Source organism: Pseudomonas sp. GW456-12-10-14-LB2 (assembly GCF_002884345.1).
In the GTDB taxonomy this organism is placed as follows: domain Bacteria; phylum Pseudomonadota; class Gammaproteobacteria; order Pseudomonadales; family Pseudomonadaceae; genus Aquipseudomonas; species Aquipseudomonas paraglycinae.
Window position 1 is genome coordinate 1 of sequence record NZ_POHV01000034.1, and the last position, 56,798, is coordinate 56,798.

A 56,798-nucleotide genomic window follows, 5' to 3' on the forward strand; every position below is an offset into this window, starting at 1 on the left:
GCCCCGACAAACCCCAGCACGCTGGCCATCCGAATATTGTTCTCCCACCGATACAAACAGTACGCCAGCAACTGCGGCGCCAGGTTCGGCAGCGTGCCGTAGCAAAACGCCGTCACCGGATTCCCCCCCTGCAACCGAATCGCATCCGCCGGTTCCGGCGGTGTGTTCTCCAGCGCTTCAGCAAACAACCGCCCCAACACGCCCGTGGTGTGCAGGGCCAGGGCCAGTGTCCCGGCATTCGGCCCAAGCCCAGCCGCCAGCACCATCAACGCAGCCCACACCAATTCGGGTATGGCGCGCAGTGCATTGAGCAGCAGGCGCGCGGCACTCTGAAAAAACCAGCCAAAGCGGCCAGCGGCGGGGAGCGCCAATAACAAGCCCAGCACAGCGGCGAGGAGGGTGCCGAGGGCTGACATGGCCAGCGTTTCCATCGACCCGCGCAGGATTGCGTTCAGGTAGTCAGCGCTAAGGTCAGGGCTGAGAAAGCGCCCCACATACAAGCCCATCTGTTTCAGGCTGGTAGCGCTGCCGAGTTCTTCAAGATCAAGGCCCAGGTAGGCGAACGAGGCAATGACGGCCGCAACAATGGCAAGGATCAGCACCGAATTGATCAGGCGTTTCATGCCAGCCTCCAGCGCAGCAGGCGGCTGAGTTGGTCGGCGCCGAGGACGAGGAGGAGGAAGGTGAGGAGCATGCTGGCGACTTCGCCGCCGGCGAACATGCGGATCGACAGGTCGATCTGCTGGCCGAGGCCGCCGGCGCCGACGAAGCCCATGACCACCGAGGCGCGGATGGCGCATTCCCAGCGGTAGACGGTGTAGGAGAGCAATTCCGCCGCGACGTTGGGCAGTACGCCGTAGGCGAAACTGGCGAGGCGGCCGCTGCCGGCCTGGAGCAGGGCGTGGGCCGGGCGTTGGTCGGTGGATTCGTAGATTTCGGCGTAGACCTTGCCGAGCATGCCGCTGTAGGTGATGGCGATGGCCAGTACGCCCGCCGCCGGGCCGAGGCCGACGGCGCGTACGAACAGCAGGGCCCAGACGATTTCCGGCACGCTGCGCAGGAAGATCAGCAGCCCGCGCACCGGCCAGCGCAGCAGTCGGCCCAACAGGCTCGGGCGGCCGCTGCGGGAGGCGGCGGTCAGCGACAGGGCGCGGCTGGCGAGCAGGCTGGCCGGCACCGCCAACAGCAACGCCAGGGCCATGCCGGCGGTGGCGATGGCCAGGGTTTGCAGGGTGGCTTTGAGCAGTAATTGCAGAAACTCGCGATCATGGGCCGGTGGCCAGAACATCGACACGAAGCGGCTCATTTCGCTCTGGCTGTCGGCGTGAAACAGCACGCCCAGATCCAGTTCGCTGAGCTGGATACCGGGCCACAGCAAGGCAATCGCTAGCCCGGTCAGCAGCAACCGTGGCAGTGCGGCGGGGTCGCGGGTGTCGGCGCTCAGCATCGCGGAATCTGCACAATCAGCGGGGTGACGGCGGGCGCCGGGGATTGCAGTTGTTCGTTGGCGTAGAGGGTGTCGAGCATGTCGCGGCTGACTTGCGCGGACGGGCAGTCGAACAGGATCCGGCCCTCGCGCAGACCGACGATGCGCGGGAAGTGCGCCAGCGCCAGTTCCACCGCGTGCAGGCTCGCCACCAGCGTCACGTTGTGCTCCCGGGCATGGCGCGACAGGATCGACAGCGTGTGCCCGGCCAGCACCGGGTCCATCGCCGAGACCGGTTCGTCGGCCAGCAACACCTCCGGCGCCTGATACAGCACGCGAGCGATGCCGACCCGCTGCAATTGCCCGCCGGACAGTTGCTGGCACTGGCTGAAGAGTTTGTCGGCCAGATCCAGTTTTGCCAGGGCCGCGCGAGCGCCGGGCACGTCGAGCGGATGCAGCAGGTTGATCAGGCTTTTGCCCAGGCTCCATTGGCCGAGTTTGCCGGCCAGCACCGCCGTCACCACCCGTTGCCGGGGCGGCAGGGGCGGCGCCTGATGCACCAGGCCGATGCGGGCACGCAGGCGTTGCCGTTGGCGGGCGGACAAATGCCAGGCGCGCTCGCCCAACACTTCGATGTCGCCGCTGCTGGGCCGAATCGCGGTTGCCAGCAGGTTCAGCAGGCTGGATTTGCCGGCGCCGGACGGGCCGATGATCGCCACCTGTTCGCCGGCCTCGATCTGCAAATCCACGCCACGCAAGGCCTCCACGCCATTGGTGTGGTGCAGAAAAGCCTGTTTGAGGCGCAGCGTCATTTCAGCAAGTCGGCGGCGCGGGCGGCTTCCTCGATGCCTTTGTAATTGTCCGGGCTGGTTTCGATGAAGCGGCTGGCGGCTTGCAGGTCGAGGATTTTCTTGTGCTCGGGGTTGGCCGGGTCGAGGTCGAGGAAGGCTTTTTTGATCTTCGCCGCCAGCGCCGGGTCGAGGGTGCCGCGCACGGTCCAGTTGTAATCGAAGTAGGCCGGGGTGGTGGCGAAAACCTTGACCTTGTTGGTGTCGACCTTGCCGGCGTCCACCAGTTTTTGCCAGACGCTGGCGTTCAGCACACCGGCGTCGACCTTGCCGGCCTGCACCCAGGCGACGGTGGCGTCGTGGGCGCCGGAGTAGCCGACGCGGCTGAAATAGCTTTCCGGTTTGATGCCGTCCTTGAGCATGAAATAGCGCGGCATCAGGCTGCCGGAGGTGGACGACACGGAGCCGAAAGCGAAGGTCTTGCCCTTGAGGTCGGCGAGGCTTTTGACGTTCGGGTCGGCGGTGATGAATTTGCTGGTGAACTGCGCGTCTTGCTCACGCTGCACCAGCGGAATGACCTTTGGATCACTTTTCAACTGCGCCTGGACGAAAGTGAAGCCACCGAGCCAGGCCAGATCGAGACGGTTGGTGGCCAACGCTTCGACCACCGCCGGGTAGTCGGCCACCGGCACAAACTCGACTTTCATGTTCAGTTGCTTCTCCAGATAAGACCCCAGCGGCTCGAACTTGCGCAGCAGCTCGGTCGGGGCTTCATCGGGAATCGCGCTGACCTTCAACACCTCCGCGGCTTGCGCCAGCACGGCGGACAGGGACAGGGCCAGACCAGCGGTCAGTGCCAGGGTTCGCTTGAGCATGGAATTCTCCGTTTCGTGGGCATCAAGGTCGATGCACCCGTCGATGGGCAATCATCGTCGGGTGCAACGTCAGGTTAGACGAAACGGCGCGATTGCGAGGGAGTCGGGCCGTGGTTGCTTGTCAGGCGCTGGGCAATCGCGTCACCCATTTCCCGCCACCCGCGCCGTCCTTCAGGGCGCGCAAGGCCTGGGGCAATTCATCGAAGTTGAACATCTGCAGCGCCGGGCCGATCAGGCTGCCGTCGAGCAGAGCTTGCAGCAACTGCTCGCCGTTGCGGCGCAAGGTCTGGCGATCGTGCAGGCTGGCGTGGACGTGGAAGCTGTTCAATGCCACTTCATGCAGCGAAATCGCCGTGGTGAACGCCGGCAGCGGCGCGCTTTCCTGACGATCCTGAATGCACACCAGATGGCCGTTGTAGCCCAGCAGGTCGGCCATTTTCGCCGCGTGAGCGCCGCTGACCGTGTCGAATACGGCATGCAAACGACGTTCGCCGAGGCTGGTTGCGAGTGCGGTTTGCCAGTCCGGTTCGCGGTAATCGAATACGCCGACTGCGCCCAGGGCCTTGAGCTTTGCATGATGCGCGCCGGACGCGGTCGTCCAGACCCGCCATCCGCGTTGTACCGCCAGTTGCACCAGCAGCAGGCCGACCGCGCCCCCGGCGCCGATCACCAGCACATCGGCTGCGCCATTCGCGGGGACTTTTTCCACTGCTTGCCACGCGGTCAGTCCGGGACAGGGCAGTGACGCCGCCGCGGCATCATCGAGCGCGGCGGGTACTGACAGCACGGTGGCGGCGTCCAGCAGGCAGTACTCGGCGAAGCTGCCATCGTTCGCCAGTGATTGGTGATACGCCACGCGACTGCCGGGTTGTAGTGTCACGCCGGCGCCGGCCGCGACCACCACGCCCATGCCGTCGACACCCGGCACACGGCCGGTGCTCCAGGCGGGATGGCCCCACTCGATGATCTTCCAGTCCACCGGGTTCAAGGCGATGGCGCGGTTGGCCACCAGCACTTGGCCGGGGCCGGGTTGCACGAGGGGTTTGCGGATCAGTGTCAGGCCATCCAGCCCTTGGCCGGACGTCCAGGCCCAGGCAGCGTAATCAGTTTGCATTGTGCGGTTTCCCATGACTGTCAATGGCCGCCAGTATCGGTGGCAACGGGCATGAGAAGAACCGGCCCTGGGTCAAAGGTGTTTTGCGTAAAAGTCAGCAATGCTCGCGCAGCACCTCAATCGACCTGCGCAAACCGCTCCACCAGCCAATCAATGAACACCCGCACCCGATTGCTCAAATGCCGGTTCGGCGGATACAGCACATGAAATGGATACGCCGGCGGGCGCCAGTCCTCGAGGATCGGCACCAGTTCGCCGCGCTCGATAGCCGTCCTGACCGTGTAGCTGAAGGTGTGGATGATCCCCAGCCCGGCGAGCCCCGCCGCCAGGTGCGCGTTGCTCTCGTTGACGCTGATCAGGCCTTTGCCTTCGATCTGATGGCGTTCGCCGTTGCGCTGGAAGTTCGACGGCAGGATGCGCCCGGTGGAGGCCGAGCGGTAGGCGATCAGCTGATGGTTGGCCAGGTCGAGCGGGTGGCTCGGGGTGCCGTGGCGTTGCAGATAATCGGGTGTGGCGCAGGTGGTCCAGGACACTTCGCCGAGGCGGCGCACGGCCAGGGTTTGTTCGGTCAGCACGCCGCCACGAATCACACAGTCGACGCGCTCGCTGATCAAGTCCACCGGGCGGTCGCTGACGCCCAGGTCAATCTGGATGTCCGGATAGCGTTCGAAGAACTTCGGCAGTTCGGGGATCACCAGCATCGTCGCGGTCGAGCCGCCGATGTCTACGCGGATCTTGCCGCGCGGCAGGCCCTGGGCCTGGCTGAAGCCTTGGTCGATGTCGTCCAGTTGATGCAGCAGTTGTTGGGTCAGTTGGTAATAAGAGGCGCCGTCGGCGGTGACGGTGAGGCGGCGGGTGGTGCGTTGCAGCAGGCGTACGCCGAGGTGGTTTTCCAGTTGGCCGATCAGTTTGCTGACTGTGGTTTTCGGCAGGTTCAGCGAGTCGGCGGCTTTGGTGAATGAACCGCTTTCCACGACGCGGGCGAAGGTGCGGATCGCCATTAACTGATTCATCGGTTCGGGCTCGGTGGGGTAGATGCGGTTGAGTATTGTGCATGTCTGTGCACAAACAAAACCGATTTTGCAGATTTTTCAATTCAATCGATCGGCCTAAAGTCGCTTCCAACGGCTCACCTACGACCCGTCACCTACCTCGAAACGGTTACTGGAGATTCATCATGAGCAACAGACTTGAAGGCAAAATCGCACTGATCACTGGCGGCACCACCGGCATCGGCCTGGCCTCGGCGCAGGAATTCGTCGCCCAGGGCGCCACCGTATTCATCACCGGCCGCCGTCAGGCCGAGCTGGACAAAGCGGTCGCCGCCATCGGCCCGCGAGCCATCGGCATTCAGGGCGATGTGGCGAAGCTGGAGGATCTGGATCGCATCTACAGCGAGATTTCCGCCAAGGCCGGGCACCTCGACATCCTGTTCGCCAACGCCGGCGGCGGGGACATGCTGCCGCTGGGCTCGATCACCGAAGAGCACTTCGACCGGATTTTCGACGCCAACGTGAAGGGCACGCTGTTCACTGTGCAGAAGGCCTTGCCGCTGCTGCGCGATGGCGCCTCGATTCTGCTGACTTCATCAACCACCTCAGTGCAGGGCACGGAGAACTTCAGCGTCTACAGCGCGAGTAAAGCGGCGGTGCGCAACTTCGCCCGCTCATGGTTGCTGGACTTGAAACCACGGCGCATCCGCGTCAACGCCATCAGCCCTGGCCCGGTGCGCACGCCAGGTCTGGCAGGGCTGGTGCCGGCGGAACACACCCAGGGGCTGTTCGATCAACTGGCGTCTATCGTGCCGATCGGCCGTCTGGGCGAGCCGAGCGAGATTGCCAAGGCTGCGTTGTTCCTGGCCTCGGATGACAGCAGCTTCGTCAACGGCATCGAGTTGTTCGTTGACGGCGGTACTGCGCAGATCTGATTTAAGTTGCTTGATGCCCCGGCACTTGTTCAGTCGAGTGCCGGGGTTTTTCCGTTTCTTCGTCCGGCGCGTTATCCCAGATCAGGCGCGGGTCGAAGCTCATCGCCGAAAGCATCGTAAAGACCACCACAAGGCCGAAGAACAGAATCCCTACGCGCGGCTCGATATCCCCCAGCGCCTGGAATTTCACCAGCGCCGCCACCAGTGCGACCACCAGCACATCGAGCATCGACCAGTAGCCAATCAATTCGACGAAACGGTACAGCTTCGAACGCTCCTTGCGCGCCCAATGACTGTCCCGTTGCACGGTGACCAGCAGCAAAGTCAGTGCGACGAATTTCACCCCCGGCACGGCGATGCTGGCGACGAAGATGATGACGGCGATGTCCCACGCGCCGTGTTCCCAGAACTCCAGCACGCCGCTCATGATGGTGCTGTCGGCGCCGCTGCCGAGCAGGGTGGTGTTCATCACCGGCAGCAGATTGGCCGGCACGTAAAACGCCAGCGCGGCGAACATGTAGGCCCAGGTGCGGGTCAGCGAATTGGTTTTGCGCCGGTGCAGTGGCGCGTCGCAGCGCGGGCATTGGTGCGGTTCGCCGGTCATGTCGCAGGCCAGTCCGCAGCTGTGGCACAGGCACAGGTTGAGTTCGCTGGCAGTCGGTGGCCGTTTCATAGGATGTCCCACAGTTCACGCACGTCGCGCCCGGCGATGCGGATCAGCAACAGGCTGAGCACGGCCAGCGCAAACAGGCCGATGCCGGGAATGACGTCGAGCATGCCCGCCAGTTTGAACACCGCGACCATCGCGCCGAGCAGGCAGACTTCGAGCATGCTCCACGGCCGCAGCGTTTCCAGCCAGCGCATGCACAGCTTGAACCCCGGCGAGCGGCGCGAAGCGAGGGCGAAGCTCAAGACCCAGATCAACAACACCAGCTGAAAGGCCGGGGCGATGATGATCGAGATTGCCGCGACCATCGCCATGAAGGTGATCGGCCCCTGACTCAGGGCCAGCACCGAATCCCACAGGGTCGCGCTGTTTTTCAGGCCCTTCATGCTGATGCTCATCACCGGGTAGAAATTGGCGAACAGCCACAGCATCGCCGCGGTGAAGCTCAGGGCCAGCCGTTGCTCCACGCTCAGGTTGTTGTAGCGCTGGAGCACGGCGCCGCAACGCACGCAGAGGGTCTTCTGGTGTTTGGCCAGCACGACTTTTTCGTACACGCAGTCGCAATGCTCGCAGATGATCAGTTGATCGGTGCTGGCCATGGGGCGCTCGGCGGGAGGAGGGCTTGAACCCTTTCACTATAGAAGCGCTGGGGCATTCGGCAACCGGGGTGCCATTCGTCCAATACCGGGCACTAAGCACCACTCACTCGTTTCACACCTTCAGGTACGAACATTGCGCACCAGAACGGAGAACCCCATGGACATTGATGAAAATGCACCCGGCAACCTGTCACAACAGGCCGTGACGCGCACCACCGACAACGAAACCGGCCATGATCCCCGCAAGGATGAGTCGCCAGTCCCCTTGCCGCCGGACGATGAAGCGCCACTGGAAGAAGACATGAGCGATGTGGCGGCCAACGATTCGGTGGGATCCGAGCATCCGCAGGACGGCAACCGCTCAGGAAGCACCGACGCTAACCCGCAGAGTACCGCCAAGGATGATGAGGACCGAGAAGCGCGGGGCCTGCCGGCAAGTGATCCAGAGTCGGGCGCCTGACTGCGCGCCGGCCCATCAAGGGCGCTTGGCGCAACCGGTCATGTCAGACGACCGGTTGCGTGGCTTCCTCTGCCGCGATGGCAGCCTGCACGCTGGGCCGCTCGGCGATGCGCGTCATGTAGTTCGCCAGCGCTGGCCAGTCTTCGATGGCGATGCTGAATGTCGGCAACCACTTCAGCACCGTGAACAGGTAGGCATCCGCTACGCCGAACCCTTGCATCAGAAAGGGCTGGGTCGCGAGGATTCGGTTCAGGTAATCCAGGCGCTTGAACAGTTTGTGTTTGAAGAGCGTTTTGGTGGTTTCCGGGATTTCGCTGCTGAACAACGGCGCGCTGCCTCCATGAATTTCCGAGCTGATGAAGTTCAGGTATTCCTGCAGGCGCGAGCGCTCCCAGGTGCCGTTGGCCGGGGCCAGTGCATGGCCGGGCAAGAGGTCGGCGAGGTATTGCAGAATGGCCGGGCCTTCCGTCAGCACTTCACCGTTGTCGAGCATCAGCGCGGCCACGTAACCCTTCGGATTGATCTGGCGAAAGTCCCGGCCGTCGGCGGTTTGCTTGGTCTGGTTGTTGACGCGGATCAGCTCGAACGGCAGCTCCAGCTCGCGCAGCACAATGTGCGGCGACAGCGAACAGGTCATGGGGGCGAAGTACAGTTTCATGGGATCTCCTTGCAGGTAGAGCCTCAGAATCCGCTATCGCCGCGCCGCTTCGCAAAGGACAAATGCAGTGCTAGCGTATGACAAAATCTCATGGACTGAAGAGGTCATATGCTGCCCCGATTGCCATCGCTCAATGGATTGCGCGCCTTCGAATGCGCCGCCCGGCATATGAGCTTCACCCGCGCCGCCGAAGAACTGAACGTCACGCAGACCGCGATCAGCCATCAGATCCGGCGCCTTGAAGATGAGCTTGGCGTGCGTCTGTTCATGCGCTTGAAGGACGGTTTGGCATTGACCGAGGAGGGCAATGCTTACTTGCCCGGCATCCGCTCAGCGTTTCTTGAATTGCGCTACTCGACTGAAAAGCTGCTGGAATCCAGCCACAACAGCGTCCTGACCATCAGCACGCTGGTGTCGGTGGCATCGAAATGGTTGTTGCCGCGATTGCCATCATTTCGCGAGGCGCATCCGCAGATTGATGTGCGGATCAGCGCCTCCACCGAGTGGGTGGACTTTCGCAAGGGCGGCATCGATGCGGCGATCCGCTACGGCGACGGGAACTGGCCGGGGCTGCGGGCCGACTGGTTGATGGCCGACGAAATCTTCCCGGTGTGCAGCCCGCGCTTGCTGACCGGCGACAAGCCGTTGAATACGCCGGTGGACCTGGCCCGTCACCCTTTGCTGCAAGTCAGCGGCGTGACCGCCAATGACTGGAACGACTGGCTGCATGCGGCAGGCCAGCCACCGTTGACGGCCAAGGGCCCGCGATTGACCTTCGACCTGGCGATGATGGCGGTGCAGGCGGCGATTGACGGTCAGGGCGTGTGCATCGGTCGCTCGACCTATGTCGATGACGATCTGCGCGCGGGCAGGCTGGTGGCGCCGTTTGATTTGCGCTTGAAATCCGCTTCCGGCTTTTACCTCGTCACGCCCCACGATCAGGCCGAATCGAAAAAGATCGTGGCGTTCAGAGGCTGGCTATCGCAGGTGCTGGCCAAACCCTTTGTATAAGCGTGTATCCATCGCGCCGCCGTACACAAACGGGTAACAAACCCCGTCATCAGGACACATCCCGCATACAGGCCTCGGCCAAAGTAGTCGTCAACACATCACTACTTCCAAGAGGGCAACACCATGCGCCGCACACTTCTGATGACCGCTGCCGCCGTATTCGTTTCGCTGACCGGCCTCGCACAGGCGGCTGACACCCCATCTGCCGCCCCGGCGAAGAACTGGCAACAAGGCCTGAGCCGTACCGATCTGGTCCGTCAGGATCTGGGTGCTGCGGATCGCGAGGTGATCCAGGCTCGCGTCGACTTCGAACCGGGCGTCACGTCACCCAACCATGCGCATCCGGGTGTGGAAGTGGCTTACGTGATCAGCGGCACGTTCGAGTATCGGCTTGAAGGGCAGGCGCCGGTGACGCTGAAGGCGGGTGATTCGCTGTTCATCCCGGCGGGTGTGGCGCATATCGCCAAGAATGTCGGCAACGAGAAGGGCTCGGAACTGGCGACCTACATCGTCAAGAAGGGCGAGCCGCTGCTGATTCTCAAGCAGTAATGCTCCGCGAAAACGAACAAGGCCTGCCGATGTGACAGGCCTTTTTGCGTCCGCTGTTCAGCGCATCAGTGGGCGTGCACCGGGTAGTCGGTATAGCCACGCTGGTCGCCGCCAAAGAACGTGCTCGGGTCCGGTGCGTTGAGCGTCAGGCCTTCGCGGATTCGTCGAGGCAGATCGGGGTTGGCCAGAAACGGACGGCCAAACGCGATGATGTCGGCGCGACCGTCGGCCAGGGCCTGTTCCGCCGACTTGGGGTCGTAGCCGCCGGCGATCATCAGCACACCATCCCAGGCATCACGCAACTGAGCGATGATCGCGTCCCAGCGCGGATCGAAGTTTTCATCCTTGACGGTGCCGACCACGGCGGGCTCGACCAGATGCAGATAGGCCAGTTTCCAGCGGTTCAGCGAGCGCACGATGTAGCCGAATGTGGCTTCCGGCGATTCATCGCCCATGCCCATGAAACGGCCCATCGGGGTCAGGCGCACGCCGACACGGTCGGCACCGACTTCGTCGACCACGGCCGCCACCACTTCCAGTAACAGGCGCGCACGGTTTTCCAGAGTGCCGCCATAACCGTCGGTGCGCTGGTTGCTGTTGCTGTTGATGAACTGGTCCAGCAGATAGCCGTTGCCGGCGTGAATTTCCACGCCATCCATCCCGGCGTTCAGTGCATTGCGTGCGGCGCGGCGGTAGTCGCTGATGATGTCCGCGATCTCCGACGTTTGCAGTGCGCGCGGCACCGGCACGTCACCCCAGACACCGTTGCCCTCGGCATCGACGATGAAAGTCTTGCCCGGTACAGGCAATGCGCTCGGCGCCACCGGCAATGCGTTGTCCGGTTGAAAGCTTGGGTGCGATACGCGGCCCACATGCCACAGCTGCATGAAGATCAACCCGCCAGCCTCGTGTACCTCGCGGCTGACTTCGCGCCAGGCTTGCACCTGTTCGTCGTTGTAGATGCCAGGCGTCCACGCATAACCCTGGCCCTGACGGGAAATCTGCGTTGCCTCGGTGATGATCAGCGCGGCGCTCGCCCGCTGGCGGTAGTACTCGGCGTTCATGGACGTCGGGATGTCGCCCGGTTGCCCGGCACGGGAGCGAGTCAACGGCGCCATCGCCACCCGGTGGGGAAGTGTGTAGGGGCCGAGGGCGATGGGACGGAACAGTTGTTGTGTCATGGGGGTTCTCCAGTCTTCGAAAAGGGTCGGCAGGGCGGTGTCGGGACATTTGGCCCGACACCGGATGGCCCTACGTTAAACGGCTGTCCGGCGCTTGATAATCCACACGCGACGCCACGCTGCATTGCGTGAAATGCAACGTGGCGCGGTTCAGGCAGGCTGTTGCGAGCGGGTCAGGGGCAGGTTCAGCCAGCGCCGTCCGGTGGCATTCGCCACGGCATTGCCGATGGCGGCGGCCATGGGGCCCTGGACGATTTCGGCGGCCCCGAGAAACGGTTGCCCCGGCTGGTCGAGCAGATGAACGTCGACCTTTTTGGGGAGTTGCGAGAAACGCAGGATTGGGTAGCCGCTCCAGTCGTAGCTGCGGATGCCGCCGGCGTCATAGGCGACTTTTTCATACAGCGTCCAGCTGGTGGACTGCACGATCCCGCCCTCGACCTGGTTGCGCAGGCCATCGGGGCTGACGATCTGCCCCACGTCCACTGCGGTGACGACGTGATCGATCTGCACTTCGCCGGTCTGCGGATGCACCCGCAGACGCACGGCAATGGCGCAGTAGCCCATGATGTTTTTGTAGCGCGCGAAGGCGAAGCCAAGGCCTGCGCCGGGTTCGCTGCTTTTTTGCGGCCAGCCGACGGCATCGCGCACCCGTTCCACAACAGCCCGTGCCCGAGGGTCTGTCAGGTGCGCCAGGCGCAGGGCAACCGGATCGACTGCGGCCTTGGCGGCGAGTTCGTCGATACAGGCTTCGATGGCGAAGACGTTGATGTGGGCGCCCAGCGAGCGCATGGCCGAGGTGCGGAACGGCATTTCGGTGACGAAGTTCATGTCGATCCGCGAAGAGGCCACGGTGTACAGCGGCACCGCGTTACGATCGCCATCGCCCTCAGGCTGGGCGATCGGCACCGAGGGTGCCGAAGCGAACGGCCGGGCCAGCAGGCGTGCGGGCAGCAAGCGCCCGGCGTTGACGATGCGTTCGTTGTGCGGCGTGGTCCACAGCTCATAGTTCCAGTCCTGCAGCCGACCTTGCGCATCAAGGTTGGCTTGCACCTCGCTGACCATCGCCGAGCTGTACGGCTCCCAAAGGTTTTCCTGCTCGCGCATCCACTGCACCCGCACCGGCGAGCCCGGTACGCGCATAGCAACCAGCGCTGCGTCAGCCGCGGCATCGTCTGCGCCGTTGTGGCCGTAACAGCCGGAGCCTTCAGTGTGGATGCAGCGCACGCGCTCGGGCGGCAGCCGCAGCATCTCGGCGATTCCGGCGCGCAGCGGATACACGCCCTGGGTGTGGGTCCAGACGGTGAGGGTGCCGTCCTTGAACCAGGCCACGGCGCAGGACGGGCCGATCGAACCATGCATCAGGTATTGCTTGGTCACCCGGGCGCGATATTTGTGGTCGGTCGCGCCTTGGGGTGTGCCTTCATGGCTGATGGGATAACGACGCGAGGGCAGACGTTCAAGCAAGGTGTGGATGTCCCGCGATTCGGGAATCGCCTGTCCGCCGCTCCAGCGCGCCGAGGCGTATCCATGGCGCATGGCTTTGATCGCTTGCCATTCATCCCGCGCCACCACGGCCAGATAATTGCCGTCGCGAATCACCTGCACCACCCCGGACAGCGTCTTGATCGATTCCGCATCGATGGCTTCCAGCGTGCAGCCGGGGCGCGGCGGGCGGATGACCCGGGCGTGGAGCATGCCCGGCAGGCGAATGTCCTGCACGAACGCCGCGCCGCCGCTGACTTTGCCCGGAATATCCAGCCGTGGCAGCGAATGGCCGATGAGCTTGAACGACGCCGGTGGCATCGAGGGCGATGCGGATTTTGCGTAGCGGTGCAGATCGACCTGCTGCACGGCGTCGGCGTAGGACATGCGTTGCCCGGTCGGGCCGAGAATGATGCCGTCGCGAGTCGTCAGCAGCGCCGGCGCAACGTTCCAGCTGCGCCCGGCCGATTCCAGCAGCATCTCACGCACTTGTGCCGCCGCGTTGAACAGCGCGGTGCCGCTGTCGAAAACCGAGTGGCTGCCGGCGGTGTAGCCTTCGTTCGGCGTGAGTGCGGTGTCGGCGGTGAGCAGGTTGATCGCGGTCGGGGCGACCTCCAGGCGTTCAGCGGCAATTTGCAGTAACGCGGTTTTGACCCCGGTGCCCAGTTCGACCTTGCCGGTGTAGACGGTGATGCCGTCGGGGCCGACGCGGATCCAGGCATCGAGCCAGGGGTTGGTGCGCAGGCTGCCGGGCAGGTCCGGCGCCAGCACGACCGTACCGAGGGTATCGACTTCGGTGTCAGCCAGGGCGCGGCGCGAGACCGGCACCAAAGCAAACGCCACCAGCAGGGCGCCCCCGCGCAGGAACGCGCGGCGACTGTGATCGACCTCATTGATCGTCGTCATTGCGCACTCCCGTTTTGCCGGGCGACAAGGTTGATCGCCTCGATGATGCGCAAGTGCGTGCCGCAGCGGCACAGGTTGACGGACATGTGTTCGCGAATGGTCTGCTCATCGGGATGCGGATTGCTTTCCAGCAATGCCTGCGCACGCATCAACATGCCGGCGATGCAGTAACCGCATTGAGCGGCCTGTTTGTCGATGAACGCTTGCTGCAGTGAGCCGGGGCGTTCGGCGGTTCCCAGACTCTCGACCGTCCGCACCTTTTTGCCTTCAAGGCCGGCGCAGGGTGTCAGGCAGGAAAACACCGGTTGGTCATCGACGATGACGGTGCAGGCACCGCATTGGCCCAGACCACACCCGTACTTGGCGCCGTTCAGGCCCAGGTGATTGCGCAGCGCATAGAGCAGCGGCATGTCCGGTTCCAGCTCGAGAGCCCGGGAAGATCCGTTGACGTTGAGGGTGATCTGAGTCATTTCGTCTCCTGACGTAGCGCTTCGAGGGTGGCGGAAAGGTCGGTCCAGGGTTGGTCGGGTCTGGCCTGATGGCGCAGGTAGACGGCCAGGGCGTTGAGTTGAGCGTTGTCGAGACTGGCGGCGAACGAGGGCATCACCGGCCCCGGCTGGCCGGGTTCTGCCGGGATGCCTTCGAGTACGGTTTTCACAAAGTTGCGCGGGCTGGCAGCCTGCAGCGCCGAGGTGCGATCCAGTGCCGGGCGGCCGTCGATGTCACGCATCGGCGCGCCTTGGGCATGGCAGCCGGCGCAGGCACTGGCGAACAGCAGCACGCCAGAGGATCGATCCGCAGGTTCAGCGCTGGCGCTCGGAATTTCGTTGACCGCGGTTTTCGCCGGCAGACTCAGCAGGTACTCGGCAATCGCCTGAGCATCTTCCGCGGGCAAGCGCGCCAGACCGAGACTGACCGGGCGCATCGGGCCCGCCGCCGTGCCGTGTGCGTCGACCACTTCGGCCCGCAGGTAACTCACCAATTGTTCGCTGCTCCACGGGTTTGCCCGGTGCGCCATGCCCAGCAGTGACGGCGCGTCCCAGCCATCCACGCTGCCGCCGGCCAGGTTTTCGCCGGATTTCTCGGCGCCGATCAGGTTCAACGGCGAATGACAGCCCGCGCAGTGACCGGGACCTTCGACCAGGTAACGTCCGCGATTCCACGTCTGCGATTGCTCCGCCAGCGGCGTCAGCGGTTTTCCATGCAGGAACAGCAGGTTCCAGAACGACACCAGTGGCCGGATGTTCATCGGGAAGTTCATGCGGTTCTGTTGTGGCGGCGAGTCCACCGCGGGGCCGCTCATCAGGTACGCATAGGCGTCGGCGATATCGTCTCCGCTCATGCGCCGGTAATGAACGTAAGGGAAGGCCGGGTACAGGAAGTGGCCGTCGCGGGAGATCCCTTCACGCATCGCCCGCTCGAAGGCCGGCAACGACCATTGGCCGATGCCGGTCTGTGGATCCGGGGTGATGTTGGTGCTGTAGAGGGTGCCGAACGGCGTTACCAGCGGCAGTCCGCCGGCCAGGTATTGGCCGCCGGGTCGCGTGTGACACACCGCACAGTCGCCAGCCTCGACCACTCGTGCGCCGCGTTGCAGTTGCGCGGAGTCGAAGGTTTGCGGGCGCTCGACCGGCGCAATTGCCGGACGCCACATCAGCGCCAGGGCCGCGATTGCACCGATCGACGCGAGGGCTGCCGCGCTGACCCACAGCGCTCTGGATCTCATGAAATGGCCGTTCATGAGCGGCTGCCCAAGCGGCACGCGGTGGGCGTGAGGGACGGATTCGGCATCTTCGACAACTCCTTGAACGACCGGGGAAGGGCGCCGATGCAAAGCCCTGCGCCTGGTGCCCAAGGGTAGAGAAGGTGCATCCGTCCGAGTATTGCCGGACCGCGCAATAGCACGTTGCGCCAAGTGCAACGCCGAGGGTCGTTGCATTTGGCGCATCACTCAATTGCCCGAGAGATGGATACTCGAAGGCCTGCGCGACCCTTAGCCTTGGCGTCACTTTCCCAACTCATTGAGGTGTCATCATGCTTACGGGCAATCCGGCAGCGGCGGCCAAGGCCGAACCATCCGCTTCTCTTTCCGGCCTGATGGTCGCGTTCCTGGCATTCTGCTGCGGCGCGGTCGTGGCCAACCTTTATTACGCTCAGCCGATCGTCGAACTGATCGCGCCGCAGATCGGCCTGTCCAGCGCCAATGCCAGTCTGATCGTTTCACTCACGCAGTTCGGTTATGCATTGGGCCTGCTGTTGCTGGTGCCGCTGGCCGACCTGATGGAAAACCGTCGGCTGGTGGTGGGCTTTACCCTCGCGGCGAGCGTGACGCTGTTGTGCGCCGGTCTGACGCATTCGCCGTCGATGTTCCTTGTCCTGTCGTTGCTGATCGGCCTGACTTCGGTGGCGGTGCAGATTCTGGTGCCGTTGGCCGCGCATCTGGCGCCCGAGGCAACCCGTGGGCGGGTGGTGGGCAACATCATGAGTGGCCTGTTGCTGGGCATTCTGCTGTCGCGACCACTGTCGAGTCTGCTGGTGGAAGTGTTTGGCTGGCGCGGTGTGTTTTTCAGCGCGGCGGCACTGATGGCCGTCATCGCACTGATCATGGCGATTGCCTTGCCGCGCCGCGTCCCGAGCCATCAGGCGACGTACGCTGCGCTGATCGGCTCGGTGTTTGCGCTGGCCCGTCGGCACGCGGTTCTGCGTCAGCGTTCGCTGTATCAGGGCTTGCTGTTCGCCAGCTTCAGCCTGTTCTGGACCCTCGCACCGATCGAGCTGATGCGGCACCACGGTTTCAGTCAGGCACAGGTGGCGATATTTGCCCTGGTCGGCGCCGTCGGCGCGGTCGCAGCGCCGATTGCCGGGCGGCTGGCCGATGCCGGGCACGGTCGGCGCGGGACGCTCGTTGCACTGTTGCTGGCGCCAGCCTCCTTGCTTATCGCCGCGCTGCCGGGCAGCAGCTATGTCTGGCTGGTGGTTTGCGCGGTGCTGCTGGACTTCGCCGTGCAACTGAACATGGTGCTGGGCCAGCGCGAGGTGTACGCCATCGATCCGCACAGCCGCGCACGCCTGAATGCCGTGTACATGACCAGCATCTTCGTCGGCGGTGCTCTGGGATCGCTGGTCGCCAGTCCGCTCTACGAGCATTTCGGCTGGAACCTGTCCGCCGTGTCCGTGGCGTTGCTGCCGGCGCTGGCCCTGGCGCTGTTCCTGAGCCGCAAGGCCGATGCCTGAACCGCAGACACCGCTAAGTCCGATGAAGCACGGTCCTACAAGACGATTGGCGAACGGTGATGCACAATCATCACCGTTTCCTTTCGATCGGGCTCCACTTATGGACAAGTTGCTGGCACTGAAGATGTTCGTTGAAACCGTCCGTTGCGGTGGTTACTCCTCGGCGGCGCGCAAACTCGGCATCTCCACCTCTTCGGTGACGCGCCAGGTGGCGGGGCTGGAACACGAGTTGGGCGCGAGCCTGCTCAACCGCACCACACGCAACACCAGCGTGACGGTCGCCGGCCAAACCTATTTCGAGAAAGCGGTAGCCATTCTCGATGCCATCGATGAGGCCGACGCGGTTGTCGCCGACCGGGGCAGCGAGGCGCAGGGACGCCTGCGCATCAGCGTGCCGGTGGAGTTCGGCCGACAGATCATTGCGCCGCAACTGGGAGTATTGCTCGACCGCCATCCGGGGCTTGAAATCAGTGTGTCGTTGAGCGATCAGGTCAGCGATCTGCTGAGCGAGCAGATCGATGTCTCGGTGCGCCTGGGATCGTCGGTGGTCAGTGACGATATCGTCAGCAAACGCGTGGGCGGCTTCCAGCGCTGGGTGGTGGCGAGTCCGGATTACCTGAGCGGTCACGCTGTGCCGGCGCATCCACGAGACTTGCTTGAGCATCAATGCCTGCGCTTCGACTACGGTGGTTCGCACCAGCACTGGACGTTCCAGGGCGACGAGGAAACCATCCAGCTCAATGTCCATGGCCGCCTGCAAAGCAACAATGCCGATATCCTGCGCGCAGCGGCGGTGGCGGGGCGCGGGGTGGCCCTGCTGGCCGACTGGCTGGTGCGCGCCGATGTCGAGGCGGGGCGGTTGATGCGGCTGCTGGAGAGGTATGAAGTCAACCCCGGTAATGCGAGCTGCTGCATCAATGCGTTGTATCTGCCCAATCACCGTGGCTCCAGCCGTATCAATGTGTTCATCGACTTTCTGGAAGACATTCTGGCGCGTCCCTGCGCTCAGAAGACCTAGAAGGTGTATTTGGCCGTCAACATCATGTTGCGCGGGCTGCCATAGCTGTCGCCGCCGTAGCTGACGGAGTTGGCGATGGTGGAGTAGTACTTGCGGTCGAAGATGTTGTTGGCGTTGAGTTGCAGGTCGAGGTTGTCATTGACCCGGTAGCCGGCCATCAGGTCGGTCACGGCGTAAGCGCCTTGCTTGAGGCGGTAGTTGCCGCCATCGAGCAGTTCGATGTCGTTGTACATGCGGCTCTGCCAGGAGATGTTGCCGCCCACACGCAGTTTTTCCAGCGGGCCCTGGAAGTTGTAGCGGGTGGTGAGCTTGAACAGGTGCTCCGGGGTGTCGGTGTCGAACTGCTTGTTGACGTTCTGCGGGTTCGCCGCGTCTTTGATGGTGTGCGTGCGGGCGTAGGTGTAGCCGCCGCCGATCTGCCAGTTGTCGGTGAGCGCGCCTTGCAGCTCGAGGTCGATACCCTGGCTGCGGATTTCGCCGGAGGCGTCATAGCAGGAAGACTGCGGGCAGTTCGGCACGAACACCTGCACCGCGCGGTTTTCCTGATCGACACGGAACACGGCGAGGCTGGCATTCAGCGCGCCGCCCAGGTATTCGCCCTTGATGCCGACCTCGTAGTTCTTGCCCACGATCGGCTTGACCGGGTTACCGGAGGTGCCCTTGTTGCTCTGCGGGGTGAAGATGTCGCTGTAGCTGGCGTACACCGAATGATGGTCGTCCAGCTCGTAGATCAGGCCGGCATAGCGGGTGACGTTGCGGGTGACTTTGTAATCGCCGTCGCCATCGCGGTTGTCGTAGTCGTACCAGTCCAGACGCCCGCCGAGGATCAGCTTCAATGGGTCGGCCAGGCTCAGGCGGGTGGTCAGGTACACGCCGTCCTGAGTGGTGACTTCACGTGTGTTGTTGGTGTGGACGAAGTCCGGCTTGCCGGCGTTGATCGGCCAGTTGGTGTCGTACGGCGAGTAGTTGTGGGTGGTCAGGTCGTAGATGCGTTTGCTGGCGCCGACCACCAGTTCATGGCTGCGTCCGAAGGCTTCGAACGGGCCGCTGAAGAAGGCGTCGAGACCTGCCTGGTTTTCATCGGCCTTGGACTGGTAAACCGTGCGGGCCAGGGTGTCGTTGACCCAGCGCGACTGGTACGAGCCGGAGAACAGCGCGTTCTGTTCGGAATAGTTGGCGTTGACCTGCAGCTTCCAGTCGTTGGCCAGTTGCTGACGGATCTCGGCGAAGACGGTGTTGATTTCCTGATCCTTGTCCTCCCAGGAAGTGCCGGGGTTATACGAGCGCGGCAGGTCGAGGTGATGGCCGTCGAGGCCGATCATTGATGAACCCCAAAAGTAGTTGGTCCTGTCCTTCTGGTGCGAGAAGCCGAGGGTCAGGGTGGTGTCGTCGCTCAGATCGGCTTCGGTGACGGCGTAGAACAGGTTGTGTTGCTCGTCGACGTCATCGATGAAGCTGTTGGCGTCGTGGTAGGACGTGACCACCCGGCCGCGCAGGGTGCCGCTGTCGTTGAGCGGGCTCGAAGCATCGAGCTCGCCGCGATAGTTGTCCCAGGTTCCGGCGGCGCCGGTCAGGGTGACGCGCTGCTCGGCCAATGGCCGTTTGCGCACCAGGTTGATCGCCGCCGAAGGGTTGCCGGCACCGGTGACCAGACCGGTCGCGCCCCGAACGACTTCAACCCGATCAAACATCGCCAGATTCGGCTGGGATCCGACGTTCACGCCGTCGTAGCCGCTTGGAATGCCGTCGTACATCAGGTTGTCGATGTTGAAACCCCGGGCTTTGTAGGCCTGTCGGCCTGGGCCGTTGGAGTAGTCGAGGAACAGCCCAGGCGTGGCGTTGACCACGTCGTTGATGCTGGTCATCGCCTGATCGTCCATGCGCTGACGGGTGATGACAGTGACGGCTTGCGGTGTTTCGCGCAGGGTCAGCGGCAGTTTGGTGGCGGTGGCCATGGTGCCGGTGGTGTACGACTCCGAGCCTTCGGTGGTACTGCCCAGTTGGGTGGATGTGATTGCAGTCGCGCCGAGTTCGAGGGTGGCGGGTGGGGCAGCGTCTTGCACCTCGCGGGTTTCATCGGCCAGCGCCGGGGTCATGACGGCCATGCAGATAGCCATGGACAGGAGGTTGCGTGACGGGGTGAAACGACTCTGCGAGATGGGACGCGACATTGAGGCTTCCTGATTTTAAATAGCAAACAAAGAGCAGTTGAGAATCATTGCCAATAATTGTGTCAGGGTTTTTTACCGCAACAAAGCGCTTCGTGAAAAAAATGTGAAATTGCGCAATGGGAGAGGGCGGTAGGCTTGAGTCATTACCGAACCGCTCAAGCACGGACGTTGCAGCACAGCCAACCGAAAAGCCGTTTGTCAGCTTCCTATGCAATCCAGCAGGTTGGCGTCTACTTTTGTGGCCGGGTCAGCCAAATGACAGGCGAAATTCTGAAGTCATTGAAGCGAATTCGAACTGGCCCCGTGACGTTGATTTCAGGATGGATCTTGAATGAGGCGCGGAGCGTCGCTCCGGCGATGCGTAACGGAAACCCGCGCCTTTGAACTCGTTAAGGAGAACGCAGATGGCAATCAGCCGAGTCACCGAAACAACCGATAAAACAGCGCTGGTGCAAGCCGAGGTGTACCGCTGGTACAACCTCTTTTTCCCGTGGTCGCGCGGCGTGGCTTCCCAGTCGGAAGAGGCGATCAAGCCTTTGTACGATGCCCTGGCGAATGATTTCCGGGTGGTGCTCACGGACGGTCAGATCATGGACCGCGAGAACTACTGGGAACGCCTTTGGGGGCTGCACGGCAAACGTGCCGGAAGCCCCGAATCACACATCATCAATCTCTCGATCACGCCACTTCCCGGTGACTGCTTCCTGACGGTTTTCGACCTGGTCAAGAACGGGATCACCAAGAAGAAAGTCGACTCGGCGCTGATGCGCCTCGACCCGGATTCGCCATCGGGAATCTCGTGGATTTACGTCCACGAAAGCGAGCACGAGACGTCGTTTGCGTAAATCGTTGAATGACCGTTTCGCTCCTCTGGTTGTTTGAACCGGAGGAACGGCATCGCTCCAACCCTGTAAAAAGAACCGCCCGAAGCCGTGCATCGGGCGGTTTGTCGGATCAAACAGGGCTGATTCAGATCAGCCGCAGGGTGACGTCGATGTTGCCGCGAGTGGCCTTTGAGTAAGGGCAGGTCTGATGCGCAGCGTCCACCAGCGCCTGAGCGACCGAAGGCTCCAGCCCCGGCAGGCTGACACTCAAGCGCGCCTGAAGAAAGAATGCATCGCCGGCCTTGCCCAGATCGATTTCGGTTTCGACCGCCACCTCCGCCGGAAGCCTGATCTTCTGTGCCGCGGCTGCCTTGCCCATGGCGCCGATGAAGCAGGCCGACCAACCGGCTGCCAACAGCTGTTCGGGATTGGTGCCGCTGCCATTTGAACCGGGTGGCGAGAGCTTGATGTCCAGGTTGCCGTCCGAACTGCGCGATGCGCCATCGCGCCCGCCGGTGGTGCGGGTCTTGCCGGTGTACAGCACGGTGTCGAGTTGATTGATCATGGAAATACCTGCCTGAGTGATGGGGGATGTCGGACAGTGAAGGTTCCGATGGCTCACACTTTTGCATTGGCATGTACCCGGGATGTGTCGTGCAGCGGAGTTTTTGTATCGCTCTGTAGCCTGTATCGGCGTGGGAGGGATCAAGGGCGCAACTAATCGAAACTTCGCCGTCCGACGGGCTGTCCAGACCTTTACATCTCCCGAGCGTGTCGTGGATGTCGGCGCACCGGGATGTCATACGCAATGAAAAGATGAGGTCGGACATGACGGTGACAGTGGGTGATTTTCTGGTCGAGCGCCTGAGCCAATGGGGTGTGACACGAATTTTTGGTTATCCCGGCGACGGTATCAACGGCGTCTTCGGTGCGTTGAGCCGGGCAGGTGGCAAGATCGAGTTCGTCCAGGCGCGTCACGAGGAAATGGCGGCGTTCATGGCGTCCGCCCATGCCAAATTCACTGGTGAACTGGGTGTGTGCATCGCGACATCCGGCCCCGGCGCCTCGCACCTGATCACCGGACTTTACGACGCTCGGCTGGACCACATGCCGGTGCTGGCGATTGTCGGGCAGCAGGCGCGCACGGCACTGGGCAGCCATTATCAGCAGGAGCTGGATCTGGTCTCGATGTTCAAGGACGTGGCCGGAGCATTCGTGCAGCAGGCTTCGGCACCTTCGCAGGTCCGGCACCTACTGGATCGCGCGGTACGCACGGCGGTCGGCGAACGCCGGGTGACGGCGCTGATATTGCCGAACGACTTGCAGGACATCGAGTACAAGGCCCCCGCGCGGGCCCATGGCACCGCGCATTCCGGGATCGGTTACAGCAAGCCGAAGGTGCTGCCTTACGACGCGGATCTGCAACGTGCCGCCGACGTGCTGAATGCAGGGGAGAAGGTGGCGATTCTGGTGGGTGCCGGAGCGCTGCAAGCCAGCGAGCAAGTGTTTGCGATTGCCGAGAAACTGGGCGCCGGAGTGGCAAAGGCGCTGCTCGGTAAAGCGGTGTTGCCGGACGAGTTGCCCTGGGTCACGGGCTGCATCGGTCTGCTCGGTACAGAGCCGAGCTACAAACTGATGACGGAGTGCGACACCCTGCTGATGATCGGATCGGGGTTTCCCTATGCCGAATTCCTGCCGAAGGAGGGGCAGGCGCGCGGGGTCCAGATCGATTTGCAGCCCGACATGCTAAGTCTGCGCTACCCGATGGAAGTCAATCTGGTTGGCGATGCAGCCGAGACCCTCGCGGCACTGGCACCATTGCTCGAACACAAGCCGCTGCGCAAGTGGCGTAAAAAGATCGAAGGCTGGCGGGCGAGCTGGGATAAAACCCTTGAGAAGCGCGCCATGGCCAAGGCCGATCCGGTTAACCCACAACGGGTGGTGTACGAGTTGTCCCCGCGGTTACCCGAGCAGGCCATCATCACCAGCGACTCCGGTTCTTGCGCCAACTGGTTCGCCCGTGACCTGAAAATCCGCAAGGGCATGAAGTGCTCGCTTTCCGGTGGCCTGGCCTCGATGGGAGCCGCCGTGCCCTACGCGATCGCGGCGAAGTTCGCTTTCCCGCAACGGCCGGTGATCGCCTTGGTCGGCGATGGCGCCATGCAGATGAACAACATGGCCGAACTGATAACGGTCGCCAAATACTGGCGGCAGTGGGACAGCCCGAAGTGGATCTGCGCCGTGTTCAACAACGAGGATTTGAATCAGGTCACCTGGGAGCAGCGCGTGATGGAGGGCGACCCAAAATTCACAGCGTCGCAAAGTATTCCGGATGTGCCTTACCACTTGTTCGCCATCTCCATCGGTCTCAAAGGCATTTTTGTCGATCGGGAAGAAGACGTCGCCGCTGCCTGGGAAAAGGCGTTCGCCTCGGAGGTGCCGGTCGTCATCGAATTCAAGACCGACCCGAACGTGCCGCCGCTGCCTCCGCATATCAAGCTGGAACAGGCGAAGAAATTCGCCACTACCCTGCTCAAGGGCGACCCGGACGAAGCGGGTGTCATCGTGCAAACGGCTAAACAGGTATTGGGGGCGGTATTGCCCGGTAAGCCCAAATAAGCTTCAGCGTGGCGAGGATCGTCTCTGTCGTACTGCCCTTGGCTTCGAACCCGACCGCGTCCATTTCGTCTTAACGCATCTGCAGGATGATCGGACTGCTGCTGGCCGGATCAGTGTGCTCACGCAGTTTGCCAACCGTGTTCGCATCCACAGCGTTGCCGTGATTGCCCCAGGTGCTGCGCATAAAAGTCAGCACCTCGGCGATCTGCTGATCCGACAGCTGCTCACGGAAGGCCGGCATGCGATAGGCATCCGGTACGCCGGCCGCCACCACTCGTTGCGAACCATTCAGAGTGATGTTGATTGCCGAGGCACTTTCCTTGGCCAATGCCGAGGTGGCGCCCGCCAGCGGCGGCATCCATTGCGATTGACCCTTGCCGTCCAGACCGTGGCACGACGCACAGCGCGTCACGTAGGTCTGCGCACCGGGCGAGTCCAGACGTTGCGCTGCCGAAACCGCTTGATACTGCCAAGGTGCACCATCGCGTTCGCGATCACCGGGAAGCGACTTCAGGTAGTGGGCAATGGCCGTCAGATCGTCATCGCTCATGAACTGCGTGGAGTTGTTGAACGCCTCGGTCATCGAGCCGTAGACCACCGCGTGCTGGTTGCGACCGGTCTTGAGGAACTGCACGATCTCTTGCTCGCTCCAGCGGCCCAGTCCGGTGTTGTGATCATCACGCAGGCTCGGGGCGTACCAGCCATCGAGCAGGGCGCCGGCGAGGTATGGCTTGCCGGACTCATCCAGTGCCTTCTCGTTGAACGCCAGGCTGCGCGGCGTGTGGCAACTGCCGCAGTGCCCGGCGCCCTGCACGAGATAAGCACCGCGGTTCCATCGTTCATCCTGCGTCGGTTTGGTCACATAAGGTTCGGCGTCAACAAATACACCGTTCCACAGCGCAATCGGCCAACGCAGGTTCAGCGGAAACGGAATCGCACTGGGGATGTTCGCCTGTTTGACCGGCGCTACGCCTTTCATGAAAAACGCATACAGCGCTCGTACGTCTTCATCACTGAGCTTGGCGTAGGACGGGTAGGGCATCGCCGGGTACAGACGGCGACTGTCGGGGGCCACGCCGTGGCGAACGGCACGGTCGAAGTCCGCCAGGCTGTAGTGGCCGATGCCGGTTTCCGTGTCCGGGGTGATATTGGTCGCATGGATCGCGCCCAGCGGCGTGGCCATTTCCAGCCCACCGGCGAATGGCGCGCCGCCCGGCACGCTGTGACAGGCTACGCAATCGCTGAGCCTGGCGACGTATTCGCCACGGGCGACCAAAGCCGGGTCGATGTCGGCCACGGCGATCTGATGGTTCTCCAGGCGCGAGACTGGCTCGCGGGTGACGTACCAGGCCAGAAGGCCTGCCGCGAGCAGGCACGGCACCGCCAGCCAGCCAGCGGTTCTTGCGAATCGGCTGTTACTCATGAACGCTCCGGCGCTGATCAAGTGAAAGTATGTCGGCTCATGGGCAGGCTGCGCACCCGCTGACCGGTCAGCGCTGCCACCGCATTGGCGACAGCAGGCGCGACGGCAGGCAACGGCGGCTCACCGATGCCACCCATTTTTTCCCCGCTCTCGACCACGCGCACATGGACCCGTGCCATCCGCGCAGGCGGCAGGATCGGATACAAGTCGTAGTTGCGCGCCCGGGGTTTGCCATCAATCCACACGGCTTCTTCCACCAGCGTCTGCGATAGTCCCAACGCCACGGCGCCGTTCACCTGAGCCTCGACAATCGCCGGGTTGACGATGCTGCCCGGATCAATCGCTTGCCAGATGTCATGCACCTTGACCTGGCCGTTCTCGATGGACACCTCGGCGATCACCGCCGTCTCCGTACCAAACGGCGAAGCCATGGCCACGCCGCGCGCACGTTTGCTGCCATCCTCGGCGGTAAACGGCCCACGTTTCCAGCCGCCCGACAGTTCACCCACGGCTTGCAGCAGTGTGGTCAGCCGTTGGTTGTCACGCAGCAAATGCAGGCGCAGGTCGAACGGGTCTTTGCCGCCCTTGTCGGCCAGTTCATCGAGGAACGATTCATAGAAGAAGTCGTTGAGGGAATTGCCCACCGAGCGCCAGTAGCCAAGCATCGCCGGGCCTTTGACGTAAATCTGCGCGATGCGCTTGTTGGGGATCGCATAGGACTTGCCCGACAAGCCTTCAAGCGCGGTCGGATCGAGCTTTTCACCTTGCTTGCCGGCGAGGGCTTCGGTCGGGCCTTCGGTGGCACTGATCGCTTCGATTGCCAGCGGCCAGCCGTCGTTGTCCAGTGCCGCCCGGAAATTCACCGCGGCAACCGGGCGGAGCACGTCACGCAGGAACTCTTCTTCGCGACTCCAGATCAGTTTGACCGGGCGCCCAACCGCTTTGGCCAGCGCGATGGCCTGAGGGTAGGGACTGGCCGAGTCGTAGAGGAAATGCCGACCGAAGAACCCACCCAACAACGGCGAATGCAAGGTGATGCGTGACGGATCGAGCCCGGTGCGTTTGGCGATGTCGGCACGGAACATGTCCGGCGCCTGATTCGGCAGCCAGACTTCCAGCGAACCGTCCGGATTGAATCGGGCCAATGCCGACGGAGGCTCCAGTTGGCCGTGGTTCAAATACTGGTTGTGGTAGGTGGCGTCGATCCGGGTCTTGGTCTCCTTGAGAATCGCCGCCACGTCGCCTTCGTTTTCATCATCTTTGGCCGGGCTTTTATCTTCAGCGAGGCGCTTGAACCAGGCATCGCTGGAAAAGTCAGCGGGCATCGGCCGCACTTTGCTGTCGGCCGTCGGCTCTTGCCAGTCGACCTGGATCGCCTCGACGGCACGTTTGGCGTGCCACCAGCGCTCGGCGACCACCGCTACAGCGCCCGGCAGACGGTGCACGGAATGCACGCCTTTCATCGCCTTGACCTGGTCTTCGTTGCGCAAGTTGCCCACGGTCATCCCCAGGCGCGGGGCATGTTGAACGGCGGCATGCAGCATGTCGTCGACTTTCAGATCGATGCTGTACAGCGCCTTGCCCGTGGATTTGTCGTAAGCGTCGAGACGCTTCACCGGTTTGCCGATCCAGCGGAACTGGCTCGGATCACGCAGCTTCACCGAGGCCGGATCGGGTACCGGCAGATCCATCGCGCGCTCGGCCAGTTCACCGTAGGCCAGCGAGCGGCCCGACTTCGCATGGACCACCTTGCCAGGCTCGGTGCTCAACTCGCTCACCGGCACGCCCAGTTGCTGCGCGCCGGCCTGCAACAGCATGGCGCGGGCGAGGGCACCGAGGCGGCGCATGACCGGGTAACTCATGCGCACCGACATACTGCCGCCGGTGATGCGCATGCCGTTCTCCATGACTACGTAGGCCTCGCCGGGCGGGGCGGCTTCGACCAGGAAGGTCGCCGGATCGGCATCCAGTTCTTCACCGACGATCTGCGCCATTGCGGTGAACGTGCCTTGTCCACCTTCCATGAACGGGCACAGCAGACGCACGCGGTTGTCCGGACGGATCTCGAGAAACGCCGGGACCTGCGTGCCGCGCTCGGCCGTCGTCGCCGCTGCAGCTTGCACCCGTGTGGAACCGAGTGGGAGGCCGAAGCCGAGCACCAGCGCGCCGACGGCGGTACCGGTCAGGAAACGTCTGCGCGACACATTGATCGGTTCCTGCAGATCCAGGGCTGAAGCGTGTTGTGAAGGGTCGATACGAACGTTCATCACGCGTCCCCCTTGCCGGCAAGTTCATGCACGGCGGCATGAATGGCGTTGTAAGTACCGCAGCGGCACAGATTGACCATCGCCGCCTCGATCTGCGCATCACTCGGTTTGGGGTTCTGCTTGAGCAGCGCGGTGGCAGCCATCACCTGCCCGGACTGGCAGTAGCCGCACTGGGCGACCTGCAGATCGACCCAGGTCGAGACGACTCGTTTGCCCACGTCATCGGTTTCGATGGCTTCAATGGTGGTGACCTCGCGGCCAACCACACCCGCCACCGGCGTGACGCACGAGCGCACGACGTTGCCGTCCACCAGCACCGAGCAGGCGCCGCATTGCGCCAGTCCGCAGCCGTACTTGGTGCCGGTCATGCCCAGATCATCGCGGATCACCCACAGCAGGGGCGTATCGGCGTCGGCATCGACCTGATAGGTCTTCTGGTTGATTCGTAGTTCCATGATTCACCCGCTGATCATCGGTTGACGTGCATTGTTATGAGCGGTGACACGCGGCGGGGCGCATCACCGGTTTTCGTTCAATTCGCGACTGTGCCGAGCGCTGCTGCCTCGAAGGGCTGCCCGCGCAAAAGGGCCATGTCGCGGCTCGGCGCGGTGCCGAACAGACGGCCGTATTCGCGGCTGAACTGCGAAGGGCTTTCATAGCCCACCGCAAACGCTGCCCGCGACACATCGAGGCGCTCGATCAGCATCAGTCGGCGCGCTTCGTTGAGCCGCAGCCATTTCTGGTATTGCAGCGGACTCATGCCGGTGAGCTGGCGGAAATGATGGTGAAAGGTCGGCGCGCTCATCTGCACTCGCGCCGCCAGATCGTCGATGCGCAGGGCATCGGTGTAGTTGACCTTCAGCCAGTCAATGGCCTTGGCGATGCGATAACCCTGACCGTCGACGGCAGTGATCTGCCGCAGTCGCGGGCCTTGGTCGGTGTGGAGCAGCCGATAGTGGATTTCTCGCAGAATCAGCGGCGCCAGGACCGGGATCGCCTCGGGTTCATCGAGCAATGCCAGCAGGCGATCGAGCGCGTCCTCCAACGCTGACGACAGGCTGCCAATCGCAGCGCCCGTACCCGTTGATGGCTGGCGTTTCGCGGGCAAGCCGCTCTTGGTAATGACCTCGGCAAGCATGCTGACATCCAGTTTCAGCACAAGGCCGACACAGGGCCATTCGGGAGTGGCGAGCATTACTTCGGAGTTGGCGGGCAGGTCCAGCGACGTGACCAGAAACCGCGACGGGTCATAGCTGTAGCCCTCACCGCCGACCCACAAGCGCTTTTCGCCACGACCCACGAGAATCAGGCTGGGTTCGATCATGCACACAACGGGGGGCGCCGGCTGGTCGCGACGAAACAGCGACAGCCCGGGTATCGACGTGGCGAAGTCACCCGGCGCGTTCACACGCGGGTCGATGTGCCGCGCCAAAGGTGATTCCTGGGGCAGAGGGGTCGGGATCATGTGGGCTCACTCCTTTGACCGGACTCTAATGCGCGCGCGCGACGTTTCCTATCCATCACCCTGCATCCCCAGAGGATCAGGCAAGCATTCAAGAGGAATGCACTAGGGAAGCACCGGACTGACCGGGAGAATGTGTCTATCTGTTACAGGGGCGGTGCCCGGATGGGCGACAAACCGCTTGTCCCTGCGCATCACCCCCCTACGTTTTTTCGCACCACAGGTAGTTTTCATGACGTTACCTTCTACAAAACCTTCTAAAAGAACGGGCGGCTGGAGCGCCGTGCTGGCGATGTCGCTGGCCGCATTCGCTCTGGTCGCTTCCGAGTTCATGCCCGTCAGCCTGCTGACGCCGATTGCAGCAGACCTGCACATCACCGAAGGCCAGGCCGGGCAGGGAATTTCCGTGTCCGGTGCCTTTGCCTTGATCACCAGTCTGTTGATTGCCTCGGTCGCCGCTCGCATCGAACGGAAGAAATTGTTGTTGGGCCTGACCTTGTTGATGATCGTCTCCGGTACAGTCGTCGCACTCGCCCCGGGCTACCCGTCGTTCATGTTCGGACGTGCGTTGATCGGGATTGCGATTGGTGGTTTCTGGTCGCTGTCGGCGGCGACTGCCATGCGCCTGGTGAAGCCTGAACAGGTTTCCCGTGCGCTGGCCATCGTCAATGGCGGCAACGCTTTGGCCACGGTCATCGCCGCTCCGGCGGGCAGCTTTCTCGGCTCGTTGATCGGCTGGCGCGGTGCATTCTTCTGTGTGGTTCCGGTCGCGGTGCTTGCCGCCGTGTGGCTGCTGATCAGCCTGCCGTCCTTCAAGGCCGAACGCCAGGCAGGTAGCGGCAACGTTCTGCGTCTGATGAAGCAATTGCCAGTAGCTTTGGGCATGGTCGCCGTCAGCGTCTTTTTCATGGGCCAGTTCATGCTGTTCACCTACCTGCGACCATTTCTTGAGGGCGTGACGGGCGTCAGTGTCTCAACCTTGTCGTTCATGCTGCTGGGGCTTGGAGTGGCAGGTTTTATCGGCACCTTTCTGATCGAACGGTTTGTGGGGCGCGGCCTCTACCGCACGTTGACCGCCATTCCGCTGATCATGGCGGTGATCGCGCTGGCGTTGGTCAGCTTCGGCAAATCGCCGGTGCTGACCGCCGTGCTGCTCGGACTCTGGGGGCTGGTTGCCACGGCCGCGCCGGTCGGCTGGTGGACGTGGCTGGCGCAGACGCTCCCGGATGATGCGGAAGCCGGAGGCGGCTTGCTGGTAGCCATCGTCCAACTGGCGATCGCCGGCGGCGCAATCATTGGCGGTCTGGCCTTTGATTTGAGCGGTTACAAAGCCACCTTCGAGCTTAGCGCCGCTGTCCTGGTCGCCGCTTCCGTGCTGGCCTGGCTGGCCGGACGCAATGCCACGCAAATTCATCTTGTCGAGTCGAGCGCGACAGCCTGACGAGATCACCTGCAACCTTCCTTATGGCTCAAGCATCAAACTGCGCCAAACGATAACGGGCGGTTGAACCTGCACATCATCCGGTTGAAGCGCTTGCTGCTCCTCTGGCGAAATCACTTCGGCTGAGGGCCGCTCCAGCAGTAAAGGGTGTGCAGTGTCTACGTTCGATTCAGGAACAGGCGGCGTGGTCATTTGAGCGCAACAACGACCTTGCCCTTGGCGCGTCCCCGCTCAACGTACTTCAATGCCTCGGCCGTTGATTCAAAGGGGAAGGAGCGATCAACCACAGGTTTGATGATTCCGTCCTCAACGAGCGCGGTGATGCGTTGCAGTTGAGCGCCATTGGCCCGCATGAACACGAACGCATAGCTGACGTCCTGCTTGCGCGCTTTGCGACGAATGCCAAGGCTCAGCAGGCGCATGACTTGCTGCAATGGCCAGGACAATCCTTGCTCCCTCGCGAACTGCACAGTGGGTGGGCCCGAGATGGAAATGAGTTGGCCGCCGGGCTTGAGGACCTTGAGTGACTTCTCCAGCACGTCGGCGCCGAGGCTGTTAAGCACCACGTCGTAGTCTTGCAGCACATTTTCGAAGTTCTGCTGTGTGTAGTCGATCACCAGATCGGCCCCCAGCGCCTTGACCCATTCGACATTGGCGGTACTGGTGGTTGTGGCGACAAACGCACCGAGGTGTTTGGCAAGCTGAATGGCAATGCTGCCGACGCCGCCGGAACCCGCGTGAATCAGCACTTTCTGGCCCTTTTGCAGCCGGGCGGTTTCAACCAGTACTTGCCAGGCGGTCAGTGCAACCAAGGGCAGGGATGCGGCTTGCGCCATGTCGGTATTGGCGGGTTTCAGGGCAACCGCGTTTTCGTTCACGGCGATCAATTGGGCGAACGTCCCGATCCGCGCTTCGGGCGGGCGAGCGTATACCTCGTCTCCCGGTTTGAAGCGTGTCACCTGCGGGCCGACTTCAACCACGACACCCGCCAGGTCATTGCCCAATATCAACGGAAAGGCGTAGGGCAGGATCAGCTTGAACTCGCCTTTGCTGATCTTCGAATCCAGCACGTTGACACTGCTCGCATGGACCTCGATCAAGATGTCGTGGGCACCGACTGCAGGGGCGGGTGCTTCGCCAATGCGTCCGGGGTTCTTGCCATAGCCATCAATCAGAAATGCTTTCATCGTGGTGCGGCTCTTGCTGGTTGTACGGAGGGGAGTCGGTGGGTTGCGGTGTTGCTGCGTGACGTGATCAAGCATCGAGAAACGCCTGCGCCTTGGCCACAAAGTCGGCGTGATGCTGGAAAATCCCGCCATGCCCGGCATCCTCATAAATTACCAACTGTGCGTCGGGGATAAGCCTGGCCAGTTCAAACGAGTTAACGCTGGGCACCATGATGTCGTTGTCGCCGTTGACGACCAGTGTCGGTGTGCGCAAGCGTCCGAGCGCTTGCCGCGGTTGTCTGCCCCACGCCGTGATGGCTTTCAATTGCCGCAGGAAGGCGCGTGGAGTCGGGCCCTTGTCGCGATTGTTCTTGCGTGCCTTGAGACGTCTCAAATACTGCGAGGCAGACCGTCGTCCATTGGCCGACGAGGTGAAGAAAAGGTAGAACTTGGGATCGCGCAGGGTCAGCAAGCCTTTGAGGATCAATGGCCATGACACTGTGCCGACCTTGTCGATGCCGGTGCCGCCCGCCGGTCCAGTACCGGTCAGAATCAACCGGCGTAACAAGTCAGGCGCCTTGAGGGCAATGTCCTGAGCGACGAAACCTCCGAGGGAGAAACCGAGCACATCCACGGTTTTCAGCCCCAGCGCCCTGATCAGCTGGATGGCATCGTCGGCCATTTCACCCACCGTCAGTGGCGCGGTGCCGCCCGAGTTGCCGATGCCGCGATAGTCGGTGGTGATGACGCGTCTGGTTTGCGCCAGGCCATCGATGATCGCGGGGTCGAAGTTGTCCAGCACCGCGCCCCAATGATTGAACAGCACGAGGGGCACGCCGGTTGCGGGCCCGGTGTCGCGGTAGGCGAAGGGAATGCCGTTGACCGTGATCGACTGGTTCGCCGCGTCGATGAATGACGTCGGCGAACCCGAGCGGGAATTTGTCTGTATTGAACTCATTGTCACTCCGGCAAGCCAGCAGGATTCGATGCAATGCCCTGTGCCTGCATCGAATCCGGCGCGAATGCTCGCTAGCAAAAAATCACTGTGGCGTCTGATAGCGCTGGGCAACCGCAGACTGACGGATTTGCCCCAGCAGGCCCTGACGTGCGCCCTGCAGTTCATCCCAGCGCTCGGCTTCGTGCAGCGGCGGGATGGTCACAGGTTCGCGACGATCAAAACCGACCAGTGCAGCATCCACCAGATCACCCACTTCCATGATTTCGCTCAGGGTGTTGATGTCGACGCCGGAGCGATCCCAGATTTCCGTGCGAGTGGCGGCGGGTAGCACGGCTTGCACATAGACGCCCTGCGGCGACAGTTCCAGGCTCAGGCCCTGGGACAGGAACAGCACGAAGGCCTTGGTCGCACCGTAGACGCTCATGCCGAACTCCGGCGCCAGGCCCACCACCGAACCGATGTTGATGATTGCGCCGTCGCCGGCCTTGGCCAGGCGTGGGGCGATGGCGCTGGCGAGCCGCACCAGCGCCGTGGTGTTGAGGGCAACCAGTTGCGCGACGCTGTCGGTGCTTTGGTCGACGAAGTGGCCGGACAGCGCGGCGCCGGCGTTATTGACGAGAATGCCGATGCGGGCGTCGTCGCGCAGGCGGCTTTCAACGGTGGTCAGATCGGCGAGTTGGGTCAGGTCCGCCGGGATAACATCGACGGCGACGTCGTGCTCGCTGCGCAAGCGCGCTGCCAGTGCGTCCAGGCGAGCCTGATCGCGGGCGACCAGTACCAGATCGTGACCACGTTTGGCGAAGCGTTCGGCATAGACGGCGCCAATGCCGGTGGAGGCGCCAGTGATGAGAACAGTAGGGCGAGTGCTCATGGGGTATCTCTCTTTCAGGAGGTGAGAAACGGAACGCGCTCAGCTTGCGCTGACGCTCGATTCAGCCAGCGTCGGGTAGTCGATGTAGCCCGCCGCGTCGCCGCCGTAGAGGGTGGCGGGATTGAACGCGGACAGCGGCGCACCCTGCTTGAGGCGCTCCACCAGATCCGGGTTGGCAATGAACGGGCGACCGAAGGCGATCAGATCGGCCTGGTCTTCGGCCAGCCGCGCAGTCGCCAGGTCCAGGTCATAGCCGTTGTTGGCGATATAGGTGTTTTTGAAGCGCTGGCGCAGGGCGTCGAAATTGAAGGGCGCCACGTCGCGCGGGCCGCCGGTCGCGCCTTCGACCACGTGCAGGTAAACCACGCCGAGGGCATCGAGTTGCTCGACGACGTAATTGAATTGCGCCTGCGGATCGCTGCTGGCCACGCCGTTGGCCGGCGACACGGGAGACAGACGCACACCGGTGCGATCTGCGCCGATCTCATTGACGACCGCCGCCGTCACTTCGAGCAACAGACGCGCACGGTTTTCAATCGAACCGCCGTAAGCGTCGGTGCGCAGATTGGCGTTGTCCTTGAGGAATTGATCCAGCAAATAGCCGTTTGCACCGTGAATCTCCACGCCGTCGAACCCGGCAGCGACCGCGTTGGCCGCGGCCTGGCGGAAATCGGAGACGATCCCCGGCAGTTCGTCGAGTTCCAGCGCGCGGGGTTCCGAGACGTCTTCAAAGCGGTTGTTGACGAACACTTTGGTCGCGGCACGCAGCGCAGAAGGGGCCACCGGTGCGGCGCCGTTTTCTTGCAGGTCAACGTGTGAGACGCGGCCGACATGCCACAGCTGCAGGAAGATTTTTCCGCCCTTGGCGTGGACGGCATCAGTGACTGTGCGCCAACCGTCAATCTGTGCCTGGGTGTAGATCCCGGGGGTGTCCTGATAACCCTGGCCCTGTCGGGAAATCTGCGTCGCTTCGCTGATCAGCAAACCGGCGCTGGCGCGCTGGCTGTAATAGACGGCCGCGAATTCGCTGGGGACAAAGCCCTGGCCTGCGCGGTTGCGTGTCAGCGGTGCGAGAACAACGCGGTTCGACAACGTGAGACTGCCTAGCGTGTAAGGGGTGAACAGAGTCTGTTTGGTCATCTGATGAATCTTCCGTGCCCGTTGATGGAGATCGGTGGGGTGTGAAATTAGGATGATGATCGAAATCTAAACTGTCAACGGTTTTGATTATGGGCGACATCTATGTATCATCGGACGCAGGAATTCCCGCTAAACACGAGGTATTGCACGTGAGAGTGACCAAGGCCCAGGCGCAGGCCAATCGAGAACACATCGTTGAAACGGCCTCAGAGCTGTTCCGTGAGCGTGGCTTTGATGGCGTCGGTGTGGCCGATCTCATGGCGGCTGCCGGGTTCACCCATGGAGGCTTCTACAAGCACTTCGGCTCGAAGGCTGACCTGATGGCCGAAGCTTCGGCCTGCAGTCTCGGCAAATCGTTGACCGGCGCCCAGGCGCTCGACGTGCCCGGTTTCATCAACGTCTACGTGAATCGAGAACATCGCGACGGACGCGGCAGCGGTTGCACGATGGCCGCACTGTGTGGCGACGCGGCGCGTCAGTCGGACGATGTGAAAGCCACGTTTGCCGAAGGCATTGAACGCACCCTGCAAACTCTGGGGGAAAAATATCCGACAGGGCCGGATGCCGCGGAGGGTGAGGGAAGAAGGAAAATGATCGACTTGCTGTCGCGTGCGGTCGGCGCAATTGTCTTGTCACGCGCCTGTCCGGATGATTCCGCCTTGGCGGATGAAATCCTTGAGGTATGCCGCGCCGAAATGTTTGCTTCATTGCCGGTGTTGCCGGTCGATGAAGTGGAAACGCCGTAGAAGGGCCGATCCACCCTGTTCGATGACTTGAACGTCAGCCCGTTTCAGACAGCCGTTTTTCGTGAATATGTAGTCTATTGGTCACGATTTGTAAGACCTCGACAGGGTGAGTAAGCTACGCCCATGAATCAGCCATCCATATCTTCGCCCGGCCCACGTGGCCCAGTCGATCACGAGATTCGTGATCAGATTGTCGCGGCAGCCAATGAACACTTCAGCCAAAACGGCTATGGCAAAACCACGGTTTCCGATCTGGCCAGGTCCATCGGTTTTTCCAAGGCGTACATCTATAAATTCTTTGATTCCAAACAGGCGATCGGCGAAGCGATCTGCTCGAATTGTCTGGGGCAAATGGTTGCAGCGGTCGAACAGGCTGTTAACGCAGAGGGGATTTCGCCGACCGAGCGTTTCCGTCGACTGGTGAAAACCGTGATTGCCACGGGTGTGGACCTGTTCTTCAATGATCGCAAGCTTTACGACATCGCGGCATTCTCCGCAGCGGAGCGTTGGCCAAGTGCTCAGGTGTATGAGGAGCAGATCAAGCGCTTTATCTTCGACATCGTGCGTGAAGGGCGAGAGCTCGGAGAGTTCGAGCGCAAGACCCCGCTGGACGAGACCGTCGAAGCGATTCATCTGGCCTTGCGCCCCTTCGTAAACCCGTTGCTGCTGCAGCACAATCTGGATTTTATCGAGGTAGCGCCCACGCTGACCTCCAACCTCATTCTGCGTAGCCTGATGCCCTGACCTGAAAGCGATCTGGTGGTGCTGCTCAGCGTGCCGCTACAGGTTGTGATTCAGTGGGTTGCCAGCCCCCGCCCAGCGACTTGAATACCGCCACCGCCGCACGGGCCGATTCGGTCCGCGCTTGCGCTCTGGCGTCGGAGGCCTGCAACAGTGTTTCGTCGGCGTGCAGGACATCGATCAGGCTGGCGGTGCCTTTTTCATAGGCGGTGAACGAGGACTGGCGAGCTTGAGTCAGCGCGGCTTCGCCGCCGGTAAGGGTGGTGGTCTGAGTTTGCCGATTCACCAGTGAGGACAGCGCGTTCTCTACATCTTCGGTGGCGCGCAGTACCGACTGGCGATAGGCGGCCAATGCTTCAGATTCCTGGCCTTTGGCCTGATCGATCCGGGCGTTGATGCGTCCGAAGTCGAATAGCCTCCAGCGCAGACCCAGGACAGCGCTCGACTGGCTCGCGCCGCTGGTGAAAAGATTGCCGCCGGAGACGGCAGTCGCGCTGCCGAGCAAGGCGCTGAGGGAAAATTTCGGGTAGTACTCGGCAATCGCTTCACCGATACGCGCGTTGGAGGCCGCGAGACGGCGTTCGGCGACGATCAGGTCCGGTCTGCGCCGCAGCAAATCTGCCGGTGTGGCCAGCGTAGTCAGCGACGGTACATCGGGAATCTCGCCCTCACGTGCCAGTTGCGTGCGGTGAGTGCCGGGAGGCGTGCCGAGCAGCACGTCCATCGCATTCATGGCTGCCTCCAGACCGCTTTGCAGTACCGGAACGGTCGCCTGGACTTGCGACAACTCACCCTCGGCCTGGCGCACCTGATACTCCGCGGCCAGCCCTTTGCCGTAAAGCAACTGAACCTTCTCCAGCAATGCGCGCCGGGTGTCGACTTGCCGGTTGGCGATGTCCAGCCGCGCCTGTAATCCGCGCAGGGTGATGTAGATATCGGCTGTTTGCGCAGCGATTGCCAGCCTCGTCGCCGTGAAACCGGCTGCTGAGGCCTGATACTCAGCCAGTGCCGCCTCACGCCCGCGGCGCAGTCCGCCAAAGACATCGACTTCCCAGCCCGCCTCGAGATTGGCCTCGTAGGCATTGCCGTAACGGTCGTAGCCGGGTGTTGAATTCAAGACTTGGCCCAGTGGTGTCTCGACGGACTGATAAGCGCGTGCCGCCTGTGCGCTGATATTTGCCGAGGGCAGCAGTGCTGCATTGGCGGCGCCCAGGCCGGCCCTGGCCTGGGTGACGCGCGCTGATGCCTGTGCAAGGTCCAGATTCTGCAGCAAGGCCTGGTCGATGAGGTTGCTCAGTAGCGGATCGTTAAAGCTTTCCCACCAGGCGGCAAGGCTGTCCGGTGTCGATCCTGATCGCGGTTCGACAGCAGACTGCCCGAGGTAATGATCTGAAAGCGGGGCGTCCGGACGATGGTAATCCGGACCCACCGCACAACCTGCCATGAGGCTGGCGGTAACCAAAAGAGCAATTGGGCGCAGGGGAGGCATCGGCGTTCCTTAACGAGATTTTCGTGACCATATTACGCAATGGTCACAACGTGTCAATTAAGGCTTGAAAACGCAATCACGGCATAAATGATAAAGCTGGAGCGTCGAATACCTCATTTAATGTGACTATTGACGATATTGGTCACAAAGATGAGAATATTATGATCATCCTATTTCAGTAAGTGAACCTATGCGCCGGCTTCGAATTTCCCCCATTGCCGCATGCCTGTTGCCACTCGCCCTGGCGGCGTGCGGTGATTCCTCATCCGTTGCAGACCCGCGCACACAGGCGCCTCTGGTCAGGTTCACCGCCGTTCAGGCTGCGGGCGACGGTTCCCGATCTTTTACGGGGGTGGTGACGGCACGCATTCAGGGCGATCTGGGGTTTCGCGTTTCGGGCAAGGTGCTCGAGCGTCTGGTTGACACGGGGCAGAGCGTCAAACGCGGTCAGCCGCTGATGCGGCTCGACCCCATCGACCTGGGGTTGCAGGCACGCGCGCAGCAGGAGTCGGTCATCGCCGCACGAGCCCGGGCCAGGCAGACAGCCGATGACGAAGCCCGCTATCGCACTCTGGTCAGCGCCGGCGCCATTTCCGCATCGGCCTACGATCAGATCAAAGCCGCCGCAGATACCGCCAAGGCGCAACTCAGCGCCGCTGAAGCGCAGGCGGACGTTGCCCGCAACGCTTCCGGTTATGCGGTGCTGGTTGCCGATGCCGACGGCGTTGTGGTGGAAACACTCGCCGAACCCGGACAAGTCGTCAGCCCTGGACAACCGGTGGTTCGGCTGGCGCGGGCAGGGCAGCGCGAGGCCATCGTGCACTTGCCCGAGACGTTGCGCCCCGCAGCAGGATCCACTGCGCAAGCCACGCTCTATGGCGACGCCTCGGGTGCTGTTACCGCGAAACTGAGGTTGCTTTCGGATTCGGCGGACCGCACGACGCGTACGTTCGAGGCGCGCTATGTACTGGAAGGCGCGTTGGCCAATGCGCCGATAGGTTCGACAGTCACCCTCAGAATCGCCGAGGGTTCGACACCTGGCGCGTCGTTACAAGTGCCCATCGCCGCGCTTTATGACGCGGGTCGAGGTCCTGGCGTGTGGGTCATCGCCGGGACACCGCCAACCGTGACCTGGCGACCGGTTCAGGTGCTGGGGTTGAGCGACGATTCGGCCCGAGTCGCTGGCGATCTCCGGGTTGGCGAACAGATTGTGGCGCTGGGCGCTCACCTGTTGCGCGAAGGTGAAGCAGTAAGAATGCCCGTGCCTGATGCGGCGACCGTTGCCGGGAGTCGTCCATGAGCGAAGGACGATTCAACCTTTCCGCCATCGCCGTTCGCGAGCGTTCGATCACGGTCTTTCTGATTTTCCTGATCGCCGTTGCCGGCACCCTGGCATTCTTCCAGCTGGGGCGTGCCGAAGATCCTCCGTTTACGGTCAAGCAGTTGACCGTCATCACGGCGTGGCCGGGGGCGACCGCACAGGAGATGCAGGATCAGGTCGCGGAGCCACTGGAAAAACGCCTGCAAGAACTCAAATGGTACGACCGCTCGGAAACCTATACGCGGCCAGGGCTCGCTTTCACGATGGTCTCGTTGCTCGATAGCACGCCGCCCTCGCAAGTGCAGGAAGAGTTCTATCAGGCGCGTAAAAAACTCGACGATGAAGCGATCAAGTTGCCAGCGGGCGTCATCGGGCCGATGGTCAACGACGAGTATTCGGACGTGACCTTTGCGCTGTTCGCCCTGAAAGCCAAGGGCGAGCCGCAGCGTCTGCTGGTCCGCGATGCGGAGTCCATGCGCCAGCGCCTGTTGCATGTGCCGGGGGTGAAGAAGGTCAACATCATCGGCGAACAAGCCGAACGGATATTTGTTTCCTTTTCGCATGAGCGGTTGGCGACCCTGGGTTTGTCACCGCAGGACATCTTCGCCGCGCTGAACAGTCAGAACGCACTGACCCCGGCCGGATCAATCGACACCAGCGGGCCACAGGTTTTTCTGCGCCTCGATGGTGCGTTCGACAAGCTGCAGAAAATCCGTGACACCCCTGTAGTGGTGCAGGGGCGGACACTCAAGCTGTCTGATGTGGCGACGGTCGAACGCGGTTACGAAGACCCGGCTACCTTTCTGGTGCGTAATAACGGCGAAGAGGCGCTGTTGCTCGGTGTGGTGATGCGCGAGGGCTGGAACGGCCTTGATCTGGGCAAGGCGCTGGATGCCGAGACCGTCAGGATCAACGAGGAAATGCCCTTGGGTATGACCCTCTCGAAAGTCACCGACCAGGCAGTGAATATCGACTCCGCCGTCGGCGAGTTCATGGTCAAGTTCTTTGTCGCGCTGCTGGTGGTCATGCTCGTCTGCTTTCTGAGCATGGGCTGGCGCGTTGGCGTGGTGGTCGCCGCTGCGGTGCCGTTGACCCTGGCGATCGTGTTTGTGGTGATGGCGGCCACCGGCAAAAACTTTGACCGTATTACCCTGGGGTCGTTGATTCTGGCGCTCGGGCTGCTGGTCGATGACGCGATCATTGCCATTGAAATGATGGTGGTGAAAATGGAGGAGGGCTACGATCGCATCAAGGCCTCTGCCTATGCCTGGAGCCACACGGCGGCGCCGATGCTGTCCGGAACCCTGGTGACGGCGATCGGTTTTTTGCCGAACGGTTTTGCTCAGTCCACGGCCGGCGAATACACCAGCAACATGTTCTGGGTCGTGGGCATCGCTCTCATCGCTTCGTGGGTCGTGGCAGTGGCGTTCACCCCTTATCTGGGCGTGAAACTGTTGCCAGATATCAAGGCGGTGGAGGGTGGACATGCGGCGATCTACAACACTCCGCGATACAACCGCTTCCGCCGGGTTCTGACCCGGGTCATTGCCCGCAAATGGCTGGTCGCGGGCATGGTCATTGTGCTGTTCTTTGTGGCCGCTGCGGGTATGGGCCTGGTGAAGAAACAGTTCTTCCCGACCTCTGACCGTCCTGAAGTCATGATCGAAGTGCAAATGCCCTACGGCACTTCCATCGAGCAGACCAGCGCCACGGCCGCCAAGGTCGAAGCCTGGCTGCGCCAGCAGGATGAGGCAAAAATCGTCACGGCCTATATCGGCCAGGGTGCACCGCGTTTCTTCCTGGCGATGGCACCGGAACTGCCCGATCCGTCGTTCGCCAAGATCGTTGTACTGACCGACAGTCAGGAAGCACGGGAAACCCTCAAATTGCGTTTTCGTGACGCGGTGGCTCAAGGGCTCGCCCCGGAAGCGCGCCTCAGGGCATCGCAAATCGTATTTGGTCCTTATTCACCATTTCCGGTGGCCTACCGGGTGATGGGGCCTGATCCGGCCAAGTTGCGCGTGATCGCCGAGCAGGTGCGGGGTGTGATGCAGGACAGCCCGATGATGAGAACCGTGAATACCGATTGGGGGCCGCTGACTCCGTCGTTGCATTTCAACCTGGATCAAGATCGTCTGCAGGCAGTGGGGCTGACATCGACTGCGGTTGCACAGCAATTGCAGTTCCTGCTCAGCGGAGTACCGATTACGGCGGTGCGTGAGGATATTCGTTCAGTACAGGTCATGGGGCGGGCAGCGGGCGATGTCCGGCTCGATCCACAGCAAATCGAAGGCTTCACCTTGGTCGGTGCGTCGGGGCAGCGGGTCCCGTTGTCGCAGATCGGCGAGGTTGATGTGCGCATGGAGGATCCGATCCTGCGCCGGCGTGATCGCACCCCGACCATCACTGTGCGCGGCGACATTGCCGAAGACTTGCAGCCACCGGATGTTTCCAGTGCGCTGCTGAAGCAACTGCAGCCGATCATCGAGAAACTGCCTTCCGGTTACCGGATCGAGCAGGCGGGCGCGATTGAAGAGTCCGGCAAGGCCGGCAAGGCGATCCTGCCGTTGTTGCCGATCATGATCGCCATGACCCTGGTCATCCTCATTGTGCAGGTCCGTTCGATCTCGGCGATGATCATGGTGTTCCTGACCTCGCCGTTAGGCTTGATTGGCGTGGTGCCGACACTGCTGATCTTCAATCAGCCATTTGGCATCAATGCGCTGGTCGGGTTGATTGCACTGTCGGGGATCCTGATGCGCAATACGCTGATTTTGATCGGCCAGATTCATCACAACGCGCAAGAAGGGCTGGATCCGTTTCACGCGGTCGTCGAAGCCACGGTGCAACGTGCGCGACCGGTCCTGTTGACGGCCCTGGCGGCGATCCTGGCGTTTATTCCCCTGACACACTCGGTGTTCTGGGGGACGCTGGCCTATACCCTGATTGGCGGCACGCTCGTCGGCACCATCATGACGCTGGTGTTCCTGCCCGCGATGTACTCGATCTGGTTCAAAATCGGTCCTGACGCCAGGCCGCCGGCTGCAACAGTCAAACCGGAGTAGCCATCAGTGCTGAAAATCGAGGCCTGGGTTCACCTAGATCGATGCAGACATTCATGTGATGTGAGCGCCTGCCGCCTTCGTTGGGCTTTCAAGAACGGCCCTGAGTGATTACTGGTCGACCCAGGTGCTTTTCATAATGACGAAGAAAGTGTTGCCACTCCGGTTCGCTCCAATAGGAATGGCGCCTGAGTTGCAAAATGTCGTGCCGAGCTGCCCGCAATGAGCTAATTCGCCCATGGGACTTCTCGAGATCGAGCAGCGCAAGCTCGAACTCGGGATCGCTCGACGAATTGCGAACTTTGATAAAAATGTGCTTTGAGCGCATGCAGCCATGTTGCCAGCGGCCGAGATGCATTCGTGCCATCAATGACGCGAGTATTTCGAGCACATTGTCCAGTTGCTTGGGCGTGTATTGGTTTTTTGCACCTTGGTTGTACCACGATTCCAAATCCTGGAAACCGTTCAAGTCCTTGGTGACCAAGATACCGTGCCAGACCCCTTTGATTTTTTGCGCACCGTAGTAAACCGGTTGAGGGGCGTTGACCCCAAGGTGGAGTAACTTTGTGAGCGCGCGGCCTTCGCGCAAGGTAGTGGGGCGCCCCAGAGGATATCTCAGGCTGCGAAACAAATGACCCGTCTGACGCTTAACGTACACAGTCGCACCGTTATGCAGAACTCGCTGCACTCCGCTCGTGCCACTCCTGCGTACGTTGGGTTCTTCTACCCAAGGGCCTGATGTATTCCACCAATAGGAAAAAATTTGGTCGGTTTGGCTCATCGCGCACTCCATTCTTGTGTTGTTATCAGCTGCGCCATCGGCCTTTTTGCTGGCTGGCATCATGCCGTTATTCAAACAGACGTTTCAATAATGGGCTAGTTCCTTTGATGACGCGCTTATCCATTATTGAGCGGCAGCTACGGTCCAAAGGCAGTCGTGAGAGATGAAATGGTTTCGGCCAGGACAGTCGACGGTTTTCAAGTCTGAAGATTAATTCATATATTTCAATGCCTTAACTTGTATTCGTTTCCGCTAGGCCGTATTCATTAATGCTCTGGAGGACTCTGAAATCAAGGGGTGGATACTTATTTGCGGAAACGAAGTTGTCCGGTTATCTGGCGTTCTGGGTAGGCTCATGATCGCCCTGAATTTCATAGCTGCAATCGAGAGGTTGCGCTTGATGGAAAAGCGACTTTCATCTGAATTGGGATTTTCGCAGCCAACCTGGTCAGTCGTGACAGGCAGGACACGTCCAAAAGCAGACGATCGCTGGAACGCTACAGACTAGATGCTTTTCCAATCATGCTGAAATTATGATCATCGTCGCTGTTCAGGCGGCGTTGGAGGCTCATTGCGTCTTGGCATGTCGCTGCTTTGAGGTCTGAATCCCTCCCGACCTTTCAATAACATTCGATGCGGTTGCGCCCGGCACGCTTTGCGCAATAGAGCGCCTTGTCGCTGCGCGACAGGCTGGCCTCAGCGCTGACATCGGCTGAATGGAGGGCGGCGATACCTACGCTGACCGCCAGTGTCAGACGTTCGTCTCCGTGGTCTAGTGGCGCACTGGCCAGCTCATCCTGGACTCGTTGGGCGAAGATTTTGGCCTCGTCGACGGAAGCATTGCTCAACACCACTGCGAACTCTTCGCCGCCCATGCGACCGGCAGCATCGGTTCTGCGCAGCTGTGTGCAGAGAATGGCCGAGAAGTGCTGAAGCGCGAGATCACCTACCGAATGTCCCCAGCGATCATTAATGGCTTTGAAGTGGTCAAGGTCGAACATCAGGATTACCGCGGGATAGCCGGCAGAGCGCTGCACACGCGCCAACTCGCTTTCGAGGTGCTGCATGAAGTGGCGACGATTGGACAGTTGCGTCAAGGAATCCGTGCTGGCGAGCACCTGCAGTTCTGCTTCGATTAGCTTGCGCTCGGTGACATCGGTGATGATGCCGTGCCAGAGCACACTCCCGTCCGCCAGTGCCCTGGGACGCGCAGCACCATGACGCCAAGCGGCGCCCCCACCGGGCAGCAGTACCCGGTATTCTAGGTTCCAGGGATTGAGATCCGTCGCAGACGCTTCCAGGGAGCCGAGGTAGGCAGTCAGATCGTCCGGATGGATGATCATGTGCAGCATGTCGGCATCTTGCATCAGTTGCTCCGGCGTCACTCCATAAATGTCGCGGGCCCCGATGCTGACGAAGGAAAAGCTGTACTGTCCATGCAACTGCCGCAGACTCTGGAAAACCATGCCGGGGATTTCGTTGGTCAGGTCGGTCAGCAGAGCGGCGTTCAGCTGTATCTGTTCCGACAGGGCGTACATTGCAGTGACGTCAGTGGTGGTTCCGACCATGCGCGAGGGTTTGCCGGCACCGTCAAATTCGACCACCTTGCCGCGACTGCAGACCCACTTGTAACTGCCGTCCCGGCAACGTAATCGGTGCTCGACTTCGAAAACCTCGGTGCGCCCGTCGATGGCCTCCTGGTAGACGGCCAGCACGTATGCGAAGTCGGCAGGATGGATGCGGGTGTAGGCCTCGGCAGGGTCGCTGCCGATCTCGTTGTTGGTGTAGCCCAGCAAGGCCTTCCAACTATCGGAATAGTTGACTTTGCCGGTGAGCATGTTTCGGTCCCAAACACCGGTGCCGCTAGTGGCGATGGCCAGCGCCTTACGTCGATCGTTTTCGCTTGGAAGCTCAAACTCCGCTCGATCCGAATCCTTCAGCAGCAGCGCCCCAACTGCCAATTGAGCGAACTCCTGCAACCCTTTTTGTTGCTCGGCATCGAGCTCGCGCGGTTGGTCGTGAAGCAGACAGAGAAGGCCGAGCTGCCCTCCACCTGGCGCCTGCAGTGGGCAGGCGGCGAGAAAGCGCAGCGAGGGAAACGTTTTTGTCAGTGGGTGATTGCGCAGATGCTCGTCGCGGCTGATATCGGGTACAAGCAGAAGTGTATGGGCATTGGCATCGGAGGGAAGCGGCATGCGGAGGTCTGGCAGTGTGTCGCGCACAATCGGGCCGGCGCCAGCGCAAAAGCGCTGTAGATCCTGTGCGCCGGTTGTCAGCAGGACGGCCACGACACCGAACTGCCGCCTGACCATATGGAGCAGGCCGTCGAAGCGCTCGTCTCGGGAATCTTCTGACGACTTGGATCTGCTGGACAACATTCGGACTTCTCCACTCCGGGGTACGAGTTGTGCCTCCCGGCGATTATCGGCTTGGGGTTGGAAAACTTAACAATAATAGCTTTCTGCCGTCATCATTTCGTTAAACCGTGACGAATTGGCTGGCAGCCCCTGCCGTTGTCTCAGTGGAACCGAAAAGGGACGGACTCGAGTCCCTATATTCGCTGGCGATGGCCAACCCTCATCCGGTGAATAAATAGCTCTGGTTTACCTACTCCGTCAGCCCGACTCGGGTCATGACGAGCCAGCTGCTGGTTACAGACTTATGTTTACGATTTGACTGGCTGCTGGAGGTAAGGGGCCGAGTCGTCTGCCTCTGGTCGGTTTCTGCTTGTCGTAACGGGCAGCCGTTGTCGTCCAGAAAGCAGATGTAGATTTGTCTGAAGTGGCGAAATAGCTGCCAAAATCATCGTGTTAAAGCGCCGCCTGAAATGGCAGCAAGATAAGCGCGTAAGTGTTGTTGGCACTTGAGGGTACCGAAAATTCGTTCAGCGACTACGGCAAGCGTCATCAACGACTATAGTCATTGGTGAGCCAGAGCGAATCTGACCATTCCCCTGCCAACCTGGCCTAATCCAATTCCGCGATTACACGGCGGATCTTCTTGTGTTCCTTGATGCGGAACGTGAATGTTTCGCTGCCGAAATCACTCAGGCTCAGGCTGAGATCGAGGCAGCGTTGTCTTTTTTTGAACCCCTTGATGGTGGATGGAGTTATCCCGTCGGGCACGTCGCATCCCACTGAGCACGTCCCAACCACCCATCTATCAAGGTTCAAGCAATGAATACTTTAGAGTTCGATGATGCACAAAAAACCAATGGCGACCTGGTTCAGGGTCCGCTGCCGGCCGGCACTGTCGCGCCCGACTTCACTCTTCACGCAACCCCTGATCAACAGTTGTCGCTGCGTGAGCTAAAGGGAAATCCCGTGATACTGGCGTTTTATCCCGCTGACTGGACTTCGGTGTGTGGTGACCAACTGACCTTGTACAACCAGTTGTTACCCACCTTCAGAGAATACGGTGCGGTGCTATTGGGTATCTCGGTTGACAGCGCCTGGTGTCATCAGGCCTTTGCCAAAGATCGAAATTTCCACTTCAGCCTGCTGGCCGATTTCGAGCCCAAAGGGGCGGTGGCACGACAGTATGGAGCGTACGAGTCCCAGCTCGGAGTTTGTAAGAGGGCACTGTTCGTGATTGACAAGGAGGGGGTGGTTGCCTGGAGCTACGTCTCACCAATGGCAATCAACCCTGGGGCGGACGGCATTCTGGATGCGCTGGATGCTCTGGTGAATTCGCCACAAAGCACGCCAACCAAAAATTAACAGGTGATTACATGGCCACTCTCAAAGTCCCGGTAAGTGCCAACGACCATCGCCAGGGAAGTGCGCATGCCAAGGTCACCTTGGTGGAATTTGGCGACTATGAATGTCCCTATTGCGGTGAAGCTTATTGGATGGTCAAGAATCTGCAGCAGCATTTTCGCGATGATTTGCTGTTCGTGTTCCGTAACTTTCCTCTGACCACCGCTCACCCGCATGCATTGGGTGCAGCGGTCACCGCGGAGTATGCCGGGAGTCGAGGGTTCTTCTGGGAGGCCCACGACGAATTGTACGAAAATCAGGATCGATTGGGCCTGCCGCTGTATCGCGCCATCGTTCTCAAACACGGCCTTCCCAAGGAGGAATTCGATCTTGCAATGCAAGAGGATACTTACATTCCCAAAATACAAGCCGATTTCAACGGCGGTGTACGCAGCGGCGTGAATGGCACCCCAGCGTTTTACATTGACGGGCTTCGCTATGACGGAGTTCCAGAGTTCATCGGGATGAGTCAGATGATTGAGCTTTTGTTAGTGCGTGGACGAAATCGCTAGAGAGCCAAATCGGCTTGGCATCACCCACATCGGAGCCGAGGAAAAACCAACGTTAGCTTCCTTTTACATTAAAGAGGTGGACACGGAGCCGGCAACTAATGAAATCTTTGAAGTATTATGAAGAAAATCGACACGCCACATGGTTGGAGTTGTTTTTTGACCTGACTTTCGTTGTTACGATAGGCCAGGTTACGCACACTCTCGGACATGTTCATGACGGCCACTTTGAACATAAGCAATTATGGACATTCTTACTGCTTTTTGTACCGTTGTGGTGGATCTGGTCCAGTCACACGATTTACTCCAACAGGTTCGATACAGACAGCAATCTTCACCGTTTGGCAACATTATTCATAATGCTCCTGCTCATTGTGCTATCGGCACGGATCGGAGAAGACCTGGAAGTGAACTACCCGCTTATTATTGCCTGCTATTTTGGAATACGAGCGATCATCAGTGTTATGTACATTTCATCCATTAGTAAACTCGATTCTCGCGGCGAACTTTCCTCAAGGCTTGGTTTTGCCCTATTAGTTAGCGCAGTTATTAGCCTTTCATCCGTTATTTTTGACCCGCCCTTGCGTTACCTTGTTGCTTATATTGGGATTATTCTTGATATTCTGTTTCCTGTATTTTTCTGGACTAAACTAAAACCGTTGCCAGCACACACGGAACACTTGGTTGAGCGCATAGGTCTACTCACCCTAATCTTATTGGGGGAGTCAATTATTAGCCTTTCTGGAGGCTTATCTAACATTCAATGGGGTTATTATAATGTGATGGCGGCCATCACCGGATTTATCATGATTTGCAGTATCTGGTGGATCTATTTTGATAGTTTTTATTTATTGAACAAACATCAAAGCAGTATGAGTGGGCACGCCTTGATCTACTCGCACCTTTTTCTTTTTATGGGGCTGGCACTTCTGGCAAATTTGATCAGGCATGCGATCCTGAACGACATTGCGATGCGCGATTTCCAGATTATGTCGATCACCGGCATGGTCTTGTTTTTCCTGGGGAAGCAATATGGCTATTTCATAGCTGTGAGTCGAATAAGGAAATACATACTGCAAAACACCTTGATCGTGTTTTCTTTAGGTGGGTTAGTTATATTTCTACCGCGTGTCGAGTACATATTGGTCGGCTTGACAGTCACCATGATCTGTTATGTTCTCCTGAATTTCAGATATCGTTGAGTCTTGATTATCAGGCCACAGCTCGGGAAAAGTGATCAAGCGGCTGGTCTGCGGTTTGCGCGCTGCCTACCTACTACGTCATTCTCAGTGTCCAAGCGACATGCGACGCTACCCTTGGTCTCTTTGGGTTTGTAATCCTGGTGTCGTCGACCATAGTTAATTGCCGGATGCCCCTTTTAGCTATTGCGACCAGATAGCACCAGCCGCATCGTAACAACAGGAGCCACGTCATGGTCAAAGTAGCGTTGTTCGTTCGTCTGGAAGCAAAACCTGGGAAAGAGAAAGAGGTGGAGCGCTTTCTCTTGAGCGGCCTTCCTTTAGTGGAGGAGGAGCCAGCCACTAAAGCCTGGTTTGGAATCCGCTTGGGGCCGTCTACCTTTGGCATCTTTGACGCATTCCCGGATGAAGCGGGCCGGCAGGCTCATCTTTCGGGCAAGGTCGCGGCGGCGCTTATGGCAAACGCTGCCGAGCTGTTTGCCGAACCGCCATCAATCGAGAAGGTTGACGTCCTTGCGGCCAAGCTACCCTGAAAGGATACGCGCGCAAATCGTGTCCATGGACGGCGTGGAAGCCGCACAGAATCTGCAAGGCAATGTGCTCATCACGGGTTTAGGCTGGGTAGGGTAGATTGCTTGCCGGGCACCGGTCGCTCATGGCGCGAAGATCTCCATCATTGATGTAGATCCGGAGGTCATCCGCGCCGTGACACTTTATGGTTTCGTCAAGTGAGCATTCGTCGGCGTAGCAGTGACCGATGTTCAATGCGCTGCCGGACGCGGCTGCACTCCGAACTGCGCAACGATGTGCGTACCCAATTCCTCGATAACCTCCGCCGCAGGGCGCTTGCCGTATTTGAGATTGAGAATGACGTGGTCCACGCCGATTTCCTCAAGCGACTCCAGCAAAAACCGTAGATGGTAACGTCCCAGTCTGAAACCCAAATGGATACGTGTGGGGGGCGTGGACGGATTTTCATCGAGATCGATGTACAGCGACTGAGTAAAGGGCTTGTACACAGAGCCACATTGTTTCGTGACCTCCAGTCGCCAATCTTCCACGACCAGCCGCTGCATGTTCGGAATGCGTGGATAGTTGATCCATCCGTTGCTCTCACGCGCGATCCAATCCAGTGACTGGCGACTGTTGCCGGTCACGAGCATTGGAATGAATTGGGTGGTAGGTTTCGGAATCAGGTCTGCGCCTTGCATTTCACCAGTGCTCCAGTGGATGGGCTCAAAACTGGTGCTGTGGGCGCGGCGAATCACTTCGTAGTGTTCTCGAAAGATCTCTCCACGCCTTTCGGGATCGACGCCAAACGCCGAAAACTCCACTGGCCGATCTCCCGAAGCAACCCCCAGAATCAAGCGACCAGTGCTCAACTGATCGACGCTGGCTGACGCCTTGGCCGTGTGCAGGGGATGGTGCAGCGGGATGGCGATGGAGGCGGTGCCAAGTGCAATCTCCGAGGTATGGGCGGCCATATAACCCAGGTAAACCCAGGGGTCGAAGACTTGGCCGACATCGCCGAAGCCAGGGTCGCGAAGCGGCACGTCGCGAAACCAGAGCGCGCAGAAGCCCAGCGCCTCGGCTTTTTTAGCCAGTGTGACCTGGTTGAGCATGCTCGGAGTGTCCCCGTCGAACGCCTCCATGGGAAAGAATAATCCAAGGCTCAAATGCCCCTGAGTGAAGGTTCGGCTGAACCCTCGATGCTGCTGGTAAGGAATCGTGCTCGGCCGATACATACGGATTGACCTCATGGCAGAACGTGAACAGCGCCCCCGTTTCCAGAGGTGCTGCGGCATCGGTCGCTTTTGAACGGCAGGTGGGGGGACTGGGTCTGGCTTTTACCCGTTGCGCCGTACTGCTGGTCGTGTGGACCGGACTCAGGGGGCAGTTGCTGGCGATAGGCGCGGGTTGGTCCGGGTGGGTATTAAGCGGACGGTCAAAGGAAGTCAGATCTCTCGGCTCTATACCACCAGATGGGCAAGGCGTTCGAGGAATCATTCTATAAGCGTAGGCGGTTTTGCAGCTCTCCGCCATATTCTTGCAATCGAGCCACTGACGGGCGAAAGTCGCATATCGAAGGCAGTTATCGGTCGTTTCCTGCCATTCCAGAACGGCCGCTATTCGCCGATTGCTGCCTGTCGCGGAGGGCAGCATTCGGCCAAAAGCTGCCACGGTAACGGGTAGAAAGCGGCAAAAAATAGTCATTGGAGGAATGTCAACACGAAGTCGATGTCCATTTCATCGACCGCCGGAGGCGGCCGTTATGACACTCGCTGGTTTTGGCCCTAGTGACGTGAAGCTTGATGAAATAGCTTATTGGAAACGTTAGATAATTAGGAATATTCTCTGAACGCACTCATTTGAACCGCAGATCTATGACCAGCCAAGAGTTCTCTCAAGACATTAATGCTATCCACCGCATCAAAGCTGTGCCGGTGATATTGAGCATGGTCAAGCACGTCACTGGAATGCGGTTCGCCGCTGTCGCCAGGGTCACTGAAAAAAACTGGGTGGCGTGCGCAGTAGATGACTCCATTGAGTTCGGCTTGAAACCTGGCGACGAGCTGGTGCTTGAGTCAACGATCTGCCATGAAATTCGGCAGCACAGAAAACCGGTCATTTTTGGCCACGCCAGTGAACATCCCGTTTTTTCCCTGCATCACACGCCCAGAACCTATGGATTGGAAAGCTATATTTCTATTCCGATCATAAAGGCAAACGGCGAGTTTTTTGGGACACTGTGTGCCATCGACTCTGTGCCTGCTCATCTCGATGACCCGGCCATTGCCAACACACTTACGCTTTTCGCCCAATTGATAGCGTTGAGCCTCGATGCCCAGAATAATCTCGAGCTTGCCCAAGCGGAGTTAGTTAATGCCCAGGAGCACGGAAGGTTGCGCGAGCAATTCGTCGCCGTACTCGGGCATGATCTGCGCACGCCATTGAGCGCCATTCGTATGAGCGCCGATCTGCTGGAAACCAAAACAACGGACAAAAGATCGCTTAGCTTAATTTCAGCCATTCGTACTAGCTCCACACGCATGGGAAACCTGATCGAAAACGTGCTGGATTTTGCCCGGGGTCGAATGGGGAGCGGAATTCCAATCAAACGCCAACTTGTCGATGATCTGGGCAACACACTACGTTTGACTCTGAATGAGGTTCAAATCTCGCACCCTCGAGCTACATTTATTGAGTTGGTAGACATACCGGCCGGTGTCTATTGTGACCCTCTGCGTATCAGCCAGTTGCTTTCCAACTTGTTGGGAAACGCAGTCACCCACGGCTCATTAGCGTCGCCTATCACTGTTAAGGCCGACACTGAAGTGGACGAAATTGTTATATCTGTGACCAACCAAGGCCCCCCGATACCGCCGCACTTGTCGCCCTTGCTGTTTGAACCTTTCACCCGATCAGAGGCTGGACAACGTGGTGAAGGCTTGGGCTTGGGACTCTATATCGCCTCCCAAATTACCACTGCGCACGGAGGCAACCTGAGCGTGGTGTCCACACTCGAATCGGGAACTTGTTTCGTAGCAAGATTTCCCGCTCGTCTCAAATGTGCCTAAACAACGATCTTCATCCTTCAGATCATTGTTGATCGCCTTTAGACAGTGCCATGTCCCTTCGCCTGGATTTTTACTGATAATAAGTACATGAGCCTATCGGCTTTTTAAGACAAAGTCCTTCTTTTAGTCCGAAGGCTTCCTTTAGACGATGTCCGCTTCTGGCCGTTTTCTGCCCGTCGCGAGAGGCAGAAAACGACCCAATGCAGCCCTTCTTTTTCATTGTGTCTGTAACTGTCGGCAGCCGACTGTCGGCTCTCGACAGGCCCGGCGCATCGGGCTTGCATTGAACTACTTGCGCTTCAATTGCTGCTGGGACTGTTTCACTCGAAAGGTCAGGACAGGTCAGGACTTAGGATGCGGCTGAGCGATTCTTTCCCTGCGTACACGGATTAAAAATCTGGCGAATACTCTCGCTGGTTCCTATATAGGTTTTGGTACCTGGTACCGCCACAGCCGAGTAATTCTTGCGATCGGTGACCTGAATAAAATTTCCTTGCGCAGCCGTGAAGCTCTCAGTGTTTGGCGGCACTAGCACGCTCAGGAACTGGGCTTTCTTGTCGAGGGCCAAAGCACCTCCCACGGTAATTGGCGCCAGCATGGCGGCCCAACGTTCACTGAATAGGTAGAAGGTATCGGCTGCGGCTCTGCCACTTTGCAGGTGGGCACACTGCACATCGCTGGCGTTGATGACTTCAGCTTGCTGGTAGATGCCGCCCTTATAGAAGGCCAGCACTAGCTTGCTCTTGGTCAGCACACCCAGGCCTTGCTTGGGTCTGCACACTTGCAAATCACCATAGGGAGATAAGCACCAGTTGGTTTCGGTGATAGTGACGATTTCGTCTGCGCTGAGCTTCAGATCGCGTTCAATATTGGCGCGGGCTTCCGGGGTTTCGTAAGGGATTGCGCATGCGCTCAATAGAGCTGCGAGGGTAAGGGCGAGTAGCGGGGTTCTCATCAAGCGTCCTTTGCTGCTGGAAGGTACATGTAAATGACGAATATTTTTTTGCAAATCTCTTCCTTCAACACTCTACGAGTCAAGCAATCGCGAGAGCAGGAGAAAATAGCCGTCGTTGAGATTGGGTTCTGAGATAAGAACATCAAAGCGGACGATGTGATCGACAAACTCTGGCCGCTGATGACGGCTGAGCAGATCCTCCACCGGTCTACGCACCGGGAAAATTATACAGATCGCGCTGAGTTTAAAGAGCTGTTGGAAAATCTGCTAAAACTCGTCGTTTGAATTTCTCGACAGCTAGCGCGCGACTGAGATCCATTTTGGGTCAGACGCCGCGTCGTGCGCTGGCGTCCAAAAAGCAGCTATCGTGAGAGTCCGCTTTTGGCCGAAAGCGGTCCTTTCTGATGGGTGTTTTTTTGGCCGAAGGGGGGACGATAAAAAGGCGGCGGAATATTATCAAACCACCGTGGGCCGCAACTCTTGCGCCAGTTCAATCAGTGCGCGCAATCGCGCCGGCACGAAGCGATGGCCCGAGTAGTAGAGCCTCAACCCGCCAAACGACGGGCACCATGGCATCAACACCGGCACCAGGACGCCGCTCGCCAGTTCTTCTTGGATGAACCACTCGGAAATGAAACCAATGCCAAGGCCCAACACCACGGCCTGTTTGATGGCCAGCAACTCGTTGGAGGCGAAGCGCACCGGCAGATCCATCTGCAGCTTTTGGCCATCGCGCTCCAATTCCCACTGGTAGAGGCCACCGTGGGCCATGCGCATGCAGATGCTCTGGTGGGTAAGCAGATCTCGCGGATGCTCGGGTACGCCGTGGCGTTCGAGGTACTCGGGCGTTGCTACCACGAGCATCCGGATGTCACCTGACAGTGGCACGGCAATCATGTCTTGCGGCACAGACTCCGCCAGGCGGATCCCGGCGTCGAAGCCACCGGCGATGATGTCGACCATGCTTGATTCGCTGACGATGTCGATGCGCACTTCGGGATAGCGCTGAGCGTACTGCTTCAATAGCGGATCCAACAGCAGGTAGGCCGCGCCATGCGGTGCATTGATGCGCAATGTGCCGCTGGGTTCATCGGGGCCGAGGCTGGCTTCTTCGCCGGCACTTTTGATCTGCGCCAACGCAGGGGCGATACGTGCCACATAGCGTTGCCCAATGTCGGTGAGGGCCACGCTGCGCGTGGAGCGATTGAACAGGCGCACTTTCAGGCGTGCTTCCAGGCCGGCCACCGCGCTGCTCACGGCGGTGGTGGACATGCCCAATTCCTGTGCTGCGCCGCGAAAACTGCTGCGGCGCGCCACGGCCAGAACCACTTCCAGCTCGGTCATTCCTGTTCTGTGCATGGATTGTCCTGAATATGCGGATGCTTCATAAGCCAAAGGGTGGCTTATCGGAATAATGAACCCTTCTTAGACTTCATCACAGAGGCTCGATTCAGGCGAGTCGTTTTTGAGCGAGGAGTCGCCATGCAACTCATTGAACATATCTACATCGACGGCGAGTTCGTCATTCCGCACGGTCAGGAATGGTTCGACCTTCATAACCCGAGCACCGAGGAAGTCATCGGTCAGGTTCGGCTGGGCGATGCATTGGACGCACAGCGTGCGATCGCAGCCGCCAAGGTTGCGTTCCCGGCGTGGGCTCGTACTAGCCGGGGGGAGCGCATTGCGGCACTGCAACGCATGCACCGGGCCATGGCGGCAAGGGAGGAGGAACTGTTGGAAGCCATCCTCGTGGAATACGGCGCGCCTGCGGTTCGCGGGCGCTGGATGGCGACTTATCCGGCCGATGTGATTGCGCAAGCAATCGATGCACTGGAGGCGTTCGATTTCGAGGAACAGGTCGGCGTGGCCAGGGTCATTCTGACGCCCGTGGGCGTGACCGGTCTGATCACGCCCTGGAACAGCAATGCGGGCTTCATCTGCAACAAGCTGGCCACTGCGCTGGCGACAGGCTGCACCGCTGTCATCAAGCCCAGCGAGATGAGCGCGTTGCAGACGCAGGTCGTGGTCAGAGCGTTGCACGATGCGGGGCTGCCACCGGGTGTATTCAATGTCGTCAACGGACGGGGCGATGTGGTTGGCGAGGAGATCGCCCGTCATCCCGACGTTGCCAAGATCTCGTTCACGGGTTCGTCCGCTGTCGGTCAGCATCTGGTAAGAACCGGTGCCGACACCATGAAGCGCGTGACGCTGGAATTGGGCGGCAAGTCCCCCACCGTGGTGCTTGACGATGCTGATTTCCAAGCGGTCATGCCGTTGGTGCTGCAAGCCGGATTTCTCAACAGCGGCCAGGCTTGCATCGCGGGCACTCGCATCCTCGTGCCGCACAGCCGGCTGGCAGAGTTCGAGCGGATTGCGAAGGAGGGTGTCTCACAGATTCAATCGGGCGATCCACGCAGCGCCGACACCGACATCGGTCCGATGGTGAGCCAGAAACAATGGGAGCGGGTGCAGCGCTACATCCGTACCGGCCACGAAGAAGGCGCGAGGTTGCTGGCGGGTGGCGAAGGTCGCCCGGAAGGCTTGCATGCCGGATGGTTCGTGAAGCCCACGATCTTCACTGATGCCACCAACCGGATGCGCATCGCGCGTGAGGAAATTTTCGGCCCCGTGCTGACGATCATCCCCTACGAGGATGATGCCGATGCGATCAGCATTGCCAACGATACGGACTATGGTCTGAGCGCCCTGGTGCTGGGAAAAAGCTCCGAACGTTGTATGAACGTCGCCCGTCAGATCGATTCGGGACGCGTGTTCATCAACACCCTGGCCCACGAACCGCGTGCCCCCTTCGGTGGATTCAAGCATTCAGGCCTTGGGCGCGAAATGGGCAGGTGGGGGATGAGCGCGTATTTGGAGCCAAAGACGTTGATCAGCTATGACCCATTGAAATGACTGGGTCAGGTTCCTGTCTGGGAGCACTGGATGAGGAATGGCAGTTAGCGTCCGCTTTTGGCCGAAAGCAGCCTACTGCTCCACTCAAAATTCGTCTGTCGCATTAAATTTGGCAATTGAAATTGACGGGAGGAGGGCGGTCTGAAAAGTAGGGTTGCGGAAATGGCCGAAAAGATGCGGAAACGATCTATAAAGAGAGGAGCAAAATTCCTGAAAGCCAGAAACGACAAAGCCCTGAATAATCAGGGCTTTGTCGTATCAAATATGGCGGAGGCGATGGGATTCGAACTCATGGACCTGTTACAGTCGACGGTTTTCAAGACCGTTGCCTTAAACCACTCGGCCACACCTCCGTTGCGTTGCGGGCGCCATAATACCTGAATGAAACACACTGTCAAACTCTGTGCATGGCTTGTTACAGAGCGTCTGTTATGATCTTTGCGACTGAACGTTTCAAACCAACAGGAGTGTCGCCATGCGCGAACAGGATTACGCAGTTCACAACAGCGTGCAGGCTGAGCAGCTAGAGGTTAGCCGCGTCCTGCGCAACACTTACGGTCTACTGGCGCTCACCCTCGCATTCAGCGGTGTGATGGCGTTCGTGGCCCAGCAGATGCGGGTCGGCTACCCGAATATTTTCGTGGTGCTGATCGGTTTCTACGGACTGTTCTTCCTCACCAACAAGCTTCGTGATTCCGCCTGGGGCCTGGTGTCGGCGTTTGCCCTGACCGGTTTCATGGGTTTCCTGCTCGGCCCGATCCTCAACCGTTACCTGGGCATGCAGGGCGGCGCTGAAGTGGTCAGCTCCGCGTTCGCGATGACCGCACTGGTGTTCGGTGGTCTGTCGGCTTACGTGCTGATCACCCGCAAGGACATGAGCTTCCTCGGTGGCTTCATCACCGCCGGTTTCTTCGTCCTGCTGGGCGCGACGCTGGCGAGCATGTTCTTCCAGATCAGCGGCCTGCAACTGGCTATCAGCGCAGGTTTCGTGCTGTTCTCCTCGGTTTGCATCCTGTTCCAGACCAGCGCCATCATCCACGGCGGCGAGCGCAACTACATCATGGCGACCATCAGCCTGTATGTATCGATCTACAACCTGTTCGTCAGCCTGTTGCAGATCTTCGGCATCATGAGCCGCGACGACTGATCGCTGCACTGCAATAAACAGAAAACCCGCGAAAGCGGGTTTTTTGTTGCCTGCGAAAAAGAGAGCAGGCGATCAATTGATCACGATGCTGCCATCGGCCTGTTGCTTGTAGATCGTGTAGGGCAGCAGCAACGTATCGAGCACTCCCGACACGGCCGCGTCCACCAGCAGACCCGGCGTCGCGTTCTTGTAGTTGAACGCATCGACGTCATCCGGCTTTTCGGCGTGCAGCATGCAGAAGTCGTACGTCACGCCGCTGTAGATGCGCGGTACAGCGCCGCAGTAGGATTTGTTCGCTTTCAACTGCTCCGTGGAATGCTTGTCACTGAACGCTACGGTCTGCACCGTCCCGCACCCAGCCA

Annotated in this window: 49 protein-coding genes, 1 tRNA gene and 2 pseudogenes (1 of these 52 running past the window's edge); 21 read left to right on the plus strand and 31 right to left on the minus strand. The window is 60.3% G+C overall.

Going from position 1 to position 56,798, the window contains the following annotated elements; all coding sequences use genetic code 11:
• The 6 genes from C1X29_RS21560 to C1X29_RS21585 form a co-directional block, all read right to left on the minus strand.
• A partial coding sequence (locus C1X29_RS21560) for an ABC transporter permease subunit (RefSeq protein ID WP_102718317.1) occupies positions 1–623 on the minus strand: 623 nt, incomplete at its 3' end.
• Positions 620–1,447 (minus strand): ABC transporter permease, encoded by an 828-nt coding sequence (locus C1X29_RS21565; RefSeq protein ID WP_102718318.1) that lies wholly within the window; start codon positions 1,445–1,447, stop codon positions 620–622. The genes C1X29_RS21560 and C1X29_RS21565, both read right to left, overlap by 4 nt.
• Positions 1,441–2,238, minus strand: coding sequence for a phosphonate ABC transporter ATP-binding protein (locus C1X29_RS21570; protein ID WP_039772121.1), 798 nt, complete (start codon positions 2,236–2,238; stop codon positions 1,441–1,443). Before C1X29_RS21570 ends, C1X29_RS21565 begins: the two co-directional genes overlap by 7 nt.
• Positions 2,235–3,089, minus strand: a complete 855-nt coding sequence (locus tag C1X29_RS21575; RefSeq protein WP_102718319.1) for a putative selenate ABC transporter substrate-binding protein — start codon at positions 3,087–3,089, stop codon at positions 2,235–2,237. The genes C1X29_RS21570 and C1X29_RS21575 overlap by 4 nt, the downstream gene beginning before the upstream one ends.
• A 121-nt stretch (positions 3,090–3,210) precedes the next feature.
• Positions 3,211–4,203: a zinc-binding dehydrogenase gene (locus C1X29_RS21580; RefSeq protein ID WP_102718320.1), complete on the minus strand. Its 993-nt coding sequence runs from the start codon at positions 4,201–4,203 to the stop codon at positions 3,211–3,213.
• 116 nt (positions 4,204–4,319) lie between these two features.
• A complete protein-coding gene (locus C1X29_RS21585) occupies positions 4,320–5,216 on the minus strand; it encodes a LysR family transcriptional regulator (RefSeq protein WP_102718321.1) in 897 nt (298 codons plus the stop codon).
• A gap of 164 nt (positions 5,217–5,380) precedes the next feature.
• Here C1X29_RS21585 and C1X29_RS21590 point away from each other — a divergent pair, with 164 nt between their 5' ends.
• A complete protein-coding gene (locus C1X29_RS21590) occupies positions 5,381–6,130 on the plus strand; it encodes an SDR family NAD(P)-dependent oxidoreductase (protein WP_011333861.1) in 750 nt (249 codons plus the stop codon).
• A gap of 1 nt (position 6,131) precedes the next feature.
• On the opposite strand, the gene C1X29_RS21595 is transcribed toward C1X29_RS21590, so the two are convergent.
• A complete protein-coding gene (locus C1X29_RS21595; protein ID WP_102718322.1) occupies positions 6,132–6,803 on the minus strand; it encodes a paraquat-inducible protein A in 672 nt (223 codons plus the stop codon).
• The gene (locus tag C1X29_RS21600) at positions 6,800–7,396 is read right to left on the minus strand and encodes a paraquat-inducible protein A (RefSeq protein WP_011333863.1); all 597 of its coding nucleotides are present in this window, start codon (positions 7,394–7,396) and stop codon (positions 6,800–6,802) included. The genes C1X29_RS21595 and C1X29_RS21600 overlap by 4 nt, the downstream gene beginning before the upstream one ends.
• Positions 7,397–7,553: 157 nt before the next feature.
• On the opposite strand from C1X29_RS21600, the pseudogene C1X29_RS29790 reads away from it, so the two are divergent.
• A pseudogene (locus C1X29_RS29790) lies at positions 7,554–7,748 on the plus strand (hypothetical protein); the annotation flags it as partial.
• Between the two features lie 151 nt (positions 7,749–7,899).
• Here C1X29_RS29790 and gstA read toward each other — a convergent pair.
• Positions 7,900–8,514 carry a glutathione transferase GstA gene (gene gstA, locus C1X29_RS21610; RefSeq protein ID WP_102718323.1) on the minus strand — a complete coding sequence of 205 codons (615 nt, stop codon included), beginning with the start codon at positions 8,512–8,514 and terminating at the stop codon, positions 7,900–7,902.
• Between the two features lie 108 nt (positions 8,515–8,622).
• Here gstA and C1X29_RS21615 point away from each other — a divergent pair, with 108 nt between their 5' ends.
• Together C1X29_RS21615 and C1X29_RS21620 are read left to right on the plus strand one after the other, a co-directional pair.
• Complete coding sequence (locus tag C1X29_RS21615) at positions 8,623–9,525, plus strand: transcriptional regulator GcvA (protein WP_102718324.1); 903 nt, start codon at positions 8,623–8,625, stop codon at positions 9,523–9,525.
• Between the two features lie 123 nt (positions 9,526–9,648).
• Positions 9,649–10,074, plus strand: coding sequence for a cupin domain-containing protein (locus C1X29_RS21620; protein ID WP_102718325.1), 426 nt, complete (start codon positions 9,649–9,651; stop codon positions 10,072–10,074).
• Positions 10,075–10,139: 65 nt separating this feature from the next.
• Here C1X29_RS21620 and C1X29_RS21625 read toward each other — a convergent pair whose 3' ends face one another.
• The 4 genes from C1X29_RS21625 to C1X29_RS21640 all read right to left on the minus strand — a co-directional run bounded on the left by C1X29_RS21625 (position 10,140) and on the right by C1X29_RS21640 (position 15,369).
• On the minus strand, positions 10,140–11,255 hold the full coding sequence (locus C1X29_RS21625) for an alkene reductase (RefSeq protein WP_102718326.1): 1,116 nt from the start codon (positions 11,253–11,255) through the stop codon (positions 10,140–10,142).
• 150 nt (positions 11,256–11,405) lie between these two features.
• Entirely contained in the window at positions 11,406–13,643 is a 2,238-nt protein-coding gene (locus tag C1X29_RS21630) for a molybdopterin cofactor-binding domain-containing protein (RefSeq protein WP_102718327.1), read from the minus strand.
• Entirely contained in the window at positions 13,640–14,113 is a 474-nt protein-coding gene (locus C1X29_RS21635; protein WP_102718328.1) for a (2Fe-2S)-binding protein, read from the minus strand. The genes C1X29_RS21630 and C1X29_RS21635 overlap by 4 nt, the downstream gene beginning before the upstream one ends.
• The gene (locus C1X29_RS21640) at positions 14,110–15,369 is read right to left on the minus strand and encodes a cytochrome c (protein WP_102687739.1); all 1,260 of its coding nucleotides are present in this window, start codon (positions 15,367–15,369) and stop codon (positions 14,110–14,112) included. Before C1X29_RS21640 ends, C1X29_RS21635 begins: the two co-directional genes overlap by 4 nt.
• Before the next feature lie 308 nt (positions 15,370–15,677).
• Between C1X29_RS21640 and C1X29_RS21645 the strand changes: the two genes are divergently transcribed.
• Together C1X29_RS21645 and C1X29_RS21650 are read left to right on the plus strand one after the other, a co-directional pair.
• Entirely contained in the window at positions 15,678–16,877 is a 1,200-nt protein-coding gene (locus C1X29_RS21645; protein ID WP_102718329.1) for an MFS transporter, read from the plus strand.
• Between the two features lie 100 nt (positions 16,878–16,977).
• Positions 16,978–17,895 carry a LysR family transcriptional regulator gene (locus tag C1X29_RS21650; RefSeq protein WP_102718330.1) on the plus strand — a complete coding sequence of 306 codons (918 nt, stop codon included), beginning with the start codon at positions 16,978–16,980 and terminating at the stop codon, positions 17,893–17,895.
• Here C1X29_RS21650 and C1X29_RS21655 read toward each other — a convergent pair.
• Entirely contained in the window at positions 17,892–20,066 is a 2,175-nt protein-coding gene (locus C1X29_RS21655) for a TonB-dependent siderophore receptor (protein WP_102718331.1), read from the minus strand. The genes C1X29_RS21650 and C1X29_RS21655 overlap by 4 nt on opposite strands.
• A 404-nt stretch (positions 20,067–20,470) precedes the next feature.
• On the opposite strand from C1X29_RS21655, the gene C1X29_RS21660 reads away from it, so the two are divergent.
• Positions 20,471–20,911 carry a hypothetical protein gene (locus C1X29_RS21660; RefSeq protein ID WP_085747376.1) on the plus strand — a complete coding sequence of 147 codons (441 nt, stop codon included), beginning with the start codon at positions 20,471–20,473 and terminating at the stop codon, positions 20,909–20,911.
• Between the two features lie 124 nt (positions 20,912–21,035).
• Here C1X29_RS21660 and C1X29_RS21665 read toward each other — a convergent pair whose 3' ends face one another.
• On the minus strand, positions 21,036–21,455 hold the full coding sequence (locus tag C1X29_RS21665; RefSeq protein WP_085747375.1) for an organic hydroperoxide resistance protein: 420 nt from the start codon (positions 21,453–21,455) through the stop codon (positions 21,036–21,038).
• A gap of 263 nt (positions 21,456–21,718) precedes the next feature.
• Between C1X29_RS21665 and C1X29_RS21670 the strand changes: the two genes are divergently transcribed.
• Positions 21,719–23,509 (plus strand): thiamine pyrophosphate-requiring protein, encoded by a 1,791-nt coding sequence (locus C1X29_RS21670; protein ID WP_085747374.1) that lies wholly within the window; start codon positions 21,719–21,721, stop codon positions 23,507–23,509.
• Between the two features lie 70 nt (positions 23,510–23,579).
• On the opposite strand, the gene C1X29_RS21675 is transcribed toward C1X29_RS21670, so the two are convergent.
• The 4 genes from C1X29_RS21675 to C1X29_RS21690 form a co-directional block, all read right to left on the minus strand.
• Positions 23,580–24,932, minus strand: a complete 1,353-nt coding sequence (locus tag C1X29_RS21675) for a cytochrome c (protein ID WP_102718332.1) — start codon at positions 24,930–24,932, stop codon at positions 23,580–23,582.
• A gap of 17 nt (positions 24,933–24,949) precedes the next feature.
• Positions 24,950–27,199, minus strand: a complete 2,250-nt coding sequence (locus tag C1X29_RS21680; protein ID WP_102718333.1) for a molybdopterin cofactor-binding domain-containing protein — start codon at positions 27,197–27,199, stop codon at positions 24,950–24,952.
• Positions 27,199–27,654: a (2Fe-2S)-binding protein gene (locus tag C1X29_RS21685; protein WP_085611777.1), complete on the minus strand. Its 456-nt coding sequence runs from the start codon at positions 27,652–27,654 to the stop codon at positions 27,199–27,201. The genes C1X29_RS21680 and C1X29_RS21685 overlap by 1 nt, the downstream gene beginning before the upstream one ends.
• A 77-nt stretch (positions 27,655–27,731) precedes the next feature.
• Positions 27,732–28,664, minus strand: coding sequence for an AraC family transcriptional regulator (locus C1X29_RS21690; RefSeq protein ID WP_102718334.1), 933 nt, complete (start codon positions 28,662–28,664; stop codon positions 27,732–27,734).
• Positions 28,665–28,893: 229 nt separating this feature from the next.
• Between C1X29_RS21690 and C1X29_RS21695 the strand changes: the two genes are divergently transcribed.
• On the plus strand, positions 28,894–30,102 hold the full coding sequence (locus C1X29_RS21695; protein WP_102718335.1) for an MFS transporter: 1,209 nt from the start codon (positions 28,894–28,896) through the stop codon (positions 30,100–30,102).
• 188 nt (positions 30,103–30,290) lie between these two features.
• On the opposite strand, the gene C1X29_RS21700 is transcribed toward C1X29_RS21695, so the two are convergent.
• The 4 genes from C1X29_RS21700 to C1X29_RS21715 all read right to left on the minus strand — a co-directional run bounded on the left by C1X29_RS21700 (position 30,291) and on the right by C1X29_RS21715 (position 34,237).
• The gene (locus C1X29_RS21700) at positions 30,291–31,289 is read right to left on the minus strand and encodes an NADP-dependent oxidoreductase (protein WP_085747369.1); all 999 of its coding nucleotides are present in this window, start codon (positions 31,287–31,289) and stop codon (positions 30,291–30,293) included.
• A 67-nt stretch (positions 31,290–31,356) separates the two neighbouring features.
• The gene (locus tag C1X29_RS21705) at positions 31,357–32,226 is read right to left on the minus strand and encodes an alpha/beta fold hydrolase (RefSeq protein WP_085747368.1); all 870 of its coding nucleotides are present in this window, start codon (positions 32,224–32,226) and stop codon (positions 31,357–31,359) included.
• A gap of 82 nt (positions 32,227–32,308) precedes the next feature.
• The gene (locus C1X29_RS21710; RefSeq protein ID WP_085747367.1) at positions 32,309–33,097 is read right to left on the minus strand and encodes an SDR family oxidoreductase; all 789 of its coding nucleotides are present in this window, start codon (positions 33,095–33,097) and stop codon (positions 32,309–32,311) included.
• 39 nt (positions 33,098–33,136) lie between these two features.
• Positions 33,137–34,237, minus strand: coding sequence for an alkene reductase (locus C1X29_RS21715; protein ID WP_085747366.1), 1,101 nt, complete (start codon positions 34,235–34,237; stop codon positions 33,137–33,139).
• 149 nt (positions 34,238–34,386) lie between these two features.
• On the opposite strand from C1X29_RS21715, the gene C1X29_RS21720 reads away from it, so the two are divergent.
• Together C1X29_RS21720 and C1X29_RS21725 are read left to right on the plus strand one after the other, a co-directional pair.
• Positions 34,387–34,983, plus strand: coding sequence for a TetR/AcrR family transcriptional regulator (locus C1X29_RS21720; protein WP_173940207.1), 597 nt, complete (start codon positions 34,387–34,389; stop codon positions 34,981–34,983).
• 123 nt (positions 34,984–35,106) lie between these two features.
• Complete coding sequence (locus C1X29_RS21725; protein WP_102718336.1) at positions 35,107–35,727, plus strand: TetR/AcrR family transcriptional regulator; 621 nt, start codon at positions 35,107–35,109, stop codon at positions 35,725–35,727.
• A 25-nt stretch (positions 35,728–35,752) separates the two neighbouring features.
• Here the strand turns inward: C1X29_RS21725 and C1X29_RS21730 are convergent, their stop codons facing one another.
• Positions 35,753–37,213, minus strand: a complete 1,461-nt coding sequence (locus C1X29_RS21730; RefSeq protein WP_102718337.1) for an efflux transporter outer membrane subunit — start codon at positions 37,211–37,213, stop codon at positions 35,753–35,755.
• A gap of 190 nt (positions 37,214–37,403) precedes the next feature.
• Between C1X29_RS21730 and C1X29_RS21735 the strand changes: the two genes are divergently transcribed.
• The gene (locus C1X29_RS21735; protein WP_102718338.1) at positions 37,404–38,513 is read left to right on the plus strand and encodes an efflux RND transporter periplasmic adaptor subunit; all 1,110 of its coding nucleotides are present in this window, start codon (positions 37,404–37,406) and stop codon (positions 38,511–38,513) included.
• The gene (locus C1X29_RS21740; RefSeq protein ID WP_102718339.1) at positions 38,510–41,599 is read left to right on the plus strand and encodes an efflux RND transporter permease subunit; all 3,090 of its coding nucleotides are present in this window, start codon (positions 38,510–38,512) and stop codon (positions 41,597–41,599) included. The genes C1X29_RS21735 and C1X29_RS21740 overlap by 4 nt, the downstream gene beginning before the upstream one ends.
• An 88-nt stretch (positions 41,600–41,687) precedes the next feature.
• Here the strand turns inward: C1X29_RS21740 and C1X29_RS21745 are convergent, their stop codons facing one another.
• Both C1X29_RS21745 and C1X29_RS21750 read right to left on the minus strand, forming a co-directional pair.
• On the minus strand, positions 41,688–42,377 hold the full coding sequence (locus C1X29_RS21745) for a lipopolysaccharide kinase InaA family protein (RefSeq protein WP_102718340.1): 690 nt from the start codon (positions 42,375–42,377) through the stop codon (positions 41,688–41,690).
• A 620-nt stretch (positions 42,378–42,997) separates the two neighbouring features.
• Entirely contained in the window at positions 42,998–44,755 is a 1,758-nt protein-coding gene (locus C1X29_RS21750; protein ID WP_173940206.1) for a sensor domain-containing diguanylate cyclase, read from the minus strand.
• A 472-nt stretch (positions 44,756–45,227) separates the two neighbouring features.
• On the opposite strand from C1X29_RS21750, the pseudogene C1X29_RS29795 reads away from it, so the two are divergent.
• The 5 genes and pseudogenes from C1X29_RS29795 to C1X29_RS21770 form a co-directional block, all read left to right on the plus strand.
• Positions 45,228–45,517: pseudogene (locus tag C1X29_RS29795) on the plus strand (TolC family protein); the annotation flags it as partial.
• Positions 45,518–45,553: 36 nt separating this feature from the next.
• Entirely contained in the window at positions 45,554–46,096 is a 543-nt protein-coding gene (locus C1X29_RS21755; protein WP_102687725.1) for a redoxin domain-containing protein, read from the plus strand.
• A gap of 11 nt (positions 46,097–46,107) precedes the next feature.
• Positions 46,108–46,647, plus strand: coding sequence for a DsbA family protein (locus C1X29_RS21760; protein ID WP_078047886.1), 540 nt, complete (start codon positions 46,108–46,110; stop codon positions 46,645–46,647).
• 98 nt (positions 46,648–46,745) lie between these two features.
• Positions 46,746–47,846: a low temperature requirement protein A gene (locus C1X29_RS21765; protein WP_102718341.1), complete on the plus strand. Its 1,101-nt coding sequence runs from the start codon at positions 46,746–46,748 to the stop codon at positions 47,844–47,846.
• Positions 47,847–48,076: 230 nt separating this feature from the next.
• Complete coding sequence (locus tag C1X29_RS21770) at positions 48,077–48,376, plus strand: putative quinol monooxygenase (protein ID WP_102718342.1); 300 nt, start codon at positions 48,077–48,079, stop codon at positions 48,374–48,376.
• Positions 48,377–48,604: 228 nt separating this feature from the next.
• Here C1X29_RS21770 and C1X29_RS21775 read toward each other — a convergent pair whose 3' ends face one another.
• Positions 48,605–49,588, minus strand: a complete 984-nt coding sequence (locus C1X29_RS21775; protein ID WP_102687722.1) for an LLM class oxidoreductase — start codon at positions 49,586–49,588, stop codon at positions 48,605–48,607.
• Between the two features lie 639 nt (positions 49,589–50,227).
• On the opposite strand from C1X29_RS21775, the gene C1X29_RS21780 reads away from it, so the two are divergent.
• Complete coding sequence (locus C1X29_RS21780; protein WP_102718343.1) at positions 50,228–51,421, plus strand: GAF domain-containing sensor histidine kinase; 1,194 nt, start codon at positions 50,228–50,230, stop codon at positions 51,419–51,421.
• Between the two features lie 349 nt (positions 51,422–51,770).
• Here C1X29_RS21780 and C1X29_RS21785 read toward each other — a convergent pair whose 3' ends face one another.
• Complete coding sequence (locus tag C1X29_RS21785) at positions 51,771–52,430, minus strand: hypothetical protein (protein ID WP_256584385.1); 660 nt, start codon at positions 52,428–52,430, stop codon at positions 51,771–51,773.
• Positions 52,431–52,832: 402 nt separating this feature from the next.
• Positions 52,833–53,735 (minus strand): LysR family transcriptional regulator, encoded by a 903-nt coding sequence (locus tag C1X29_RS21795; protein WP_165369558.1) that lies wholly within the window; start codon positions 53,733–53,735, stop codon positions 52,833–52,835.
• A gap of 123 nt (positions 53,736–53,858) precedes the next feature.
• Between C1X29_RS21795 and C1X29_RS21800 the strand changes: the two genes are divergently transcribed.
• Entirely contained in the window at positions 53,859–55,289 is a 1,431-nt protein-coding gene (locus C1X29_RS21800) for an aldehyde dehydrogenase family protein (RefSeq protein ID WP_102718345.1), read from the plus strand.
• A 265-nt stretch (positions 55,290–55,554) separates the two neighbouring features.
• Here C1X29_RS21800 and C1X29_RS21805 read toward each other — a convergent pair.
• A tRNA-Ser gene (locus tag C1X29_RS21805) sits at positions 55,555–55,642 on the minus strand.
• A gap of 122 nt (positions 55,643–55,764) precedes the next feature.
• Here C1X29_RS21805 and C1X29_RS21810 point away from each other — a divergent pair.
• Positions 55,765–56,436 (plus strand): Bax inhibitor-1/YccA family protein, encoded by a 672-nt coding sequence (locus tag C1X29_RS21810; RefSeq protein WP_007955123.1) that lies wholly within the window; start codon positions 55,765–55,767, stop codon positions 56,434–56,436.
• A 72-nt stretch (positions 56,437–56,508) separates the two neighbouring features.
• Here C1X29_RS21810 and C1X29_RS21815 read toward each other — a convergent pair whose 3' ends face one another.
• Positions 56,509–56,798, minus strand: the 3' portion of a protein-coding gene (locus C1X29_RS21815; RefSeq protein WP_102687648.1) for a YceK/YidQ family lipoprotein. It continues 37 nt past the right edge of the window; only the last 290 of its 327 coding nucleotides appear in the window; its start codon lies beyond the right edge, outside the window; it ends in the stop codon at positions 56,509–56,511.

Excerpts from the sequence above, each read along its gene's own strand:
- C1X29_RS21705 (WP_085747368.1), bottom strand. The coding sequence starts at position 32,226 with ATGAGTTCAATACAGACAAATTCCCGCTCGGGTTCGCCGACGTCATTC.
- C1X29_RS21725 (WP_102718336.1), top strand. The coding sequence starts at position 35,107 with ATGAATCAGCCATCCATATCTTCGCCCGGCCCACGTGGCCCAGTCGAT.
- C1X29_RS21760 (WP_078047886.1), top strand. The coding sequence starts at position 46,108 with ATGGCCACTCTCAAAGTCCCGGTAAGTGCCAACGACCATCGCCAGGGA.
- C1X29_RS21685 (WP_085611777.1), bottom strand. The coding sequence starts at position 27,654 with ATGGAACTACGAATCAACCAGAAGACCTATCAGGTCGATGCCGACGCC.
- C1X29_RS21750 (WP_173940206.1), bottom strand. The coding sequence starts at position 44,755 with ATGTTGTCCAGCAGATCCAAGTCGTCAGAAGATTCCCGAGACGAGCGC.
- C1X29_RS21775 (WP_102687722.1), bottom strand. The coding sequence starts at position 49,588 with ATGTATCGGCCGAGCACGATTCCTTACCAGCAGCATCGAGGGTTCAGC.
- C1X29_RS21780 (WP_102718343.1), top strand. The coding sequence starts at position 50,228 with ATGACCAGCCAAGAGTTCTCTCAAGACATTAATGCTATCCACCGCATC.
- C1X29_RS21770 (WP_102718342.1), top strand. The coding sequence starts at position 48,077 with ATGGTCAAAGTAGCGTTGTTCGTTCGTCTGGAAGCAAAACCTGGGAAA.
- C1X29_RS21640 (WP_102687739.1), bottom strand. The coding sequence starts at position 15,369 with ATGAGATCCAGAGCGCTGTGGGTCAGCGCGGCAGCCCTCGCGTCGATC.
- C1X29_RS21745 (WP_102718340.1), bottom strand. The coding sequence starts at position 42,377 with ATGAGCCAAACCGACCAAATTTTTTCCTATTGGTGGAATACATCAGGC.
- C1X29_RS21690 (WP_102718334.1), bottom strand. The coding sequence starts at position 28,664 with ATGATCCCGACCCCTCTGCCCCAGGAATCACCTTTGGCGCGGCACATC.
- C1X29_RS21620 (WP_102718325.1), top strand. The coding sequence starts at position 9,649 with ATGCGCCGCACACTTCTGATGACCGCTGCCGCCGTATTCGTTTCGCTG.
- C1X29_RS21575 (WP_102718319.1), bottom strand. The coding sequence starts at position 3,089 with ATGCTCAAGCGAACCCTGGCACTGACCGCTGGTCTGGCCCTGTCCCTG.
- C1X29_RS21755 (WP_102687725.1), top strand. The coding sequence starts at position 45,554 with ATGAATACTTTAGAGTTCGATGATGCACAAAAAACCAATGGCGACCTG.
- C1X29_RS21630 (WP_102718327.1), bottom strand. The coding sequence starts at position 13,643 with ATGACGACGATCAATGAGGTCGATCACAGTCGCCGCGCGTTCCTGCGC.
- C1X29_RS21740 (WP_102718339.1), top strand. The coding sequence starts at position 38,510 with ATGAGCGAAGGACGATTCAACCTTTCCGCCATCGCCGTTCGCGAGCGT.
- C1X29_RS21765 (WP_102718341.1), top strand. The coding sequence starts at position 46,746 with ATGAAATCTTTGAAGTATTATGAAGAAAATCGACACGCCACATGGTTG.
- C1X29_RS21730 (WP_102718337.1), bottom strand. The coding sequence starts at position 37,213 with ATGCCTCCCCTGCGCCCAATTGCTCTTTTGGTTACCGCCAGCCTCATG.
- C1X29_RS21810 (WP_007955123.1), top strand. The coding sequence starts at position 55,765 with ATGCGCGAACAGGATTACGCAGTTCACAACAGCGTGCAGGCTGAGCAG.
- C1X29_RS21795 (WP_165369558.1), bottom strand. The coding sequence starts at position 53,735 with ATGCACAGAACAGGAATGACCGAGCTGGAAGTGGTTCTGGCCGTGGCG.
- C1X29_RS21615 (WP_102718324.1), top strand. The coding sequence starts at position 8,623 with ATGCTGCCCCGATTGCCATCGCTCAATGGATTGCGCGCCTTCGAATGC.
- C1X29_RS21565 (WP_102718318.1), bottom strand. The coding sequence starts at position 1,447 with ATGCTGAGCGCCGACACCCGCGACCCCGCCGCACTGCCACGGTTGCTG.
- C1X29_RS21675 (WP_102718332.1), bottom strand. The coding sequence starts at position 24,932 with ATGAGTAACAGCCGATTCGCAAGAACCGCTGGCTGGCTGGCGGTGCCG.
- C1X29_RS21650 (WP_102718330.1), top strand. The coding sequence starts at position 16,978 with ATGGACAAGTTGCTGGCACTGAAGATGTTCGTTGAAACCGTCCGTTGC.
- C1X29_RS21670 (WP_085747374.1), top strand. The coding sequence starts at position 21,719 with ATGACGGTGACAGTGGGTGATTTTCTGGTCGAGCGCCTGAGCCAATGG.
- C1X29_RS21735 (WP_102718338.1), top strand. The coding sequence starts at position 37,404 with ATGCGCCGGCTTCGAATTTCCCCCATTGCCGCATGCCTGTTGCCACTC.
- C1X29_RS21635 (WP_102718328.1), bottom strand. The coding sequence starts at position 14,113 with ATGACTCAGATCACCCTCAACGTCAACGGATCTTCCCGGGCTCTCGAG.
- C1X29_RS21625 (WP_102718326.1), bottom strand. The coding sequence starts at position 11,255 with ATGACACAACAACTGTTCCGTCCCATCGCCCTCGGCCCCTACACACTT.
- C1X29_RS21715 (WP_085747366.1), bottom strand. The coding sequence starts at position 34,237 with ATGACCAAACAGACTCTGTTCACCCCTTACACGCTAGGCAGTCTCACG.
- C1X29_RS21595 (WP_102718322.1), bottom strand. The coding sequence starts at position 6,803 with ATGAAACGGCCACCGACTGCCAGCGAACTCAACCTGTGCCTGTGCCAC.
- C1X29_RS21800 (WP_102718345.1), top strand. The coding sequence starts at position 53,859 with ATGCAACTCATTGAACATATCTACATCGACGGCGAGTTCGTCATTCCG.
- C1X29_RS21580 (WP_102718320.1), bottom strand. The coding sequence starts at position 4,203 with ATGCAAACTGATTACGCTGCCTGGGCCTGGACGTCCGGCCAAGGGCTG.
- gstA (WP_102718323.1), bottom strand. The coding sequence starts at position 8,514 with ATGAAACTGTACTTCGCCCCCATGACCTGTTCGCTGTCGCCGCACATT.
- C1X29_RS21600 (WP_011333863.1), bottom strand. The coding sequence starts at position 7,396 with ATGGCCAGCACCGATCAACTGATCATCTGCGAGCATTGCGACTGCGTG.
- C1X29_RS21660 (WP_085747376.1), top strand. The coding sequence starts at position 20,471 with ATGGCAATCAGCCGAGTCACCGAAACAACCGATAAAACAGCGCTGGTG.
- C1X29_RS21645 (WP_102718329.1), top strand. The coding sequence starts at position 15,678 with ATGCTTACGGGCAATCCGGCAGCGGCGGCCAAGGCCGAACCATCCGCT.
- C1X29_RS21590 (WP_011333861.1), top strand. The coding sequence starts at position 5,381 with ATGAGCAACAGACTTGAAGGCAAAATCGCACTGATCACTGGCGGCACC.
- C1X29_RS21655 (WP_102718331.1), bottom strand. The coding sequence starts at position 20,066 with ATGTCGCGTCCCATCTCGCAGAGTCGTTTCACCCCGTCACGCAACCTC.
- C1X29_RS21695 (WP_102718335.1), top strand. The coding sequence starts at position 28,894 with ATGACGTTACCTTCTACAAAACCTTCTAAAAGAACGGGCGGCTGGAGC.
- C1X29_RS21680 (WP_102718333.1), bottom strand. The coding sequence starts at position 27,199 with ATGAACGTTCGTATCGACCCTTCACAACACGCTTCAGCCCTGGATCTG.
- C1X29_RS21700 (WP_085747369.1), bottom strand. The coding sequence starts at position 31,289 with ATGAAAGCATTTCTGATTGATGGCTATGGCAAGAACCCCGGACGCATT.
- C1X29_RS21585 (WP_102718321.1), bottom strand. The coding sequence starts at position 5,216 with ATGAATCAGTTAATGGCGATCCGCACCTTCGCCCGCGTCGTGGAAAGC.
- C1X29_RS21665 (WP_085747375.1), bottom strand. The coding sequence starts at position 21,455 with ATGATCAATCAACTCGACACCGTGCTGTACACCGGCAAGACCCGCACC.
- C1X29_RS21570 (WP_039772121.1), bottom strand. The coding sequence starts at position 2,238 with ATGACGCTGCGCCTCAAACAGGCTTTTCTGCACCACACCAATGGCGTG.
- C1X29_RS21710 (WP_085747367.1), bottom strand. The coding sequence starts at position 33,097 with ATGAGCACTCGCCCTACTGTTCTCATCACTGGCGCCTCCACCGGCATT.